This is a genomic window from Pacificibacter marinus (genome assembly GCF_900109555.1).
GTDB classification, from domain to species: Bacteria; Pseudomonadota; Alphaproteobacteria; order Rhodobacterales; family Rhodobacteraceae; genus Celeribacter; species Celeribacter marinus_C.
The window spans coordinates 115,343-173,013 of record NZ_FNZV01000007.1; the positions used below are offsets into that span (position 1 = coordinate 115,343).

Genomic DNA, 57,671 nt, shown 5'->3' on the forward strand with positions numbered 1-57,671 from the left:
AACGCCAACTGACGATCGGACCAGCCCGAACCACGTTGCAGATCAGCGACATCATCAGGGTGGTCGGCAGGATCGTAAGCGTAGCCTGCGACATAAGCCGTTGTGAGGTCGCCGACCGTGTCATTCATAGCCCTGTAGCGCGTGGTCATTTCATTTTGGTAGGCGACAATATCAACGCCTTGGTCAACCAGCGCCTTATACTGAAGCGAGTCTGTGGCGAGCGTGAAATTATAGCTCGGATCGAACGCCGCGCCGCCATCAGATTGGCTCTTGCGGATCTGCCAATAGGCATTGTAATCCGCTGTGCGACCATTGGCAAAGGCGTCAATCGCGAGCTGAACCTTGGCGTCATTCTCGGCAGTGCCTGTGATCAGCCCAAGCGAATTCCAATAGCCCAACAGCTGGTTATAGGTCCGCGTGTCTACAGTCTGGGTTGGGTTGTTGTCGAGGATTTGACCCGTTGTTGCCAGCAAGATATCCCCGCCAAGCGATACGACTTGGTCGACCAACATGGTCCCGTCAGCATTGCCCGTCCAGTCCTGCGTTGTGGTGCCCCAGCTGGTGGCAGAAATACCAATGTCGCCTGCAGCAAGAACGCTCAGACCATAGGCGGGATCAGGATCGACGCTATCGCCAAAGTTGCGGTTTGCCAGTGAATAACCAGAGTTGACCGTCAACGGATCAGCAATCGAGCCGACATCGCCGTTGTTCGCAACCAGCGTCACGCGTGGCGCTTGAATGACACCTTTGGCGGTTGGGCTTGGTGTAAAGAACTGAGACCCCTGCCCCGACTTGATGTCAGTGCCAGCCGTAATGTCGACATTGCCGTTGCCCGCTGTGGGGTCACCCGCTGCCGTCACTTTTTCAATTACAATGCCATTAGATGCGGTCAGGTTCACGTTGCCCGCTGCCGCTGTGGCGACCAATGCGCCGTTTCCATTGACCGCGCCGTCCATCCGCAATTGCACAGACGCAGCACTGGTGCCAACCGAGGCCCCTGCCTCAAGCTTAATCCGACGCGCCGTAATCACCGCGCTAGAATTGCCAGTGATAATCGAGTGGCCAGCGCCCGTCGCAGCGATTGTAACGTCGCCATTGTGCGCATTGACCTGACCGTTGAGGGTCACGTTTGATGGCGATGTTACCTGAACAGCAGAAGTGTTCTGACCGATAAAGTTGATCGCAATCGGATTGTCGGCCTTAAGCGCTTGTGTGGTGATGGTGGTGTAGTTCTGGACCATTTCATAGGTCGTGGTGACCGTTGAATCGATACACAGCGTCCACCAGTTACAGGATCGGCTGCTTTCGCCCAGCTTCTCATAGGAATAGCTGTCCATGAACGAATAATCGCTCGACAGGTTTTCGTCCGTGATGGTGCTGTTGTCGACAACGTTGTAATTCGGCGCTGTGACCAAAAAGGCCGGCGCATTGTTGCCAGTTCCGTTGGTGCCGGTCACAATCGATCCATCGACAGAGATAAACTGGGTGGTTCCGGTGGGCGATTGATACTGGCTCAGATACGTGCCATCTGCCAATCGCGTCGCCGGAGAAATCGTTGCAACACCGCGCGATGAGAAACTCGTGTCAAAGCCGATGCTGAGATCGGCTGATCCGAACAATTGTTGGTCTTTGGTTTTCACCTCAGTGGTCAGTTGGAATTTCTCGGCTGTGGTCCAGATGTAACGCAAGTTCGCCGTTGTCGAATAAGAGGCGCTGCGATCATTGCCGTCGGAACTGGCCGAGGAGTCCGCAACAGCAACAGCGACCGTTCCAGCATAGCTTGGAAGACCCGTTACTGTGTCCAGCGTTCCAGACTGTGTCGCGATCATGATCTGGCCGCTGATGCTCCCGGGGACATAGTCGCGAGTATAGACCGTGCGCGTCACATTGACCTGTGATGGATTGGTTGCCGACGGTTGGTCCGGCGCATCCACGCGGGTGATATCAGTGATATCGATGACCCCAGCAGTACCACGCCCCGCAACACCAGTCGTATCAGCCCCAGCATCTAGGGTCTGAAGCACCAGAGGAATGTTGCTTGTATTGGTGATGTTGATGCGACCAAAGCCGTCAAGGACGTTCAACTCGCCACCGCTAGACGAGGTGTTCATGATCTGGCCATAAAGCTGGATATAGCCACCGTGCACTTCGGCACCATTCACGACATACTGTGCGTTATCAACATCATAGCTGACGCCGATATTGTCGGTAGCACCGCCAATGACAGTGTAGACAAGACCATTGGCACCCGCGTCGGCTTTGTACGTGTTGGCCTGCTCAATGCTGAATTCCAGTCGCGGAGTCACACCTGTGCCGCTGAGGAAATCTTTGATATTGATGAGTTCAGGCGACCCGCCGCTCGTGACCGGAATAGTGTACATCGGGTTGGTAGACGCATCGAGCACGACAGCGGCATTGTATTCGGTGATCGCCGCGTGAAGTGCCGTGGTGTCCAGCCCGTTCGGGTTGAGGTTCAGCGTAATGGATGTGCCGCGATTGTTGGTGACCGTTGGTGTCGCAGAAGGTGAGCCGCCTGCGATGATGCTGTCTCTATAAGCGGTTACTTCCGCCTCGATAGAACTTTCGCTCACCCCGATTTGCACAGGATCCAGCGCTGTCAACTGCGGGTTTGCCCCCAAAGTGACCGACAGATCCACGATGCCAGATTGGATCGTGCTGTTGATATTGAGATAGCGCGCGCTGATCGAGATCGCGCCATTGGCAATAATTCCGCTCCCTGCTTCGGCAGGGTTTGTCGCGCTGTTGAAACTCGCGGGATCACCACCAACGTGATTGAAACCATTGACGTAGCTCGACACGAAATCGCCGTTGCGCGCCAGAATGTTGACCGACCCAGCGTTGATCGCGCCGTGAACATAGATGTTGCCATACTCAGAGGTCAGATCGACCGTTCCGTCGGGATTGTTGATCGTCTTATTCGCGGCGACGATCAGGTCTGGTGGAGCCAAGCCTTGCTGTGCGGTTGTATAGGCGCTGCTGGTCGGGTTGTAATTGTTCGTCAGCGTCACGATAGGCCGACTGCTGGTCAGGCCAGTGATGACTTGATTGAAGTTGGCCGAGGACGGCTGCCCAGGCGCAAAAGCCGTGACATCGGCAACGGATTCAACAATCACGCCATTCACGCGAATATATCCAGCCTCGTAGGACGGCATGGTGATATTGTTGACCTTGAGCGTCGCAGCCGTGTTGTTGATGATGCTAATCTCGGCGTTGCCAGGGGCCGAGAGCACACCAGTGCCGCCACCAGTCACGATATTGCCGGACAAGTAGATGTTGCCAAGCCGCGCTGCGACATCCTTGACCTCGATCATCGGTGTCGATGGGGCCGCGGCGGGGTCGGTCGATGCAAGCGGAATTTGCGTATTGAGGTCGGCGATGCTTGAGGCCAAGGTCGACGCGCTTGAGGTAAAGGTGCCGACTGTGTAGCCACCAACCGCTGGTGTGGTCGCGCCATTCAGTGTCGTAACCCGATCACTGACGGACGTGTTTGCCGTCCCAAGCGCCGTGTTCCAGTCATTCACGAAAGTCTTGGCATTGGCCACGATGCTAAGGTTGGTCCCTACAGTGCTCGTACCCGCCACCGCGCTACCGTTGGCGGTAGTCGCCAAGTTGGTGAGGTTGCTGTTGATCGTGCCCATCGTCGTATTCAGATTGTTGGTCGCGGTCTTAATCGTCGTGTTGTTGCTGACGATTTGGTTGAGCTTGGTCGTGATCAGCCCTTGGGCGGTTGCCACCTGCGCCGAGGTCGATGCGGGAGCGTTGATGATCGCAATCTGGTCATTGATTTGGCTCTGCAAGGTCGCGTTGGCCGTGACGGTGGAATTGATGGTCGAACGATACCCATTTGCGCTTGTCAGTCCGGTTGAAACGTTGCCGCTGTAGGTGTTGTAATTGTTGATCAGCGTCTGCGCGGCTGCGTAGGCTGGGTTCGTCATAGTGCCGCCCGAGCCATCAGGAATTGTCGCGGGGGTCGCAACCGCCGCTGTGTAAGCTGGTAGCGATGCGGTCTGCGTGCGCGTGGTGGTCACGTAGGAATGGTAATCGTTTGCCGTCCCGTTGTCATAGGCCTCAGCGATGCTGGTTGGCAGCGCACTGTTCACCACTGTCGCTTGGTTGGTGAATCCGTTCGTGGCCGTGTCGAGTTGGTCCTGAGTGGCGGTGCGTTGATCGATCAACTGTTGTTGCACGGACTTGCCAGAGGCGTAAGGCAAGAGGTTGAAATTACCGCCCGTGTCGAACGAACCAAGTCCAAGCGCAATCAGTTTTTGCTGCAAGAAGTTGATTTCGTTTTGATAAGCGCCAAGCGCGACCGTATCGCCCTCGGTATTTGCTTTCAAAAGCTCAAGTTGGGTCAAGCGCTGGACAATAACCGAATTGTCCGCAGTGATTGAACTGCGGATGATGCCATCCTCGCCAATCGTGCCGCTGACCGAGATGCACGACACAAGGCTTGGGTCACAAGACGCGCCGTAATTCAGGGTAAGCGATTTGAATTTCTGTAGGCCAGTTGCCACCAACCCGTCCAACGCGAGACTTGCGACACCCGTATTACTGGTAGTGCCACCATGGTAGTCGAATGTCACCTCGTCGCCGCCGAACACACCGCTAATGGCGCTCGCCACAGCTGCCAGTGCTTCGCGGTAAATGTCGGTGCCAGTGCCGACCGCCGAGAGCGTGATATCACCGCGGTCCGCCGCGATTGTGATGTCGCCTGCGGCAAGGATACCGATCAGCGGTGGCGGGGTCGTGTTATCCGTCGTGCCTTGGTTCACTGACGCGTTGTTGACAAGGTTGGCTTGTGCATCAGGTGAGCCCGGAATTGGGATCGCGGAATTGTTGAACAGATCAATTGTGGTCCTGAGGTCGATGACCGACCGCGTTCCGGTCGGGCTGCGGCCTGCATAAACGTTGACCGTCGCGCTGCTCGGCATTGATCCGTCAGCTGGCGAAACCCCATCCGTCGCTTCGATCCGCACGTCCGTGCCGATATCGACGGTGTTCGCGACGTCAAGATTGGCCCAAGCATGGCCATCGGGCGCGCCCGCAACACCGTAAGTGGTGGCCGAACTGCGGCCATCCATCTCGGCTTGGTTCCAAGCACTGATAAAGACATCACCTTTGTCGACCAACAAGGTGCCATCCGCACCGATGTTCACGGTCGCGTTTTGATCCGCAGCAAGTTCCACAACTGACTTGGCTGTGGCGATCGCGCCCGCTGAATCCAGCTTGGCTTTCTGATGTGTGATCACTTCGTTGTAAGCTTCGATTTCAAGCGCAGAGAGACCAGATGTAGGTTTCAGCAACCAGACGTCCGCAGCCGCGCCGACATTTGCCAGCGTATTTTGCGTGATATTCACGTTCGCTTTGCCTGCCGGCAGGTTCAGCAAACCGCCCGAGCCAGAATCCACGTTCCAATCAGCATCGTCCGCGTTGAAAGTCGCAGGCGCTGGCCCGTCTAGCGCATAGGCGCTCTCGCCCAAGAAGAAGTTGTGCACATAGTTGGCAGCATCAATCGTGAGATTGGCCGCCCAGACCCGCGCGTAATCGCCGAGGCCAGAATTGACTGTCGCGGTAACTTGGTGGTCAAGCGACGCGCCACTGGCACCAACAAGCGAGGCTTGGGTGCTATCAACGGAACCGCCAAACAGCGCCGTATGCGTGGCATTGATATCAACGGTGCCATCCGTGATGCCAACGAGGAACCTGTCACCCGCCGTACTTGTATTGATCAAAGCCTCGGTGGTGCTGATGGTCGTCGTATCGGCAGACGAAGCCGCACCCGCAACCACGCCACCAGAACCGGCAACGGCAGTTGAAGTGTTGTCGTCGACGCCAGTCGCGCTGATATTCAGCCCGCCTGCTGTGATCCCTGTCATGTCCGTTACAACTGCGCGCGTGACCGTTCCAGAGATCGATTCAGCATCATTGCTGCCAAGTGCTGCGATGCCAAAGACATACCCTGTTGCGTCTGCGGTCTGTTTGGTTGCGGAATTGGCCGTGATGTTGACCAATCCAGTCGCGTTGATATTGCTGTCCTTGATATTGGTCTGGGCCGAGGATTGGTTTTTGCTCTTCGCGTCGCTACCTGCAAGCCCGACAAGCGCGCCTGCGACAGCGACGGCATCAGCCGTGTTGGTGCCCGCCGCGATGGAAGACCCGAGAGTGACAGTGCCGCCATCCAAGATAGAATTCCCGTAGACGTCATTGGCCACTGTTACGCCAAGCGTGGAATGCGCGAGCGAGACGCCCGCCGCAAGAGCGCCTGCGAGTGCCGCGCCGCCAGCATCTGTCGAGGCGCTATTGGTTGCCTTTGCCGTGCTGGTGATCGCGTTATTTGTATAGATCGCCGCGTCGTTCATCTTGGTCGCTACCGTGGTTGTCACGTCGCCAAGCGCAACGGCGCCCTGCACCGCAAACCCAAGACCGCCACCGGCGGCCGTTGTGTTGGCTTTGACCCAATCGTCTGAGGTCGCGCCCAGTGTCACGTTGCCGCTGCGGCTTGCATTGGTGCCGATATCGACGCCGCTATCTGTTGTTTCGCCCGAGGCATCCGCACCAAGCGCGGCTTTGGTCGAGCCACCGATGCTGGCAGTGGCAACCGAAACACCGGCCGCTCCGGACAGACCGAAAGATAGGCCAAGCGCCTCGCCATCAATCGAGCGCGCCGAGGATGCATTCACGGCAGTTTCGCCAGACACCGCGACTGTCGCGCCGTTGATATAGGCGTAGGTGTCGGAATCGTCCGAGACGACTGACACAGCCGCCGCAAGTCCAAACCCACCCGCGACACCGACAACGGTATTGGCGGTCATCGCGTGCAAGGTCTGCGCATTCAGCGCAAGGCCCGCAGACGTGATATTCGCCGCGCCAGAAAGCTGTGCAGTATTGGTTGTATCAACGCTCTGAACCACGATGCCAGCGCCGACACCTGCGATACCAACCGCTGCGGCCCCCGCGGTTAAGCTGGTCGTCAGTTTGTCGTAACTGCGCAGGCCAATCGTGCCGCCAGCGACAACAATTGCGCTGCCCATATTGGCCGAGGTGCCAGCCGGAACGACAAGGCCCGTGTCCGGTGTCGTGTCGAGGGTCACTGCTTCGCGTGCCGTCTGCGCCTTGGCGCTGGCGGTTTGGATGCGCGGATCGGTGTCAGGGTCCGCAAACAGGCTGCTGACGCCATCGCCACCATCGTCATTGGTCTGGTCGTTGGCCTGATCTGTGATGTCTGAGAGCGCGTATTTGCCATCTGTGGCATCGCTCATCTTGTCGTCTGCGTCGCCACCTGGTGTGATCCCATTGCCGTAATCGTAGACCGCGACTGCCGCTGCGACACCGACGATGCCGCCAGCGCCAGACACGATGACAGAATTGCCCGCCTTGTTTGACAAAGCGCTGGCCGACACATCGCGTTTGGCCGCCATCACCACGCCGTCGCCGATGGTGGCGCTGGTGGTGGTTTTGATCACGCCCACATCCACGGTGCCCGCAATGCCAGCAAGACCAACAGCAAGGCCGCCCGCATAGACGTTGGAAATCGAGGTGTCGCGTGCTGTCACATAGACGTCTTGTGCGCCAGTCGCGCCCGTTTGAGACGCATCTTGGTTGATCTGCACGTTGTTGCCAATTTTGGCCGAGGTGGTAACGTCATGCAGTTGGACGGTCACAACGCCACTGATGCCAGCATACAGTCCGCCAGCAGCAGAGGCCGCGATGGACAGATTGCTTTCGCCAGACGTTGCCGCCACGTTCAGGCCACGCGCCGCTCGCGTGGCGGTCATATCGGTGCCGGTGTAGGCCCCAAAGGTGTTGGCGCTATTGCCAAGGGCCGTCACGCTTGCCCCATCTTCGATGTCTGCCGTTGTGGTTTTCTTGACCGACAAGACGCCGACCGCGCCGCCGATTCCGGCCGCGCCAAAACCAGCCGCTATCGCGCCATTCATCGAAGCCACGCGGGTCTGATCGTCAGCCAGCACTTGTACATTGCCGCCCGCGACCGTCGTGCCGCCAAGGCTCGCTTCAGTCACATCGGTGATGGAGATAACGCCAACGCCGCCCGCAAGGCCGACAGTGCCGCCCGCACCCAAAGCTGCCGAGAAGGACGTAAAGTCCGCTTGAGCGTTTGCTGTGACGGCGACGTCGCCTGCCGCCTTCATATTTGCCGCAGTATCGACCGTTGCTTTGGTGGTGGCGTTCACCACCGTAACCGTCACACCTGCGCCCGCACCAACCGCGCCAGCGCCAGCCGCAGCCCCTGCAATGCCAAGGTTGTAGGTGTCGCTAGCCGCTGCAACAGTAACGCCTTGATTGGCATGTGCCGCGCCCGCAAGTTTGTTGATCTGCGCCGCTTTGATGGTCGCTTGTGTGTCAGATGTGATCACGGGGACGTTGCCCGAAAGTGCAACCGCAACGCTACCTGCCGCGCCGAATCCGACCTCAAGCGAGCGCACCGAATTGGACGCAGCCGCGTTGACGACAACGCCGTGACCTGTCTCAGAATGCGCCGTGCCATTGCGGGTTTTGGTCAAAAGCGACAAGCCCGTATTGCGGGCGTCTGCTGCCGTCAGACCGACATCGCTGGCGCCACTTGCGTTGCTGGCGACGAGACCGGTTGATGCGTCCCAATCGGGCAGATCTGCACCTTGGAAGCTGTCCGTAATAGATGTGAAAGTCGTATCAAAGTCAGATACATAGTTTACGCCTGTGCCGTTACCCAGCGCAGTCACCTGCGCCAAATCTTTGATCGTGGCATGGGTTGTGTTGTCAATAATGACGATGCCAACCGAAGCCCCGACACCCGCGCTACCGCCTACGCTGACGGAACCGACGAACGAGTCCACAGATGCAAAATCATTGGCAAGGACGGCCACGTCATCGCTGGCAAAGACGACGGCGCTTTCGCCGATACTTGCCGTTGTGGCGTTCTCGATGGTGTAAACAGCCGCCGCACCCGCAAGGCCTGCGCTGCCACCGATACCGGCGCTGATCGCAATAATATTGGCCGCTTCGCCGCTCTGCGCGTTGACCAGCACATCGCTGGCCCGCACCAAGGCATTATCGCCGATCGAGGCTGTCACCGTCTTGGTGATGACACCGACTCCAACCCCTGCGCCCGCACCCACGGAATTGCCGCCACCGACCGCACCAGGGTAGGTGTCGAGGGTGGAATTATCGGTGGCTGTAATCGCGATATCCCCGACCGTGCCAGATTGGCCGATCTGGGCGTAATCGCCGAGCAAGGCTTCTGTTGTGGTGTCGAGGATAAAGATGCCCGCCCCCGCGCCAACACCGACTGATCCGCTTGACGCGCCACCAGCCACGGCAAAAGTTTGGCCCGTCTGGCTTGCATTCGCGTCGATATTCAGCGCGCCAGCCTGTGTGATTTTCACCGCGTCCGCCGCACTTGTCCCGTTGGCAATCGCCGCACGGGTTACGTTTTCGACCGTCACGACCGAAGCCGCAGCCCCAATGCCGACGCTGCCGCCAACACCAAGACCACCCGCCACGCTCAGGGTGTCGAAATCATTGTTAGCTGTCAGCGACACATCACCCGAGGCGGCAATTTGCACCCCAGTTCCAATTAATGCTTCGACATCGTTCTCAGAAACCAGAACCGTTGCAACACCGGCGATGCCGACGTTGCTCGCGCCCGCGGCGCTGACGCTGATGACATCAATGGATTGCGTCCCGCCTGCGGTAATATCCACTGCGGCGGCATCAACCAACTGTGTGTTGTCGGCAAGCTCGGCGGTGGTTTCACCGCTGTTGACGATCACCGAACTGGAAACCCCGACGCCGACCTTACTGCTGACAGCAACGCCGCCCGACAAAGCCTTGGCATCAAACGCATTATTGGCCGAAACGGTGACATTGTTGGCGCCCGCATCAATGGTGCTCGCAGCGGAGCTGGCCGGATTGTTCAAGCTTTTGCCAATGGCCGCAGATGTTACATCTGAGAACACCATGACAGAGAACGAGCCTTGCACGGCGACTTTGCTGGACTGCGCGCCACCGATGGCCTCGGCGTAGTAGTTGCCCGTGCTAAACAGCGGTTGGCTGACGATGTTGGTTTGGAAGTCCTCGAGATCGGTGAAGGTGAACGGTACGGAGGGCGCTATTTCGGCATTGGTTGCTGCGACTTTGACGCCACCAGAGGTGATCGCAGACCCTGCCCCGATATTGGCCGTATATTCGTTATCCGACACCACAACGGCGACAGATGCACCAATCCCCGCCTGCCCGCTTGAACGCGCAAGGCTGGTGGATTTCGCACTCATCCGACTGGAATTATCGGCCGTGACATTCACTGCGCTGACGCGGCTCGCGTTGCCAATCGTGACATTATCGCCAATCGTGGCTGAGGTGGTTGTGTTGGATACATCAACCGCCAAGGCCCCCGCGACGCTGACTTTTTTCGACGAAGCCCCTGCAAAGGCGAGCGCGGATAGGCCATTGAGGAAGTCGGTTTTACCCGCAACCTGAGACATATTCTGGCTGGTCGCGGCGGTCACATTGACGGTGCCTGCGCGTGTCACGGTTGCACCATCCGCGATGCTGGCCGTGGCGCTGTTGTTGGAAATGCTCAGAGCAACGCCCACAGCAACGCCGATATTCGCACCGGAAGCCGTGCCGTCACCGCTGGTCGCGATATTGGTGTCATTGGTGGCCGATACTGTCAGGTCGTTGGTCAATGAAACCGTCACATCGCTCAGTGTTGCGCTGACCGCGTCCTGTGCTGCAGCGACGCCGACGGCGGCTGCGACAGTTACTTTGCTGCCGCCGTTGCCCGTTTTCTGGTCGGACCCTTCGGTCCCTTTTTGGTAGTTCTTGGTCTCGGACAGGCTCTGCGTGCTTTTCGCATCAGATGTTTCCGAGGCTTCTTTGTCTTTTCCGCCGCCCGCACTGGCTGTGGCGTAGGCCTCATAGCTGCGCGACGACGATGCCGTAATCGCAAGTGATGCTGCGGTCAGATCGCGGGCAAGCTCCGCCGATGTGACAGATGTGTTCTTTAAATCGGTCGCCTGAGCGCCATTGCCCGAGATGACTGCAACAGCCGCGCCAACCCCAACTTTGCCGCCCTTGGCCTCGCCCGTGCCTGTCGCGGTGTTCTCGCCACTGCTGGTCGCGTCGATCACGACCGCGCCTGTGGTGGTGATCGCGTTGCCGGTCCCAATTCTGGCACTCGTCGTCACATCCAAAAGCGCCAATGCAACCACGGCGTCAATTGCAATGCCGCCCTCAGATCCGGCTTTAGCTTCAGTCTCGGTCGAGACGTCAGAATTGGCGGTGACAGAAATGCCAGCGCCGTTGTTAAATGTCGCGCCGTCTTCGATTTCAGCCGTCGATGTGCTGGTAACGAGATTCAGCGCAACCGAGGCGCCGATGCCGACTTTGCCACCCGTGGTGAGGCTATCATCAAGCGGCGCAGCTTTCGCAGTCGCGATCATCTGTTGATCGGCGGAAATGATTGAGGCGCCAGAACCAGCGTCAACAACCGAGGTGCCTGACACAGTGGCCGTGCTGGACGCGTCAATAAGATTCAGCGCCAATGCGCCTGCGATGCCGACCTTGGACCCACCCGCGCCAGACTTGGCGGTGGTGCTAAAGGTACTGACGTGTGGCGTGCCGGATGGCGCGGCCGTGAGGGCCGAAACCGTTACGCCATTAGCGGAATACGTTGCATTTCCAAGGCTTGCAACATTGGTCGACGTGATCGCATTGACCGCAGCAGCAGCCCCGATCGCGATCTGAGCGGCCGAAGCGCTGGCGTCAGAAGACACCGTGCCGTCAGTTCCGTTGGTTGCGCTGACCGTCAAACGACCGCCCGCTGAAATATCATGACCGTCTGACATCGCTGCGCTGACAGAAGATGTCACCACGTTCACGCCCACAGCGGCTGCGACCGAAAGCTTGCCTTCGCTAGACCCTGCAGAGTGATCTTGATCCGATGTTTCTGTCGTTGCGGCTTGCTGGTCGGCATCGCCAACATTGCTGTCAGATTGCGTGGTTTTCGCAAAATCGAATTGGCCCGAGACCCTATCATCGACAGTGCCTTCACCATCGGAGGATTCGTCGTTTTCATCGGCGGCTTCGGCACCTGCCGCACCAGCGGTTACTGTCAATGAACCTGTAGATGTTCCCGCAGCCGAGAATGTCACATCGCCAGTTGTCGCAGTGATCGAGCGGCCTGTTGAGACAACGACTTTATCGGTCACCAAAGCAAGCGAAAGCGCTACGCCAATGGCGGCTTTGTCGCCGACAGCTGTGGCAGATGCATCGGTTGTTTCTGTCGCCGTTTGTTCCGCGCTAACTTCAACCGAGTTGTTCACAGTCAACGTATTGACATTGCTACCGATTGTAGCGCTTGACGTATTGGTCACGAGGGTGAGCGCAAGAACGGGAACGATAGACACCCCGCCCGCGGCACCCGCTTCGGCTGTGGTGATGATGTCATGCGCAGCGCTGGCCGATACGGTCAGATTGTCCGCATTTATCAATGTCACATTACCGCCGATTTTGGCGATGGCACGATTGCCGATGATGTTGATCGCGGCAGATGCGCCGATCCCGACAGTGCCGCCAACTGTGCCTGTAACTGGCAGAGCTTCGGCTGTCGTTTCCGTCTGGTTGTCAGCGGAAATCGACACGTCGCCATGTAGCGCAACAGTGGAACCGTCTGCGATGCTGGCGATGCTTTGGGTGTCCACAAGGTTCAGACCAAGTGCGCCAGCGATGCCGATTTTGGACCCACCCGCGCCGGATGTTGCGCTGGCAAGATAAGTATCTTTGCGCGTTGCGGTGCTGGCCGAATTGGCTGCGAGTGCTGCGACGTCCAGTTTATTGGCGGAGATCACAAGACTGCCAACGTCATGGCTGGCCGCACCAAGTGTGGCATCGTTGCGCGTGTGAACCACGTTCACAGAGACCGCAGCACCAATTCCGATTTGCGCCTGCGCGCCCTCTTCACCAACGGCGGAGGCCGTGGTGGTGGCAAGGCCATCAGTATTGCTGGCGGAAAGAATTTTTAGTGTACCCGTGGGCGAAGAAATATTTATAGCATTGGGAACGCTGGACGAAACGGTGGCATTCTGGATGTTGACAGCAACGGCGGCTGCGACCGTGACCTTGCCCTCTTCGGTTTCAGCCGAGTGATCGTCGGCGGCTGCCGCATCAGTGTCGCCTTGCTGCTCGCTATCGCCGACACCTGCATCGCTTTGCTGGCCGCGCGCACTGGTAAGACGGTTGTCGACGGTATCATCCACGGTGGCATCTTGGCCCGCTTCTGCATCGCCACTATCATCGGCGGCTGCTCCGCCAGACGCGCTGGCCTCAGCAGTCAATGTGCCCAGAGATGCGCCCGCTGCAGCAAGCGTGACATCACCCCCTGCAGAGATGTCGCGACGCGTGGTCGCGGTAACAGTATCGTTGACAAGGCTCAGCGCCAATGCGGCACCGATGGCTGCTGTGCCGCCTGCTGCCTGACCTTTGGCCGAGGTTGTTGTGGTCGCCTGTTGGGACGCCGAAATCGTGATGTTACCCGTGGCCGTGACGCCCGCTGCAAGAGAACCAAGTTCCGCCGTGGTTGTGTTGTTGATCATCGACAAGGCCACCACTGGCGTGATCGAAATCCCGCCCTCGGACCCAGCTTCGGCGGTGGTCGTCACCTCATGCACAGAGGTTGCAGACAGGGTAATGTTGCTCGCGCCCGTGAGCACAGCGTCATCGCCCAGTGTGGCGGTCGAACGGTTGGCAATGATGTTCAACGCCACAGATGCGCCGACGCCAACTTTGCCGCCAGCAGCGCCGGTTTCATCCGGTATGGCGGTCGCGGTGGTATTGGTCTGGTTGTCGCTCGCCAACGTCAGGTCGCCGCCCGTCAATGTGACAGTCGCGCCGTCTGCGATGGAAGCCTGACTTTGTGTATCGACAAGGTTCAGCGCAAGCGATCCCGCAAGACCTATGTTCGACCCGCCCGCACCCGAAGTGGCGCTGGCAAGATAGGTGTCAGTGGCAGCCGTCGCAGGATCTCCGGCGATCAGTTTGGCGACATCGAGCTTAAGAGCTGACACATTAATTGAGCTGGCAATGATCGCACCATTGCCCAAGGTGGCGTCATTATTGGTGTGAACCACGTTCACGGCGACGGCAGCGCCAATACCGACAGCGGCAGGTGCGTCGCCAACGGCGGTCCCGTCAGAAGTGACACTTGCTGTCGTATTGTTCGAGGTCGCGACGGTGAGCACACCACCCGCAGTGATGTTCTTGCCATCAGGCACGCCAGCAGACACCGAAGAGGACTGGACATTAACGCCAACGGCCGCTGCGACAGTGACTTTACCAGCGCCTTCGCCCGTTGAGGCAGACCGCCCGCTTTCGTCCGTCGCGCCATCGGCACTGGCTTGCTGTTGATCGGCATCGCCGACGTCAGCGCTGTCTTGTTGATCCGAGGCGTGGGTCAGATTGCTGGTGACCGTTGCGTCGACTGTGCTGTCTTGTCCAGCAGCCGCATCGCCGTCCGCGTCGGCAGCTTCACTGCCACTGGCGCTTGCTGTTGCCTCAAGCGTGTTCAGCGAGGCCCCCCAGCTGCGCAGAGTCACGTTGTTGGCGGCGTTCAGATCGCGCAGCGTTGTGGCCGAAACTGTGTCGTTGACAAGTGCGACAGCAACCGCCGCACCAATCGCCGCTTTGCTGCCAGCCGCGATCCCAGAAGCGGTGGTCTCTTCGGTCGCCTTCTGGCTTGCCAAGACATTGATATCGCCCGAAGACTGCTGGGCTGTCGCACTTGTGCCAAGCTGTGCCGTGGTGGTGTTATTCACAAGCGAAAGCGCCAGCGCTGGCGTAATGGAAATTCCGCCGCTTGAGCCTGCTTCGGCTTTGGTCGTGATCTCGTGGATGGATGCCGCCGAGAGCGTAATCGAGCCAGGAGTTGTCAGTGCAGTTCCATTCGCAACCGTCGCGGTTGTGCGGTTCGCTACGATGTTTATCGCTACCGATGCGCCGACGCCGACCTTGCCAGTGGCCCCTGTCGTGTCAGGGAGCGCTTCTGTTGAGGACACGGATTCGTCGCTTGCCGAAATGGTGACATCGCCGCCAGAAATCGCCACTGGCGCTGAGGCGCTGATGGTGGCTTGGCTTTGCGTATCGACCAAGTTCACAGCCAGTGATCCAGCGACCCCGACGTTTGTCCCGCCAGCGCCTGATGTCGCTTTGGTGGTAAAGCTGTTGCTACCGCCCGCAGACATTGCTGCAGAGACAGCTAGGCTACCCGTTGAGATGCCCTGCCCGCCCAAAGTCGCATCGTTGCGCACTTTGGCGATGTTAATGCCGACAGCAACGCCGACGCCGACAGTTGAATCAACCGCCGAGCCATCCGCTGTGACAGCAGCAATGTTAGAGGTCAGTGTATTGATCGAGGCGGTGCCGGAAATATCAGACGCACGCCCTGAATCCATCGTTGCCGTGGTGGTCGATGTCAGGTCGGAAATCGCGAGAGCGCCGACGACAGAAACCTGCCCCTCGGATGTGCTTGCAGCCGATTGATAGTTCGGATCGTTCAGATAGGTGTCCGCTTCGCTGCCGGCTTGCGGCTCGGATGCGCCACCTGCGGCGGCAGCGGCATTGGCCACGATATCTGTTGTTGTCGTGGCATCTAGTGACAGGCTGGCGGCGTTGATATAGCCCATGCCGTCCACTTTGGCTGTCGTGGTCGCACTGACCACGCTGACCGCGACACTGGCGCCATAGGCAGCAGCAATCGGCGTTGCGTCAGCATGGCTCGTGACCGTGTTGGTCGCGCCAAGGCTCACATTGCCGGAAATTGTCAATTCGGCGTCACCGACGTGTGTGGTTGCCGCACTCGTCACTGTCGACACTGCGACAGCGCCATCCGCTTTCGAATTTGCGGGCACAAGTGATTTGGTCGAAATTTGGGTATCAGCCGTCGCAACGGAAGACAGGTTTGCGCTCGTCGCCTGAATAACGGCACCGCCGATCACATCAACCGACGCGTTCACGTTGGTGACCACAACGCCAATCGGCAGGTTTGCAGAAGACGCGGCAGTCGACGCTGTCGCTGTTGCTGTCAACGCGCCAGACGCGGTGATCTGACCGCCATTGATAGAGACCGACGCATTCGCTGTTGGCAAAGAGGCGATGATTGTCAAAGGGGCGGCAGTAGACGTCGCAAGTAAATTCACATCGCCGCCACGGATTTCGCCACCAATAGAAATCTGCGCCGTGCCGTCGGTTTTTGTCGCAATAAGACTCACAGTTCCTGCCGTACCGCCACCAACCGCTGCCGCGTTCAGCAAACCACCCGCCGCAACACTCAGTATCGGCGCGGTTAAGGTGATATCACCAGAAGCGCCGCCTGAGAGGGTCGTGTCGATGCTACCACCAGCTTCGATAGAGATTGAATTGTCGGCCAAAATCGACACGTTCACACCGCCTGAGGCTATCGAATTGCCTGCGGTGATGGTCACATCAATCGGGTCAATCAAAAGCGTGCCGCCATGTCCGGCATCAGACAGCAGGTCAAGAATAACCCCGCCAATTACGGCATGTTTCCCGCTCAGTTCAACAAACCCGCCAGCGCCGGTTCCCGCGCCATGCGCCGAAATAACTGCGCCAGTTTGGGCGAACAGCGAGCTTCCCGCATAGACGACAATCGTGCCGCCGATACCGGATGCACCTTCGCCATCAGCGCTCAGTTTTGCGGTCGAGGCGATGGTGGTGTCGCCACCGGATGTGATGTTGATCTTGCCGCCCTGCCCACTTGGGCTTGCCTCAACACGGACTTGCCCCCTGACATTGGCATGGCCCGCAGCGACGATCGAGATCACGCCATTACGGCTGACCATAGCGCCGCCTTCGACCATGCCCGTGGAATTTACCGTGGCTTGGAATTTTTGTCTCTGTGTCAGATCGTTAGCGGTCACATGCGCGCCGCTTGCACCCGTCAGCGTCACGTTTTGGCCATCTAGGGTAATGCCGTCTTTGGCGTTGATCTGGCCAGAGATGACAATCGACCCATCAGCCGAAATCGGGATTTCGCCACGCATCAATTTGCCTGCCGCAGCATGGTTGATGGTGCCGTCTGCGCCAATCACAGATTCGAGGAACTCGTCGGTGGGGGTATTTACTGTCAGCGAGCCGACGTTGACCACGCCGGTCTTGCCCACAATAAAGCCGTGGGAATCCGAGAAATAGACGTTCCCTCCGATATCGCCGTTTTTGTAGGAATTGAGGATGCCATCAATGACGACTGGCCCGCCGCGCACGATATTGACGAGGTTGTCAGTCGCTGTCGGCAGGTAAAGATTTACCGTATTACCAACGGCCTGCTCAAAGCGGGTGAACGAGTTATATCCGGTGTTGTTAGAGATCGTGCTGGTGGTAATTCCGGTCTGGTTACCGTTAACAGTTATCGTCGTATTGGTCCGGCCATCGGTGACAATGTTGTTGCCTGCAGGCACCGAGGCACCCGCGTCTTGTGCATGCACAGCGAGGGGGCCACTGACTGCAGCAAGGGCGGCAAATGCGAATGTACTGGCCCCCAATCGCAAGTTTGCGGTCAGCGTTCGCCGCCCCCTTAGGGATCCATGTGAAAAATCGACCAACCGCAGGGCAAGGCCTTGCGGTTGAAGGTTGGATTTACCACGATGGATCCGCTTTGACATTAGAATGATCCTTCAGGAAGGGTGAAAATATCAGGGGTATCGGGGTCGGAAGAGTACAGCAAATCAAGGCTGGCGGGGGTCAGCGTATTGCGACCATCCTCGCCCGTCGTGAACGCGCCTTGCAAAAGCAGTAGCGTCGCGTGATTCTCAGCGTCAGCGCCACGGAACATCAAAATTCCGTTCGGGAGCGCTACGTTGGTTTTAACCGTGTCGGGCACATAGCCCTCGGTCATAAAATGGGTCCGCAGCACGTCGCCGTTGTCATACAACATCTTTGCGGTCACTTCTGGATCGGTCTTGGTGCTCCATGTGGCGCCCACTTGGATCAACGTCTTGCTCTCGTATCCGAAGACATAAGAAACTTGGGCAGTCCCACCATCCAAGATTAGGTTTGGCACAGCAACGGTCAAAATCTGGGTCCGCTCAACCGCGTTTTCACCAGACTGAATGCCGTCATCCTTGATCTCGAAGTCGGCCAAAATGGCGGCGCGCACCGCGTCTTGGTCCATCCCGAACTTGGCAGAACGGAACCCGTCGACCACGACCAGCGGGGTCATGCCCTCAGCCGCGGTATCGCCAGCAACAGTCGCCGCTGCAGACTGTGAAAACGCAGGCGCGATTGGTCCAGTTAAAACCAAGACAGCCACACCAAACGAACTCATCAGGCGCTGGACGACGGGGAAAGTGGGGCGAAGCGACATAGTATTCCTCTCACGTGGAAGTGTGTGCTTCGAACAGATCAATCCGATATCAGCCTTAATATTAGCGGCATAATCAAAAATAACTTTCAAACGCAGACACGAAAAAACAGCAGTTTCCCAAATAACCCACAGCCCACTGGGAACAATTATTCGACCGAGGTATCAAAGCTAAAAATTAAATAATATCTTATAATTGGCGCAAGAGCTAACACAGTTAACGTCACGTTAATAGATAAATTTTAAATTGCACCCCCAGTATTTCAAACACGCAATTAAATGACACTGAGGCCGATTTGGACAGGTTGGTAAACGATGCTATGAACCAAACGCGTCTTTTGCTAAACAACCCCCGAAACGTAACGGCGCAAGACGCCCATCAAGTTTACGAAGCCTCACTTTAATCTGCCGCCCTTTTCGCAAAGGGGGCGCTTTATACATAAGGAAGACGCTCTTATGGCATTGTTCTTCACAGATCACCCTAACCTACTGACCAATAATGACCTTTTGAAAAATAAGGCATATGTGGGCGGTGAATGGATTGCAAATGCCCGCGACGGGAAAACGTTTGAAGTGACAAACCCTTCCACGGGTCACGTCATTGCCACGTTGCCTGATTTGGGCGTCGAGGACACACGAGCAGCCATCGATTCCGCTTATGTGGCCCAGATTGCGTGGGCCAAACGCACAGGCAAAGACCGTGCGGACATTTTGCGTAAATGGCATGATTTGATGGTAGAAAACGCCGATGATCTTGCAGCTATTTTATGCGCCGAGATGGGTAAACCCCTGTCAGAGGCCAAGGGAGAAATCCTGTATGGCGCCAGCTATATCGAGTGGTTCGCGGAAGAAGCCAAGCGCATTTACGGCGACCTTATTCCTGGGCATCAACCCGACAAACGTATCATGGTAATGCGTCAACCTGTGGGTGTTGTGGCGTCGATTACGCCTTGGAATTTTCCAAATGCGATGATCGCGCGCAAGGTTGCGCCAGCACTTGCTGTCGGCTGTGCTTTTGTCGCAAAACCTGCGGCAGAAACCCCTTTGTCTGCACTTGCAATGGCAGCGCTGGCAGAGCAGGCTGGCCTTCCCAAGGGGTTGTTCAACGTCATCACATCCAGCGCCAGTGCGGACATCGGTCAAGAGTTCTGTTCCAACAACAAAGTCCGCAAACTGACATTCACAGGTTCGACCAATGTCGGCCGCATTTTGATGCGTCAAGCTGCAGATCAGGTCATGAAAACATCGATGGAACTGGGGGGCAACGCGCCCTTTATCGTCTTTGATGATGCCGACATCGATGCGGCCGTCGAAGGTGCGATGATTTCAAAATTCCGCAACAACGGCCAAACCTGTGTCTGCGCCAATCGCATTTATGTTCAGGCGGGCGTCTACGATATTTTCGCCGAAAAACTCACCGCTGCCGTGAACGCGATCACGGTCGGCGACGGATTTGGCAAAGCGGTTACAGCCGGTCCTTTGATCGACGCAAAGGCAGTCAACAAAGTCCAAGACCACATAGCAGATGCAACTTCCAAAGGCGCGCAAATCAAAACGGGCGGCAAGGCCCATAGGCTTGGCGGAACATTTTTTGAACCCACCGTTTTAACCGGCGTCACCCGTGAGATGAAAATCGCAACAGATGAAACCTTTGGTCCCGTCGCGCCCTTGTTCAAATTCGAAACAATCGATGATGTGATCGCACAGGCCAACGATACGATTTTTGGGTTGGCCTCATACTTTTACGCAAACGATTTATCTCGCGTTTGGAAAGTCGCCGAAGCGTTAGAATACGGAATGGTCGGAGTAAACACCGGCCTCATTTCGACAGAAGTCGCCCCCTTTGGTGGAGTGAAACAATCTGGCCAAGGGCGTGAAGGATCCAAATATGGGACCGAAGACTATCTTGAGATGAAATATGTTTGCCTAGGCGGCATAGAATAATATCTCAGTTGTCTGGCTTGGCCCCGTTTTAGTTCCGGTCTCTTTCGAACAATGTTTACGATGAAGGGGATATTTACATAAAACGATTGCCGCTCTTATGGACTCTGGCTGGCTCGTCCCCTTGAGCCAGCCAGAGAGATCCGCACTGAAAGCCGCAGATAGGCGCAAAGACGGCACAGGGGCAATCAACGACGCATCGTTTATCGCCGCCACACGGATCAAAATCTCAGATATAGGCCCGCGTGCGTCGATCGGCATGATATGCTCCACGCCATCCGAACCAATTTGTTGGCGAGCGCGATTGCCAGTTTATTGCGATGCATGCGCTTTGATGCACGTGTGAGCCATTCGCCAAAACTGAAGTCGGCCACCTGTGCGGACCCAACAAGATGACCTTCGTGACTTGGACGAACAGCATCCGAGGTGATATCTCATCTTTGCGTTCCTTAAGGATTGTATCCAACGAATTCTTCAACGCTCGAAGGCCTTTGCGCATCAAAACCAACCAATGTGAAATGTGTCTTTACCAATATCGATGCCAACAGACATCAGTTCATCAAATTCAATCTTCGCCATGCGACTTATCCCATATGCAGGTGAAACCAAGCTCAGTCTAACCTGCTGGGTAAAGCAGACGGTACATCCCATACTGAATCTTGGAGATAGAAGTCAGCGACGCAGCGCGGCTTCACCGAACCAGCCGTTCGTACATCGCGCAGCATTCATGGTAAAAGGATTGATTACGTTCGTTTGTCAGGCTTCATATGAGCGGGTTGCTACCTGAGGCGATCCCTCTATGGTGATCCATTCACATCCGATTGCAGGATGGCAGACATAGGCAGCATCGCGCCTCGTGCAAAAAAAAGGGACACAAATGAAAATTATCAGCAATCCCAACGGTGCGGGCCACCGCATGTCCCGCATTTCGGCGAGATGCGAGGTATGAGCATGTACAAACGTATCATGATCCCTGTCGATCTGGCGCACGTCGACAAGTCCGAGACAGCGCTGGCCGTGGTCGCAGATCTGGCCAAACATTACGACGCAACGGTCACATACGTAGCCATCACATCGAATGTGCCGAGCGTGATCGCGCACAATCCTGAAGAATTTGCACGCAAGCTTGCCGATTTCGCCGAAGAGCAGGCCGCGCGCCATGGCCACCGGACGGCGGCGCAAAGCGTTGTCAGCCAAGATCCTGCGGTTGATCTCGACAAGAAACTGGCACGCACGGTCGACGAGATCGGTGCTGATTTGATCGTCATGGCCACCCATATTCCGAATATGGCCGATATGCTGCTGCCGTCGCACGGCGGTGCGTTGGCGCGACATACCGATGCATCTGTATTTCTGGTGCGTGCCCGCTGAGGCATGGCCTTACTCATTTTAATTTTCGAGGAGGCATTCGATGTCTGATGAAACCACCGATCATGGTATCCCCGCGCCGCAAGGCACTGCGGATATAATTGAGACGGAGTATGAGATTGGTCAGGATAACGTCGACGGGTCGCTTGGCCCATTCGGTTTTGACATCCACAACCCGGTTTTCGCCATTTCGGGTGCTGCGATTGTGGCCTTCGTATTTTTCACACTGGCGCTACCAGAACAGGCCGAAACTATCTTCAAGGCTATGTTCAACTTTGCCACGAAGAACTTTGACTGGTTCCTGATCGGTGCGGCCGATATCGTGGTGATATTTGCGTTGTTCCTGATCGTCTCACCATTTGGTGGAATCCGTCTTGGCGGGTCTACTGCCGTGCCCGATTACACTTACGTTGGATGGTTCTCAATGCTGTTCGCTGCGGGTATGGGCATCGGGCTGATGTTCTATGGCGTGTCTGAACCGTTATCTCACTTTTCTTCATCCGTGGGCGGTGCCGTTATGCAAGGCGATCTGCGCTCGGACTGGGCACCGTTGACCGGCGCGCTTGACGATCAGCAAGGAGCAATACGACTAGGCATGGCCGCGACGATTTTTCACTGGGGTCTGCACCCTTGGGCAATCTATGCAATGGTGGGGCTGGCGCTGGCGCTGTTTTCCTACAACAAAGGCCTGCCGTTAACGATCCGTTCGGCATTCTATCCAATCTTTGGCGACCGAGTATGGGGTTGGCCGGGTCACCTCATCGATATTCTGGCGGTTTTCGCCACACTTTTCGGTCTGGCAACCTCATTGGGCTTCGGTGCGACGCAGGCCAGCGCGGGGCTGAACGAATTGTTCGGCATACCGATGGGCAGCACGACCGAGGTCATCCTGATTTCAGCCATCACCGCAGTCGCGCTGATTTCGGTGCTGCGCGGGCTAGATGGTGGGGTAAAGGTTCTGTCAGAGATCAACATGGGACTGGCCGGTTTGCTGGCTCTCTTTACTCTGATAGTGGGGCCGACAGCGTTTTTACTTGCCTTTTTCTGGGACAGCCTGAAAGCCTATGCTGAATACCTTCCAGCGCTTGCCAATCCATTTGGTCGCGACGACGTGAATTTCAGCCAAGGTTGGACCGCGTTCTACTGGGCGTGGTGGATCAGTTGGTCACCTTTCGTGGGTATGTTTATCGCCCGCGTCAGCCGGGGCCGGTCGGTGCGTGAATTCATCATCTGCGTTCTACTTATCCCTTCATTGGTTTGCGTGGCGTGGATGTCGATTTTCGGCGGCACCGCGATCCATCAGGTGATCACCGACAACTTCACGGGCGCGCAGGATGCGGAATTACCCCGCCAGTTGTTTCAGATGCTAGGTGAATTACCACTCGCGTCGATTACGTCGTTTATCGGCATCGTTCTGGTGATCGTTTTCTTTGTGACGTCGTCGGATTCCGGTTCGCTGGTGATCGACACGATCACGGCGGGCGGCAAGGTGGACGCACCAGCAACTCAACGCGTGTTCTGGTGCATTTTTGAGGGTGCGGTCGCCATCGCACTGTTGCTGGGGGGGGGGCTGGCCGCGTTGCAGTCAATGGTGATCTCAACCGGGCTCTTGTTTACGGTGGTCCTGCTGGTGATGTGCTATTGCATCTTCCGTGGTTTGCAGAGCGAACGGGCCGAAAACAAATAAGCCGAACCCCCCTAAAAGATCATGACGGGCACTTGTTTTTCGGGTGCCCGTTCTCTTTGGAGACACGACATATCCAGACTATAACGTCCTGATAACGAATGACCGGGAGGTCGCACAGCAGAGCTTGGTGGCATCGAATTCCCTAACCAATTTCCGCTCTGAGGAAACTGCACCACGCGTCAATGGCTGCAACGGACATCAACTCTGGGACCGATTTGTCAGTGATACTGGTCGCAGGAGCAACTATAGGGCGCAGCATACCTAACTGGGTGAAAACGCTATTGTGTGCTCTGTCGTTTGACACCCGAGTTTTTGTGCCGGCAGCGAAGGGCCCCTTTCCGCCCTTAACACGCCTCAGCCCACCACCCCCCTAGCCTCCTTCGATAGTCCGAACATCTGGTGCTGACCTTGATTTTTTCCATATCTATCACTATATCTTAATAGTTGGAGCCAAACGGCCCTCATGAAAGTAGGGCTTGACGCGCGAGCAGGAACGAGATGCCCACGCCGTCCACATGCCCCAAACCGACCCACCAAAATCGGCGGTCGAAAAAATCAAGCTACTCAACATCAACAGCCAGATTGGTATCCAATCATGGCTTATAAGGAGATGTATGACGATTTACTCAAAAGTGAGAATATCGAACCCTTTGCCATATTTCGAAACACCAACCCAAGTTCTGGGCGATGACAATCTCAGCCATGATGATAAGGAAAAGGTCCTTAGATCAATGGCACTGGACGCGGATCAATTGGCGGAAGCGACGGTTGAAGGGATGCAGGGAGGCAGTCGCGCCTCGAACGCCGATGACCTTCAGTCTGCATTAATCCAACTCGAAGACATCAAAGAACATGACGGCGTTGATAAACTAAATCAATCGAACTCTAGGTTCAAGAAGATCATGGTTGTGACAACTGTGGATCAAGACATGAACCGTACTATCGCGGACATTGCCTGCAATATGGCTGCGGGTGCCGGTGGTTCAGTGTACTTGCTTAGCGTTGTTCCGTCGGACTTCGAAGTAGCTGGATTAGCAGCTTCAGGACCGATGAGTATCGCCACCCCACTTGTTCTGACTGATGACACGCAAATGCTTGAAGACCGCACTCAGCAACTTGAAGCATTGAGAGGGGAAATTGAATCGAACATCGAGATCGAGATTGAAGTGCGCAGCGGCCAAATTGAGCAGGTTATTGTCAACTATGCGGATGACTGCGATGCAGATGTCATGGTAGTTGGTTCCCCGAACCGATCATGGCTCGAAACTTTGCTGGATACGTCAGTTTCACGCAAGGTCACGAAGTCCGCTCAATGCCCTGTTCTGGTCGTTCCTGCCGCCACATAGCTCATTTTAAAAGACGTTCAGTTAACCAACACGCAATTGCAGGAGATGATTTGATGACCAAATTGACAAAAACGGCTGTGTTTACAGCCACCGGCCCACTTAAAGAAACGCTATTGGACAAGACCACTCGCATAGTGCGCAAAATAAACGATGAAGAAGCAGAGGTGAGCCACGCCAAGGTCGCCCGCCTACGCAAAGCCCGTTTTGAGAAAGACCAAGCCGATGAAACTTAAAACAATCGCAGGAGTCTCTAGCTGAGTACGCAACATGAGAGCGCTGCGGCGTTCATAGTCCGTTGTCTTGCGCAGACAGCAGGCCAACCTTGAGCAAAATTAGCTGCGGTATAGTATTTTGGGGAAAGGTGGACTGAGATCTGCCATTTATCATACTCTCCCGACAACGGACGCTCATGCAACACATGGCATCTAGGCCTCTAAACAGCCTCCGTACGGAAGCCGCCGACGTTCCACTGGTATACATCTACCTCTGAAGCGTATGGGCTTTTATGTCCTGAAAATGCTACGTTTTTTCTATCCCAGTTAAAAGAGTCGGCATCGAATTGCTATTCGATGCGCAATCAAGTAGTCATCCAACTTATAGCCAACATTCCAAAATCATGCGCATCCTTTGTCGACATCTTTCAATGATGCGCCGAATTTGACCGAACGGGTTGTCACATGACAACTCCCTTTCACCGTTGGCTAAGATCATCGTCGAAAAGCTGCGATGACTTCAGGGGCTAAGCCCCCAGACTTGGAATAATAAATGAACGAGCTAACCTTTGGCGTCATTGGGACGTCCAAGAAGGAGGATGAACGGCGCGTGCCGATCCATCCCGATCACCTGTCTCGATTGACTGAAAGTTGCCGCAAAAAACTGATTTTTGAAGAGGGATATGGCGAACCATTTGGCCTTTCAGATGCTGAAATTGCCGCACAAACCGGTGGCGTCGCATCTCGTGGATCGCTTCTGTCGGAGCTTGGAAATGTTATTGTCGCCAAACCCACGCTGAGTGATCTACAGGACCTGAAAGAGGGTGGTATTCTTTGGGGGTATCCACATTGTGCCCAACAACGCGCAATCACTCAGGTCGCAATCGACCGCAAACTGACCCTTATCGCTTTTGAGGATATGTTTGTTTGGAGCCCGTCTGGCCAAGTCGGACGGCACACATTCTATAAGAACAACGAAATGGCTGGTTACTGCGCCATTCTACATGCGCTACGCCTCAAAGGTATCGATGGTCATTACGGCAATCAGCGCAAGACCATCATTTTCAGCTTCGGCGCGGTCAGTCGGGGCGCGATCTACGCGCTCAAAGCACACGGTTTCCGGGATATCACCATATGTATTCAACGCCCTGATCATGAAGTTCGTGAAGAGGTGTTGGACTGTGAATACGTCCGTATCCGTGAAGGCGGCGCAGATGAAGCGCGTATGTTGGTTGTCGAACACGACGGTCATGAGCGTCCTTTGACAGAACTAATCTCTGAGGCTGATATCATCGTCAATGGAACCTATCAGGATACAGATCATCCATTGGATTTCATCACTGAGGATGAAAAATCGTGCCTGAAACCTGGTGGTTTGATCGTGGATGTCAGTTGTGATGAAGGCATGGGGTTCTATTTCGCCAAGCCAACGACGTTCAAAGAACCTATGTTTAAGGTCGAAAAAACCGATTATTATGCTGTGGATCATACGCCCAATTATCTTTGGGAAAGCGCGTCACGTTCTATTTCTGCGGCTCTCATTGTGTATTTGCAAACAATGATAGAGGGGCGCGCATCTTGGCAGGAAAATGAAACAATTCGCCGTGCCATGAATGTCGATGCAGGTGTTATTGTGAAGCCAAATATCCTTTCCTTCCAAAATCGCCAGCTAGAATACCCACACTTGGTACTTGCCTCAAAAGAGGTGACGCCGGTTCAACGCGCGCTGTAAAGGTTGCTTTGCTTCATCGTAATTAGAGCGACATCGTTGGTTCTTTAGGGCTATATATGGCTCACAAAACAGACCAAAGCAGCAAAACACCGCCAGTCGCTGCCCTATCAGTTCGTTACGTGAACGCCCTACAGCCTTAAAGGCCATTGCCTTTCTTGTAGACGCAGGCTGCCTTGTCCCGCTTGAGGCAGGCACAGAAAACCGTAAGGCAGCTTATCGGATCGTGAAAGGCTAAGCCAAACAAACGCTAACCGCCCCGCGCTGGGCGGTTAACGTAAATAGCACGATTAGCATGATCTGGGTAAAAAACTACTTCGCCCACAGAGCAAAGTTAGAAGCCCAGAAATCTTCGGCATCAAATTGGGCAAAATCTGGATGCCGAATGAGCATCGTTTCGTCGCCATCTTTTTTCAGGCCGCTATGCCTTACTAGGCAATCTACAAGCTTTATGACCTCATCAACACCACCGACAATTTGCAAAGGAGTGTACTGCACCTCATCCCGCAATATCATTGCCATTTCTGAATGCGCGATCAGTTTGTCTCTGGCCTCTTTTAGGCGGTCTACCTTTTGTTTAAACCCCCTATCAAACAAGCGAAAAACCTTTGTGATTTCTTGTTCGTTGCCGCTGAAACAATCAGAATGAAGAATTTGATTCTTCAACTCAATCACGTTTTCAGACCCTTCGTGACTATCCACAGCCCTGCGACAAAAAAGTACTAAACTATCCTCCACAGCCCATAAGCACATCAAGGCCATTCTGGCTTGAGGACAATACCTCGGGTCTGCAAGGCTTTCTCCATTTGCCTTGCTTTGCACATAACTCAAGCGTTCATGTTCAAAGCCCCGCAAGTAGGCAGCGCCTTGAACAGCGAAACTGGTCTGTGCGACCCAATATCGCAAAATATCAATTGGCTCCAAATCAGTCATAGTCTAACTTTCGATAGTATTTCACCACGCATTGAGAACAGTATATTGCTGATACCGTTTCGCCTTTTCAATCTCCTTAGACCAAAAATGTCGCGCCCTGACATTTCATTTCCTATGGAAACAATCGAACAAGACGCAATAAGCGAAGCGATAGAGACTTTAGGATACTTGTCTCCCAACGCATTTGATAGCGTAAAGGACATGCTCAAAGACAGTATGAGACTTGGCCCACGAGCGGTTGCGACAGCGCACCGTAAGAATGGAAGACAAATCAGCGACGAAGCAAAGAAAGTATTGGGTATTCGCCGTAACGCATTCATGTCAGAGAAAGCACTGTCAGAATTGACGGAAAAAGGCCGATCAAAACCGCTTCACGCACATTTCGCTACAGTATGGCGTGCTTCTTTCACTATAAGCAGAGCGAACAAAATTCACGCATACAACGAGCATTCTCTCAAATTCCGTCACGACTGCACTTTGCGCTATAGAGGAGTACATAGTGAAGGGTGCAGTCATTGTGACCAAACACGGGGCCAGATAATCCCAATGTCTGAAGCGTCCCCCTTCCCGCCAAAAGAATGCCCTAATGAAGGCTGCTGCATGGGGTTTGAAATCCACATTGATTATGCAGCACACTTTAAACGCGGGCTGTAGCAACAATTACGGGAGGTGAGTTCCAATAACCTCCAAGGTCTTCCAAAACAAACCGGGGGATCAAATGGGGGATCAAAAAACCCAAGACCTAATTTTTTAAACAAAATCAGATACTTGGGTGCTTTTAATGGCGGAGGAACAGGGATTCGAACCCTGGGAGGACTTTCACCCTCGTCGGTTTTCAAGACCGGTGCATTCGACCACTCTGCCACTCCTCCGACGCGCTCTCTCTAGCGCCCTCTTTTCGATTCTAAAAGATGTGTAACGAAAAAAATGCAAATCTTTTTCAGTTTTTATAAATTATCCACACAGACCATCGCATTCTGTCACGCTGCCTGCCGTTTTTTGCCCATTGCCGCTGGCAGGGCTTTCCACAACACAACCAACCGCGTAGACTGCCAAAAAATCAAACCGCGCCACACGCCTGTCATTAGGCACTCTGGAAAGCGGCACCGGCAGAGCAAAAAATGCGCGCACAGACGCGTCACACAGTTTGAGGGGCAAACATGCAATCCACAGGCAATCAAACATCCCGCAGCACGCATGTCTTGCGCAGCGGATCAAACCCGCGCCGCGCACTGACACGCACGATTTTAATGCTCACAAGCGCGGTCTCTCTGGCCGCCTGTGAACCAAGTCTTGGCGGCAACATATTCAAAAAGAAACCGCAAACGTCAGCAGATGGATCGGCGGTTCAGCAAACCTCGACCAAACTGGTTGAACGCGATGTTGAAGCGCCTGATGCCTTCCAAGTCACATCCAGCGGGCTTTGGGATGGACGTCCGTCTTTGGGGGGTGTGTGGGTCGCGCATGGTGATGTCACAGATCCCGAGCGTGTGATCATTCGCAACACATCTAATGGCAAGTTCGTCATTGGGGCTTTGTTCAAACGCGAACGCAGCGCGCCGGGCCCGGACATCCAAGTGTCATCGGATGCAGCAGAGGCGCTTGGCCTTTTGGCTGGCAGCCCTGCCGAGTTGAATGTGACGGCCCTGCGCCGCGAAGAAGTTGCCGCAGAACCAACACAGGCCGACACGCTTGAAGCGCCTGAAACCATTGAGACCGTTACACTTGATCCCATTGCAGATGCAGCCGCCACGTTGGACGCGATCACCCCGACCGCATCAGCAGCGCCTATGGCCAAACCAACCTCAGCCGCAAAGACGGCTGTATCCACACTGAGCAAGCCATTTATACAAATTGGGATTTTCTCAGTCCAAAGCAATGCAGAGCGCACCGTGTCTATGCTGGGATCGCAAGGCGTTGTGGCGACCGTGAAACAGGGTGAAAACTCAGGCAAAGCGTTTTGGCGCGTTGTCGTTGGCCCAGCAGCAACCTCAAGTGAACGCAAAGGGCTTCTCGCAAAAGTGAAGACCGCAGGCTTCACTGACGCGTATTTTGTGACACACTAGAGCTAAGAGAGCCAAGGGGCACCTGCCCCATTCGCCATCCAAATACTTAAATGCATATCGTTTGCTTTAACTATGCCATCCGTTTTGACGCCCGAGACGAAAGGACCGCATTTACATGCCCCGCGTACTGTCCCGCATCGCTTGCCTATTGACCACCCTAAGCCTTTCCATCGCCTTAGCACTGCCTGCTGCGGCCTTTGAAACCCGTGCGCGGGCCGCTTGGGTCTATGATTTAACCACAGACACCTTGCTTTTGTCTAAAGAGGCAGATGTCCCCCTGCCCCCCGCGTCGATGTCAAAATTGATGACGCTCAACATGCTGTTCGAAGCCCTGCGTGATGGCCGTGTAACGCTGGACACACAGTTTTCAGTGTCATCGCGGGCCAAAAGCATGGGCGGATCGACAATGTTTCTTGATGAAACAGACCGCCCCACCGTCGAAGAGCTGATCCAAGGCATCATCGTGTTGTCAGGCAATGACGCCTGCGTCACCGTGGCCGAAGGGCTAGCGGGCACAGAAGACAACTTTGCGCGCTTGATGAACGAACGCGCAAAGACTTTGGGGATGGACAACTCGACCTTTGCTAATGCTTCTGGTTGGCCAAACCCAAACCAGCGGATGTCGATGGAAGACCTTGGTTTGTTGGCAAAGCGATTGATCAACGACTTTCCAGAATACTACGGCTACTTTGGGCAACTTGAATTCCCCTATGACAACCGCGCACCGCAAAACCGCCACAACCGCAACCCTTTGCTGAAACTTGGTATCGGCGCCGATGGTCTGAAAACGGGTCACACTCAAGAGGCCGGATACGGGCTTGTCGGGTCAGCCATGCAAGGCAACCGTCGCTTGGTGTTTGTCATCACGGGGATGGCATCAGAAGCAGAGCGCGCCCAAGAGGCCGAGCGCATCGTCAGCTGGGGCTTTCGTCAGTTCGCGCAAAAAACCGTGGCCACACAGGGCCAAGAATTTGCCCGTGCAGATGTTTGGATGGGATCAGAAACCAGCGTTGGCCTGATCGCCCCCGAAGACATGTCATTGCTTTTGCCCGCCCCCATGCTTGAAAATGTGACGGGCACCGTTGAATATTCAACCCCGCTGGAAGCGCCGATCATGCAAGGCGACAAAGTGGCCGAGCTGGTGATTGATCGCGGCGATATGCAACCTGCCCGTTTGCCGCTTGTGGCAGATCGCAGCATCGAACGCGGCGGCATTGGCCCGCGCTTGCGCACCGCCTTTAGCGTGCTACGCACCAAATTGACCACAGCCAAAGATGCGCCCGCGCAATAAGGACCGAACATGTTCATAAGTTTCGAGGGCATTGACGGCTCAGGTAAATCAACTCAAGCCCGATTGTTGGCAACCACGCTGACGGATCAGGGCTATGACGTTGTGTTGACCCGCGAACCCGGCGGATCAAAAGGCGCCGAAGAAATTCGTGCGCTTGTGCTTGAGGGCGATCCTGATCGCTGGTCGCCTGAAACGGAACTTTTGCTGTTCACTGCAGCGCGACGCGATCATTTGGAAAAGACCATTCGCCCTGCTTTAGCTGCCGGAAAAATAGTGATTTGCGACCGGTTTGCCGACAGCACGCGGGTATACCAAGGTTCAACACGTGGGGATCTTTTGGGCCGCGTCAATGCGCTGCACGAGACGATGATTGGGGTTGAACCCGATATCACCGTCTTGGTGGATATTGACCCAAGCGTTGGCCTGTCGCGGGCCAAAGCCCGTCAAACCACTGAGGAGCGGTTTGAAGACTTTGGTGTGGAAATGCAGATCAAAATGCGTGCTGCCTTTCTAGACTTGGCCAAAAGCGCCGAGCGTTTTAAGATCATAAACGGCGCGCAAAGTCTTGATTTGGTGGCGAAAGATATCGCATCTGTTGTCTTACCCCACCTAGACAGCCCCCAACAGGCAAGCGCATGAGAGCCCCTGTCGGAGAAATGGAATTACAGCCCGAAGCGGACCGTGCCCCTGGCGCACCGCACCCGCGTGAAACGCAGCACCTGTTTGGGCAATCCAGTGCAGAAGCCGCATTTTTAGAAGCGTTCAACACGGGCCGTATGCATCACGCTTGGCTAATTTCTGGCCCGCGTGGCGTCGGCAAAGCAACATTGGCGTGGCGCATTGCACGGTTTTTGCTGTCGCAACCCGCAAGTGGCGACGCAGCGGGCATGTTTGATGACGCCCCGCCCGCAGCCACCACTTTAGACATCGGTCACGATACGCCTGTCTATCGCCGTTCAGCGCAATTGGCCGAACCACGTCTGTGCCTGATCCGCCGCGCTTATGATGCCAAAAAAGGCAAGCATACCGCGAAAATTTCAGTCGAAGAAGTTCGCAAGCTCAATTCATTTTTCCACATGTCTGCCACCGACGGCGGGCACCGCGTGGTTATTGTGGACAGCGCTGACGAGATGAACACCGCTTCGGCCAACGCTTTGCTGAAAACACTCGAAGAGCCACCCAAACACGCTGTGCTTTTGTTGATCTCGCATCAACCCTCGCGGCTTTTGCCTACCATTCGCTCACGCTGTCGCGCTTTGCGTCTTGGGCCACTGAATGGTGAAGACGTCAGCCGTGCTCTTGACGCGGCAGGCTTTGATGCGGCACACCAAAGTGACGCTTTGGCCGAACTGTCGGCAGGCTCGGTTGGGGAAGCATTGAGGTTAACGAACTTGGACGGAATGGACGCCTATAGCGAAGTGATCGCCTTGTTTGCGACGCTGCCCAAACTTGACCGAGTGCGCGCATTAAAGCTTGCAGAAAGCTGTGTTGGCGCGGCCAATGTGGACCGCTACGAGCTTATCTTAGGATTGATAGATCAGTTTTTAACCCGTGTGGCGCGCACTGGCGCAGGTCGTCCGCCCCTTGTGGAAGCGGCAAAAGGCGAAGCGGCCCTGATGGCGCGACTGGCCCCTGATGGGATGTCCGCCAAAGACTGGGCCACATTGCAGCAAGAAATATCTGCCCGCGCCGCACATGCGAGGGCTGTCAACCTTGACCCCGCTGCCTTGATCCTTGATATGGTATTCAAGATAAATGACACGGCGTCTCGCGCGGCCCGTTTGGGATAAACAGCCGCAAGTCGCCCTTTTTTAGAGCACGCCCTACATGTCCGCACCACAAATACCCGTCGCGAAAATTACTGACAGCCACTGCCACACCGACTTTCCCGATTTTGCCGATGAATTGCCACAGGTGATTGAGCGCGCGGTGGGCGCTGGCGTGCACAGGATGGTGACGATCTGCACCAAGTTGAAAAACGTGGCGCAAGTGCGTGACATTTCAGAAAAATTCGCCCCCGTGTTTTGGGCTGCGGGCACACACCCGATGTCTGCAGCAGAAGAGCCTTTGGTCAGCGTCGCTGATTTGGTCGAGCTTGCAAAGCACCCGAAATTTGTTGCCATTGGTGAGACAGGCTTGGATTATCACTACACCGCCGACAGCATGGATGTTCAGCAAGAGAGCCTGCGCATTCACATTGAAGCCGCGCGTCAAACTGGCCTGCCTTTGATCATTCATGCGCGCGCTGCCGACGATGACATGGCACGCATTTTGACCGAAGAACACAAAGCGGGCGCTTATTCTTGCGTCATGCATTGCTTTTCATCCTCACGTGCTTTGGGCATGGCTGCGCTTGATTTGGGCTTTTACCTGTCGATGTCTGGCATCACCGCCTTTCCGAAATCCCAAGAACTGCGTGATATTTTCTGCGAGGTGCCAAAGGATCGTATTTTGGTCGAAACCGATGCGCCCTATTTGGCCCCGCCGCCCTATCGCGGTCGCCGCAATGAGCCGTCGTATGTCGCGCACACTGCAATGAAAGCCGCTGAGACATTTGGCATGAACTATGCTGATTTTGCGGCACAGACCGAGGCCAATTTTGAGCGCCTGTTCGCGAAAGCTGTGCTTTGAGCCTTACGTTCACCATATTGGGCTGCGGCTCATCTGGCGGCGTGCCGCGTATTGGCAACCTTTGGGGCGCATGTGATCCGAGCAATCCGAAAAACCGACGATTGCGTTGTTCAGGATTGATACAAAAAACCGGTCCAAACGGCACCACAACCGTGCTGATCGACACGTCGCCCGATATGCGCCAGCAACTTTTGGATGCAAAGGTCAGCCATTTGGACGGGGTGATTTACACCCATGCCCACGCGGACCATGTGCACGGCATTGATGATCTACGCCAAGTGGTGTTTGCCATGCGCGAACGTGTCAAAGTATGGGCCGATTCAAAGACCGAAAACGATCTGATTTCTCGGTTTGGGTATGCGTTCATCCAGCCAGAGGGGTCCAATTACCCCGCCATTTTGGAACTGCACGCCATACGTGGCCCAGTGACAATCGATGGCGCGGGCGGTCCGATCACGCTGGACCCGATCAAGGTGAACCATGGTCAGATCGATGCTTTGGGGTTTCGTATCGGCACGCTGGCCTATATCCCAGATGTTCATGAAATATTTGACCAAAGCTGGCCTAAATTGATGGGCTTGGACACTTTGATCATCGACGCGCTGCGTTATGAACCGCACCCTTCGCATGCCCATCTCGCACGTACCCTAGACTGGATCGCGCGCGCTCAGCCAAGCACAGCCGTTCTTACAAATATGCATATTGATCTCGACTATCAGACACTCCACAGTGAGACCGAAGACCACATCACTCCTGCGCACGACGGCATGGTGATCCCCTTTAAGGACTAGTCCCAATGCAAGCGCTGCTCGATGTTATTCTCCCCGTTTTTTTGGTCATTGGGTACGGGTATTTGTCGCGTCGGCGCGGATGGATTTCGGATGACGCGGTCGAAACGCTGATGAAATTCGCCCAAAACTTTGCCGTACCGACACTGCTATTTACAGGCATCGCGCGGATGGATTTGGGGGAAAGCTTTCACTTGCCGCTGCTGTTGTCGTTTTATGCGGGTGCTCTTGCCGGTGGTTTATTTGCGTTTTGCGGCGCAAGGTATCTGTTCAAACGCAGCCTGACCGACAGTGTCGCCATTGGGTTTATCGGCTTGTTTTCCAATTCCCTTTTGCTCGGCATTCCGATCACAGAGCGCGCCTATGGAACGGAATCGCTCGCGTGGAACTTTGCGATTATTTCGATCCACGCCCCGTTTCTTTACGGGTTGGGCATCACCGCAATGGAAATCGCGAAAGCACGTGGGCAAAATCTGTCTGCGCTCAAACTGATCAAACAAGTTAGCGTCGCGATTTTACACAATCCCCTTGTCATAGGCATCGCAGCGGGCTGGGTCGTCAATATATTCAACATCCCCCTACCCGCCACGGCATGGGACGCCATAGAATTGATGAACAGTGCAGCCATTCCAGTGGCACTGTTTGGCCTTGGTGGCGTCTTGGTACGTTACCGCCCAGAAGGCGACATGCGCATGATCGCTTGGGCCGTTGCAGCATCGCTTTTGGTTCATCCATTGATCACCTATGGGCTTGGACATTTCGTGTTCCACCTTGAAGTCGGTCCGTTGAGATCCGCCTCTCTCACTGGCGCGATGGCCCCGGGGGTGAACGCCTATTTATTCGCCAATATGTATGGATCAGCCAAACGTGTCGCGGCCTCTTCGGTGCTCATCGGCACAGCAGCTGCCGTGCTCAGCATCTGGTGCTGGCTCGCGATCCTGCCGTAGCGCAACACCGATCGCAGAGATCGTCATGCAGTTCATGGTAGCCGTAAATGTTGCCACACTCGCTCCAAGCGTCCTTAAGCAGCTTGGTCTGGCGCTCATATTTCTACGCGATGGCTTAATGGCTTTTCACCCCATGCTGCGATCCCGCTTGGAGGCAGGTGCAGGCGTGCCAGTTTTTTCTTCAGTTGGCGGTTTTCAATGGCTTGCTCAGTGACTTCTTCGCTTAGCTTACGAGGCCGCGAAATCCGTGTTGCCACGAAAACCTTAACCAAAATAAACGTCGGTTTTGTTTTTAGAGGGAGTACCTCAGCGCTGATTGTTCGCGTTAATGCATTCTAATCAATCTGATCACCCCGTAGCACGTTCGCAAGGGTGGCGTTCCAGTTGCAAGGTAACATGTGCGATAGCGTAATCATCAGCCAATGCATCTGTCACTTGGTCGATGAATGCGTCTGGGTCAGACCCATCCCAAACCAGATGTACGGCCAATGCTGTTTCGGTGGTTGAAAGCGGCCAGATATGCAGGTCGTGTAGGCTTTGGACCCCCTCTTGAACGGCCAGCCAAGCTGCAATCTTGTTGCGGTCAATTTCGAATGGCACACCATCAAGGCTTAGATGCAGCGCCTCGCGGAACAATCCAGCGGCGGTGATGGCAATCAACAGGCTGACGGCAATCGCAACAGCAGGGTCTAGCCAATCCCACCCCGTCAAAAGGATGCCTCCTGCGGCCAACACCACCGTGCCCGATACGGCAGCATCAGCGGCCATATGCAAGAAGGCCCCGCGCGCATTCAGATCGCCCTTGCGCGCAGACATGAACAACAGCGCCGATCCAGCGTTCACTGCAATACCAATCAAGGCCACCAGCATCACGGTCAATCCCGGCACGGAAACCGGATCGGACAGACGATCAATCGCTTCCCATGTCACAGCCCCCACGCCGACCAAAATGGCGATAGCATTGAGCAAAGCTGCAAGGATCGTTGCGCGGCCCAGACCCCAAGTGTGGCGTGCGGTCATCGCGCGTTTGGCAAGCACGGCGGCGCCCCAAGCGATCAGTAACCCAGCAACATCAGTAAGGTTGTGGGCCGCGTCGGCCAGCAGCGCCAAAGATCCGGTGATCCATCCGGCAAAACCTTCGACAACCACATAAGCGGAATTCAGTCCAACGGCCCACCGAAAGGCAGGTCCAAGATCGGCGGGTGGTCGATGGTCGTGATTGTGTGCCATGGGTCAGACTTTCCGGATCAAGTTCCCTTCCAGTGGCAGGGCCGCGGAAAGAGTGTTAGAAATTGTGCCGTATTTCAAAACATTACGGTGCAACAGATCAAGTCGCGCGTCGGTTTCATCACTGTCCACCACGATCTGATAGCGGATCAGGGTCAACTTGGGCGGCGCGTCTTGCCGGATACCTTCCAAATGAACCTCTGCCCCTTGTAGCTGAAACTTCAAAATCGGTGTCACCCGCTCAATCCCTTTCAGCATACAGGCGGCCAGCGATGATAGCAGCAACTCAACCGGATTCATTGCATCGCTGCGCCCTGCCATGTCAGTATCGAGCATGACCTCGGCTTCTTTCGCCACAGAAAGACTGCCGTGGCTATCGATACGTCGGGCGGAAACGCGATAATCGGTCATAGCATTTTGCCTATCTCTGCGGCGCTCAGAACTTTGCCTGCTGACAGCACTTTATCATCCACCACCAATGCTGGCGTCGACATGACGCCATAGGCTGCGATTTCAGCAAAATCAGTTACCTTGACGATTTCAGCCTGTTTGCCGGCAGCCTCTGCGGCTGTCTTGGCATTTTCTCCAAGGGCAACGCATTTCTTGCATCCCGAGCCGAGGATCTTGATGATCATGATGTATCCTTTCAGATGAACAGGTGAGTGATGGCATTGAAGATAAAGCCGATGGTCAGGATACCGACCGTTACAATGCCAGTAAACGTGACCAGCAACGGCATTTTGACCACCCGTTTGAGCATGATGAGCGAGGGCAGCGACAACGCCGTGACCGCCATCATAAAGGCCAGTACTGTCCCAAGCCCAACGCCTTTGCCCACAAGCGCTTCGGCGATCGGCAGGGTTCCGAAAATATCGGCATACATCGGAATCCCCACAACAGTGGCCACAGGAACGGCCCACCATTTATCTTGACCCAGTAGCGCCGAAATCGTTGCGGCGGGCACCCAATTGTGGATGGCAGCACCAATACCGACCCCGATCAAGATATAGGGCCAGACTTTATGAACGATATCCATCACCTGATCGCGGGCAAAGCTGATGCGTTCGTTTCTGGTCAGCACCTCATCCGCATCCGACACCGGAACGTTGCGCACAAAATCGGCGACCTGCCCTTCCATGCCGAGCTTACCGATGATGGTACCGCCTATGATTGCCACCAACAATCCAACCCCGACATACGCCAGCGCGATTGGCCAACTAAAGATCGAGGCGAGCAAAATGACCGATGCCATATCGACCAACGGCGATGAAATCAGAAAAGAAAACGTCACCCCAAGCGGCAGACCCGCTGCCGTAAATCCGATGAACAGCGGGATTGATGAACACGAGCAAAACGGGGTGATTGTGCCGAGCAACGCCCCCAAGATATTTGCGCCTATGCCCTGACGACCGCCTAAAATCCGACGGGTCCGTTCGGGTGGGAAATAGCTTTGCACATAAGAAATCGCGAAAATCAACACTGAGAGCAGGATGAAAATTTTCGCCACATCATAGACAAAGAAATGGATCGATCCGCCTATGCGCGAGGTCGGGTCTAGCCCCACCGCTTGTACGACCGTGGTCACCAAATCAGACAACCATTGCATTCGTAGCAATTGATCGTTCATCCAGCCGAAAATATTCATATCATAATCGCTTAAATTCGGGTTTCGTTAGCACCTACGTCGCACTGCGATGGTCTACCACCAATCCTGCTTGCTTGCGCACAGCACATAGCGTGCCCTCACGGCGACGCATCAAGAGTGGTCAGGACAAAAAGGTTTATGGTTACACCTTAGCTTTTGCGCATAAGGTGATTGCCCATGCCTTGATCCAGATCATGGGTTTTGATGTGAGGTTTCCACCATGGATCGCGAGACTGTCAGGGTAGCAAGCACGACAATCCTAATAGCAAAAGTATAGGTGCTTTAAATTACGCGGCAATTCTTGCATGCGCACCCTGTATTGTTCCGACAGAACTGACAAATACGGGCGTTGGCGGCAATTTACGCCAAAGGTCATACATACAATTTGTTTAAATACTTACGTCCTTTGGCATCCCTAAGCCTGTCATGAATACATCATACCGAGTTGTTTTCCCTATAATTTGATGCGTACATGGCTCAAGCCCTTCAATACGATCCGCCTTAGCAGGCCACTTTAAAACGACACGATTACGTGCATATTTTAATGCCACGCGCACCAGATCAGCGGCATCATCATCGGTTCCAACGATCTCACGGACTTGACGTAAGTCCAGTTTCACCAGCGCAGAATTTTTACGTGGTGGGTGCATTGGGTCAATCAGAATTGCTTCGCCTGAAAGCTCAGGGAGCAAATCTTTGGCATCCCCTTTTAAAAGCGTCATGCGGTTGATAATGTCGCGAAAATCGCCGCCCTCGGCTGCGGCCCGCGTCATACCGTCCGCCAACAAAGCGTGCATTTTTTCTGATCTCTCGATCAATGTGACTTGCGCGCCAAGCGATGCCAAAAGAAAAGAGTCACGCCCCAAGCCCGCCGTCGCATCGATAATCATTGGCGTTTTACCCGCGCGCAGCCCCATCGCTTTTGCTAAATCTTGACCGCGCCCGCCACCAAACCGCAGCCGGTGCGCCACGGCACCGTTGACAAAATCAACACGCAGTTCTGCGGTACGCTTTTTCAAACCCAATCCCTCAATGTCATTTCCATGCATTCACCAGCATTCTCATTCTGTTTCAAATATAGATTTTTCGCACTTACTATAGCCCTAAAACTCAAAGTAAAAAGCACCCCGAACCATTAGTTACAGAGTCCAAAAAATCGGATGGCAGAATAACTTTTGTAGAGCATCTCGAACGAATTAAATGCAATGCCTAAAGGGTTCGTTTCAAATACAAATGGGGTCTGGAAGTACTTGAGGATTGGACCCTAAAGGCGTTTCTATTGTAGTGCTTCATAGATGCCCCTAGCCTGTCTGATTTGTCAGGCTACGGATCTGATTTTACGTCAGAAAGTACATATCAACCAGTTGATAATAGGACAAACCGATTTGGTTCAATGACGTTCCATGCCTCCAAAGCTATGACGTGGGATGGCGTAATCCCGACAACGGGTAACTTCACAAAAGTTGTAATTTGCAAGCTGGATGGCTCTGGCTTTATCCGACATTTTCTAAGTGCAAACGATGCAGAGAAAAACGCGCTCTACACGCTCCACTCAGCTTTTCTTGCGTATAACATGGCGGTGATTGAAGGCGTGGACCTGTCAAAAGTTACCGCATCCTTCCAGCTCTGCTTGGACTACCTGATACCAGTCATCAAAGGCGTCGTTACGTGGCCCCACACTGGTTACGGAGACGACAATTGGGATGACTTTTACGAAGTCTTCCTGCTTGCAGATACGCACTTCGATACCGCCGACACTGCGGATTACATCCTCACGAACTACGGCAGTCACTTCGACGAGGCTAACTCAGACCTTTTGTATAAAAAATAGGAGAATACCCATGTCCGGTATCACAATGAAAAGCTCAACAGCAGACTTCTCGGCAGCGCCTCTCGGTTTCGTTAACATCAACCCTTTGCCAGATGATCTACCTGCTGGCCTCGGCAAGCTGTTGCTGACGCGAAAATCGACAGCCGCAAGCAGTTTTGATCGCCAGTCTGGTGACCCGTCAGTGCTACAAACAATGAAGGATGGTTCTGGAGATATCACATTCAGCGCCACACATTTGACGGTTGAAGACACCGCGTCTGGCCTAATCGACACAAGTTTTGTGAACTCATACGAAGACGGATTTACTATCATCGGCGTAATGCGTTTTGATCAGGTCGGGACCGACGATGCGCATATTTTTTCAAACACCTCATGGAACAACAGCACTAAAGAAGGCTGGCGGGTGCTGGCCAACAGTGAAGCCACAGGCGTTAATTTCCGGATGCAAGCCGAAGACGGTACGGGGGACGCCACCATGACTTACACGGTCCATGCCCCTGAAGACCCTGCGCCAGACGGGTGGTTTCTATTTGCCGCGATTTGGAACCCTGCGGGTGGAACGCTAGGTTCAGTCACCCTTGCCTACCCGCATTCAAACCGCCGTTATTCCAACGATCTCGTTGCTGCGGCCAAAGCCGCGTTGCCCGACGATGTGCTTGCTATGCTGTACGATCCTTGGGCGGCGTCACACGGCACAGACAGTCACGTGTCTTTGGCTATGATGGCCTACTATCCGAGCGTTCTGACGACTGTGACGACCGCGACGGGTGGCGGGCAGGTTGAGGACTTCTACTCTAAAATTAAACCTTGGCTTCTGGCGCGCGACGTCACCATTTTATAATGCAGGCACCGTGACACCAACACCTGCAGCGGCGAAGGGCGCGTTAGCGTGAAATCAAACACCGCCAACGCCGTTAAACAGATGTATAAAAGTAGGAGACTAAAATGTCATTGAACGATGAGATGTACAAAATATCAAACCGATTTACCAGTGCGGAAGACCCGTGGGGTGAGTTCAACCTCTGGCTTGCAGAGCTTAATGCGGAAAGCTTGAAGCATGGATCGGATCACGAAGATTTCCGTCTCAAAGTCACTTTGATGATCCTAGAGAATAAATATGATCTTATGATGCCTATTCCTGAATGATCTTAAGTGTGACCTTAGGCAGATCATGAATATGATGTGCCATCAACACTGTGCGCAAAAGGACAAAGCGAATGAGTGACGTACAAACCCTGCTTACCCTTCCGATGGAGACACTTGTCGTGCTTGGCGCGGGATATATGGGGTATCGGATCGCCTATACTGGAGACGATCAAGCACACAAAGCCGTAGATGTTGCCTTTATCAGTTTGGCATTTGGGCTGGTCTGCGGCCTCGGTATGCGGGTCAAAGTTGGAGGCTCTTATGAGATGGGTATTTCGGTCGCAATCGGGATCGCCGTAACAATACTAACGGCTGCAATTTGGAAAAAATATCTCGCCAATTGGTGCCGCAAAGTGTTGAAAGCAACAAATGTATCATATTCAGATGGGCGCAGATCAGCTTGGGATAGCATCCGCGTTTCAACCAAAAACAATCCAACGCAGCTTGTGGTGCGCCAAAAGAACGGAATGCATCTTAAGTGCGACTATCTGAAAAGCTTTGAACCCTACCCGCACGGTCCCTGCGTTTTTGGCGAAGACGGCTCCATCGCGCTCTATGTCACGCACACCCAAAATGGCTCTGACCCCGACTGGTCTTTGGTGCAAACAACCAGCACCGAATTGGGACTGCAAATCACCTACATTCCCGCCGATCAGATCACAGCAATAGAAATGCGGAACTTGATCACTTAGTTTTTTTGGAGGGCGCAGTGTCGCGTTCTGTTTTTGCAGGAGCAAACTGCAGCGCAGTTTTGTAGTTTGGCCCAGCATCTCCGGCTTTGGGATTTTCAGCATTAAGAGAAATGAATGTGTCTTTATCTTTGTCAGCCATGATGTTCTCCGAATCTGATGATCGGGCCACTCTACCACGGTGATTTCGTACCGTTCACCAAAAACGGTTTGCTGCAACTATTGGTGTCATTCACTGCAAGAATCCCTGTCGCGCTACATTCACTGCAAGAATCCCTGTCGCGCTACACCCTTATCGCCCCGCCCACGATTGCATCTGCTGCAAAACCTGTTGGGTGGCATACTCACGTACCTAATTGAAAAATATGAATAATAAAAGTTAATGTAAAAAACATTCACATAAACCCTTGCAAGCTGATCAGGTAATGCCAATATTACTAATGTGAAAGACATTTACATCAACACAAACCAAGAAAGACACTCAATGACACATGCCGCTGAATTTGAAACTGTCCCTGCCCGCCCCCAAAGCTGGTTCAAGCGTACTGAAAGTTGGCTTGACGATAAAGGCAAAGGCGCCTGGATCGCTGCCATGGTGCTTGGCTTTATCTTTTTCTGGCCTATTGGCCTCGCCCTTTTATTTTATATGATCTGGAGCAAACGTATGTTTAGCAAATCATCGTGCCGCAATCGCATGCACCGCAGCCACGCTGCATTTAAATCTTCTGGCAACACAGCCTTTGACGCTTACAAAGCCGAAACTCTGCGCCGCCTTGAAGATGAACAAGGCAGCTTTGAAGCCTTTCTTGAGCGTCTACGGGCTGCAAAAGACAAGTCTGAATTCGATCAATTCATGGATGACCGCAGCAAGAATGCGACAGACATGACGCAAACAGACGCTGACGTTAAACAAGACGCATAAGCGCCAAACTCAGTGGCAAACGGCGTGGGGCGCCCGCATCTCGAAGGGTCCCCCACCGCCAATGCCTGTCCACATCCATCCCATTTTGTGATAGAACGCCCATGTCCACCTTTATGAATGAGACCGAAACAATGATCCATGACGACGACACCCTTTGGGGCCTTCCCGATCCACACAGCCAGAGCAGTTTTTATGAAAATATGCCGGCCAAGCGTTTGATCGCCTTTGTGATCGACCTTGTGGTGGTTGTGGTTTTAGCAGCGCTCATCGTTCCTTTTACCGCCTTTACTGGGATCTTTTTCTTTCCGTTTTTGGTCGCAGTCGTCAGTTTCGCTTACCGCGTCGTCACAATATCACGTGCGTCTGCCACGTTGGGAATGCGGATGATGGGGATCGAATTTCGCACCTCAAAAGGCGAACGTTTTGACCTTGGCATGGCATTTTTGCATACGGCATTGTTCACAGTTTGGAGTTCGATGGGACTGCCGCAACTGGTGTCAGTTGTGTTAATGTTGACCACGGCCCGCAAGCAAGGCTTGTCTGATGTGATCCTTGGCACAGCTGCGATCAACAGACCGTCACAGTTTTAATTTCACTAAAACCTTAAAAACATGATCCAAAGGGCGCTAAACAGCGCCCTTTTTCCAATGATGCATTGCATTTGAATGGATGAGCCTCTTGGCGGGACTCGTTGGGCTTGCTACACTTGTGACACTTCATAAAAACGGTTTGTTTTCTAGTTATGCGCCATTCGCTTCCCCATGCTCCACAATTTTACGTCACCACTCCGCAGGCTTGCCCTTATCTAGAGGGCAAAATGGAGCGAAAATTGTTCACGGCGTTGCAAGGGGGAAATGCAGGACCGCTGAATGACAGCTTGTCGAAACAGGGCTTTCGCCGATCGCAAAATGTGCTGTACCGCCCCACCTGTGTGGATTGTAACGCCTGTTTGTCTGCACGCATTCGTGTCAAAGATTTTGTGCCAACCAAAAGCCAAAAGCGTGCAGCCAAAAAGAACGCATATCTGAAACGCTCTGCAACATCGCCTTGGGCGACGGAAGCGCAATATGAGATGTTTCGCGAGTATTTAGAAGCACGCCACTCAGATGGCGGCATGGCAGATATGGATGTGTTCGAATTTGCCGCGATGATCGAAGAAACGCCCATTCGCACACGTCTGATCGAATATTACACGCCGGAAACAGAAACGCTCAGCCGTACGTTGTCGGCGACATGTTTGACCGATTTACTCGATGACGGGCTGTCGATGGTGTACTCATTTTACAAACCCGAACTGACCAAAGACAGTCTTGGCACTTTCATCATTTTGGATCACATCGAAATAGCACGCGAGGCAGGTTTGCCCTATGTGTACTTGGGATACTGGGTGCCCGGATCGCAAAAAATGGGCTACAAAGCGCGTTTTTCTGCTTTGGAAGTGTTCACAGATGGGGAATGGGTCAAAGTTGAAGACCCGAACAGTTTCAGCCCCACATCACCCGAAGGGCTAAACGAACCCATTGCACAACAGGTGGCCAATATCAGCCTGCCACAAGGGGACGACGGGGCGCCAGACGGCACATACCCTGTGACCGAACTTTAGCGCCCTATCAGCAACGTATCAGTGATAAACGGCCCCAGCATGGGGTGCTTGGGTGTATGGCACTGTGCCGCAAATCAGCAAGCCCAGTTGCTGCGCCAGACCAACGGCAACGGGCACGATGTCGGCGGGCAAAAGCAACATACCGATCAGCATTGCATCCTCAGGATCGCCCTGCGCAGCCAAGCGCACAAACTGCGCAAAGCTCGCCTCATCAGCGCCAATGCAGTTACAAGCGCTGTCATGGGTCATCAAAGGGCGGCGGGCATGGCGTGTGATCAAGAACATCAAGTTTTCAAAAACGCCGCGTGCATTATCTCCGCGGTGCGCCCCTATCATCATCGAAAAGCTTTCCCACAATACGGCTTCATCACTCTGACCAAATTTGCGCAATGCGGTCACTAAAAATAGAGTTTGCTCATCGACTGCATCCACACGAGATACGGGTGCTGCACCTGACAGACGCGGATCAAACTTGGTCATGTGACTCTCCTTGAATCTATACTTTACTATTTCCATAAGAAACCACAGTTCTTGGCGCACAGCAATACCTTATTATTTTAATCAGGATAAGATATTCACCCCTAAAACATGAAAAGGCCCCGCATCAGCGAGGCCCTTTGCATGTCTAAGATGGCAAACGTTTAACGCGCCAAAAGATTTGGAATGATCGTGACAACATCAGGGAACAGCCACAATGCGCCAAGACCCGCAACTTGGATCAACACAAAAGGAATGATCCCGCGATAGATATGCCCTGTGGTGACCGAGGGCGGTGCAACACCCCGCAGATAGAACAGCGCAAAGCCAAAGGGCGGCGTCAAGAACGAGGTCTGCAAGTTCACAGCGATCATGATTGTCACCCATTTTGGGTCCATGGTGCCGCCATAAATGACAGGCCCCACGATGGGCACAACGATGTAAATGATTTCAAGGAAATCAAGCACAAAGCCCAAAACAAACAGCACAGCCATCACCAGCAAAAACACCGTGAACTCATTGTCAAAGCTGCGCAGGAATTGCTGAATGTAATGTTCGCCACCAAAGGAAATCACCACAAGGTTCAACAACTGTGAACCAATCAAAATGGTGAACACCATAGAGGTGACTTTCGCCGTTTCACGCACAACAACCTTTAACGTGCCGTCTTTGAGCAGCGTGTAGCAAGAGTACAAGATGCCAAAGAACGCAAAGTAGTAACACCCAAGCGCGACAATGTAGGCAACCCAATCTTCAAACGGCACATCGGCACGGCCGATACGCAGGTCAAAATTGGCACCGATCAAAATCATCACGACAACGGCAAAGGCCCCGCCGATGATAATTTTAGACACCTGTTGTTGATCGCGCAGCTTACGGTACGCGGCCAGCAAGATCGCGCCCCCTGCCCCAAGACCCGCTGCAGGCGTTGGATTTGTAACCCCGCCCAAGATGGACCCCAAAACAGCGACGATCAAAATCAGCGGAGGGAACACAACGCGAAACAATTCATTACGTGACAGATTGACCACAGCAGTTTTCATGCCAAAGGCAATCATCGCAAACGGAATAACGTAGATCAGAAAGGCCGTCCCTGAGGACGTCAGCGGATCCACAAACAGTGCATCCAAGACCAATACTCCGATCACGCCAACAGCGCCGACAATCAAAGGTCGCGCATCAGACGACAAAGACACGCCGCGTGCAAAGCCAAGCCCGATGGACAGCAAGACCATCACAACCATCAAACCTGTGCCAATCAATGGCGCGTCAGACACGGCTTGCGCAGTGAGGTCATCAAGTTGCTCTTCGGTGCGGCGTACGCTTTCTTTGGCACCACCACTGCTCATAATCGCGGCTTGTTCTGCGACAGCCACGTCCCACGCATCTTGGCCGTGCAATGTGATCATCGCATCTTGGCAGGTCTCAGATACATTGGTGCGCAAGCTGGCCCGAGCACCTGTTTCTGTGAATTGATTGACGATGATGGATTGTGATCCTGCAACGCCCGTTTGGCCCGACAAAATCGCCATGCCGATGATAAAAATAGGCATCGCGAGGAACCACAAAATGCCTTCGCGGCGTGTGATCGGCTCGGATGACGCCGATTCAAAGTGCACAGGTGGGGCCTTGGACGGGTTAAACAGCGCATAGCCAAAGGCATAAAGCGCATAGAACCCAGCCAGCATCACACCGGGCAAAATCGCAGCTTGGAACAGTGTCCCAACTGAAACCACCGCAGGTTTACCCAAATAAGTCAACGCATCAGAACAACCAAAGGATTGCGCACGTGCTTCTTGCGCAGCTGAATACAGATCGCCCGCAAGCGTTCCGAGCAACACAATCACGATAGAAGGCGGAATGATCTGCCCCAAAGTACCAGAGGCAGCGATCACACCCGTCGCCAATTCTGGCGAATAATTGTGCCGTAACATGGTTGGCAAAGACAGCAACCCCATGGTGACAACAGTCGCACCAACGATACCCGTTGAAGCAGCCAAAAATGCGCCCACGATGACAACTGACACAGCCAAACCGCCGGGCAGCGGGCCAAACACCCGCGCCATAGTGGTCAGCAAATCATTGGCAATCTTGGAGCGTTCCAAAACGATGCCCATCATGACGAACATCAAAACAGCCAAAAGTGTCTCGATAGATGCGCCAGCAAACACACGTTCGTTCATGCGGTTGACGATAAAGGACAGGTTGCGATCCATCGCCCGTTCCCAGCCGCCTTCAAACAAAGGTTGCGTGTAGGTGGGCAGGTCAGGATATCTGAAATGCGAGATATTGACGGGGTTTATCCCTGCGCCAATCAGGTCTTTATAGGCCTTCGATCCGGTATCAATTGCTTCGTGAATTAAAATGCCGGCACTATCGAGCGACGCGATAATTCCAAAAGACAATAGCCCTGCGCCACCGATTGCGAATGCAACAGGGAAGCCGGTCAAAATCCCGCCAAACAGGCTGAGGAATACGATAATGAGGCCAATTTCTACGCCATCAAGTCCGAAAATCATGTGGTCTGTCCCTGCGAATAGAACTTAGGTACTGCGCGGTGTTGCGTCATACGGATGCCCATCAGTGTGTTCCCTCAAACGCTTCTTCACCTGCGCCAAGCGTGTCTTTGTCTAAATATTTGCCTGCGCTGTCTTCGCCCTCAATAAACTCAAGATAAGACCGGTAAAAGAAAGCAATCGCTTGAATGAACACAAGAACAAGAAACGACAACATCAAGATTTTAAACAAGAAATATCCGTTGAACCCATCCCCTGTAAAGGACACAGTTTCAACGTTCCATTTCACAATTCTGGATTTTTTCAGCATCAATTCAAGTTTGTCAGAGGCCGAAACTTTTGGCGTGATCAGGTGACGCCATAGGAAATACCAAGCGTACATCCAAGTCAAAGTCGCCACGGGGATCATAAAACACAACGACCCGAACATATCGATCGCGCGTTTCACGCGGTGTGACACACCTGCATAAACCAGATCGACACGCACATGACTGCCTTGGACAAAAGCATAAGACACACACAGCGAAACAACGATGGCGTTTTCAAACTTGATGCTCTCAGACCACCACGTCACCGATTGTGCGACGCCAAGTCCAAAGGGAGAAAGCGAAATTTCACCCACACGGAAAATCGACTGCAAAAACACAATCATGATTTGTTGCAACACCATGAGCAAACCAGCCCAAGCGGCCAAGCGGCCGACACTGTTGGTGATGCCTTCAAACACTCGCACGACGCCCCACAAGAATGGGCGATGGAACAGCCCCACCAGCGTTACGACGAGAAAAAGGTCCAAGAAAACGAAAAATGCTTCGACCGATCCCCCGTAATATACAAAGCGCAAAAGGCTTTCTGTGTTCGACCAATCGAGCCAAAGGCTTGGGTGTGTCACGGCATAAACCATATGCCAAAACCCAAGACCGATCTGGCTGATCAGCCACCATAGCCCGCCTAAAACGGCGCCAAAGCCTGATGTTGCGGCTTGTTCTTCCATGTTTGGATGTCCCCCAAATTCTCGAGACCCTTTTGGCACAGCGCGCCTGACAGCGCAGTGCAAAAAGGGTCATCCCCGTAATAAAGAATGCGCACCCAAGTGCGCATTCTCATAATTTTTCAATAAGTTATGAAACTTACTTCAAGTTTGACAGCACGCGATCACGTTGCGATGTGTAAACGCCGTCTGAACGACCCGCCCAACCAGATGTCGCAGCCATTGCAGCTTCAGCTGAGTTGCGGATATCTGCAAAAATGGTATCATCCATTTTGCTGTCGAGCACGTCTTTAGACGCCGCGCCGAACGCATCCCAGATATCATCAGCAAATGTCATGATCTGTGACCCGCCAGAGATCAAACGCTCAAGCGCAGGACCGTTGTTCGCCATGAACAAAGAGTAGTTGTGCTGATGCGCATCGCCAGAAGCCACTTCGATGGCTTTTTGGAACGCAGGCGACAAGTCGTTGTAGACTTCAAGGTTTGTCGCAACTGACAAAGCCGCACCTGGCTCGTGGAAACCAGCTGGGTAGTAGTAGTCACACACTTCTTGCAGGCCGAGTTTTTCATCAGACCAAGGGCCGATCCACTCAGTGCCGTCAAGCGCGCCAGTTGACAAAGCTTGGTAAATTTCGCCACCCGCCATAGTCACAACAGAAGCGCCTAGTTTTGACAAAGCTTCGCCGCCAAGACCAGGCATACGGAATTTCAAGCCTTGGAAATCAGCTGCTGATTTCATTTCCTTGCGGAACCAACCGCCACCCTGACCGCCAGTTTGACCTGCGATAAAGGATTTGAGACCAAAGATTTCGCCAAGCTCGTGGTGCATTTGCATGCCGCCCATACCGTAGTACCACACCATCATTTCTGGGGCAGTCATACCGAAAGGCACAGTTGTGAAGTAAGCCCAAGCTGGGTGCTGACCTGTAAAGTAGTAATCAGCGCCGTGGTACATATCAGCCTGACCAGAGGTCACAGCGTCAAACACTTCAAGGCCACCAACAAGTTCGCCAGCTGCTTTTGGCTCAATAGTCAATTGACCATCAGTCATCGCAGTCACGGATGATGCGAAACGCTCAACAGAATCCCAAACGCCAGCAAGACCGCGTGGCCAAGTTGTGACCATGGTCAATGTGCGTTTGCCCTGTGCGTAAGCAGGTGCTGCCAAAGTGGCGGCCGCAGCGGCGGATGCACCACCAAGAGCTGATGTTTTCAAAAAAGAACGACGATCCATAGAATATTTTCCTCCCGTATATCTATGACAAGTTCACAGCCTCCTTTTAAGGGGCCACAGGCTTAAGACACCGTACCTTGCGACACAGGCGCCCATGCCGACCTTGTCAAGACAAGGCCAAACTTTGTCTGGACGATAGCGAGACGCAGCAGGTGAATAAATACCCAAGTCTACGTAGACTTGCTAAATTCAGCGCCGTTAATGGTTTTTTTGCCCTATTTTAAGGTAGTTTGGAAAAATGCAGGCTTTGATTGACGCTGGCGCAGTGCAATCTATTCTATGATTCGACCCTTTTAGGCCCAATCATGCGCGCACCTTTCAAATCTTTGTTTTCAATCCCCTACGCGCAGAAGTTGTTTTTTCTGACAACGATCCCCCTTTTGCTTGCTGTCGGGGCCATTGCGCTGTTGGTCGCGCATCAATCTCGGGACATGGCAGACCGTGAAATTTCAGAGCTGGAAACCCAATTGATTGCGGCCAAACGCGAAGAGTTGCAAAACTATCTACAATTAGCCCGCGCGTCGATTTCAGCGGAATACAATCCCGCTGGTCCCAACAATGCCAATGCCAAACTCAAAGTGACGCAAATCCTATCGGCAATGACATTTGGCCGCGAAGGCTATTTCTTTGTCTTTGATTATGATGGCACCAATCTGGTGGCCCCGCGCCAAACCGATCTGATCACTCGCAATTGGAAAGACCTGACCGACAGCGAAGGCACTCCAATTGTCAGTACGCTGATTGAACAGGCGAAAAATGGCGGCGGGTATCATTCTTATTTATTCCAAAAGCCGTCCACGGGGGCCCAAGCCCGCATGATGGCCTATGTGATTGGCTTGCAAGACTGGCAATGGGCGATTGGCACGGGGGTCTTTATTGATGATGTGCTCGATTCCGTCGCAGCCGCCCGCGCCCAAGTGGAACAGCGTGTGCGGCGGACGTTTTTCTACATCGGCGCGATTGCTTTGGCTGCGGTGTTTATGGTGTTTTTAACAGGCTTGTTTATCACTGTGCGCGAGCGACGCTTGGCAGACGCCAAACTCAAAGAGCTGACACAACGCATCTTCGACACCCAAGAAGAAGAGCGCAGCCGCGTGGCTCGTGAATTACACGACGGGATTTCGCAAATCTTGATCGGCGTGCGGTTTGCGATGGATTTGGCGTGGCGGCGGCTGCAAAAAGGCGATGCCCGCGCCACGGAAAGCCTAGAGAAAAGCGTCGATATGCTGGGCAGCGCCATCGGCGAAGTGCGGCGTATTTCGCGTGATCTACGCCCCGGTGTTTTGGATGATCTAGGGCTTGGGCCAGCTTTAAAATCCATGATCGAAGAATTCGAGGCGCGCACGGGCATTGTCACATCGCTGGAAACTGTGGTGTTTCGCAACAGATTGGATGAAGAAGCCAAAACAGCGCTGTTTCGCATCGCCCAAGAAGCCCTGACCAATATTGAACGCCATTCAGGTGCCACGCGGGTCGCCATGAGTCTGCGCGGGCACACAAAAGGGGCAACTTTGATTGTCAGTGACAATGGGCACGGGATTGATATTGAGAACAGCAAAGGCCCCGGAATTGGTCTGCGCAATATGGAAGAACGCATGGAGCAACTTGACGGCACCTTGACCATTTCTCATCTGTCGCCCGGAACAAAGATTGACGCCAGCGTGCCGCTCAAGCATGTACTGCCTCCACCACAGCTTTCGCGACCCACACAAGCGTCATAGCAGCCCAACCAGACCAAGAGAACATTTATGCCCTCCAAATCCCCCATTCGTGTGTTGATTGTCGATGACCATCCCATGGTTGCCGAGGGCATCTGCGCGCTGCTTGAAACCTTTGATGACATTGAAGTTGTGGGCACTTTGACCAATGGGGTCGAAGCTGTTGCCCATGCGGCCAGCCTGACCCCTGACGTTGTTTTGCTAGATCTCAACATGCCACAAATGGGCGGGCTGACGGCAACGGAAATCTTGCTCGAACAACAACCAGAAATGCGCATTTTGATTCTCACAATGCATGACAGTTCTGAATACATTTCAGCCGCGATGAGCCACGGTGCCGTGGGATACGTGTTGAAAGATGTACCAACCGAACAATTAAAAGATGCAATCGACACGGTCATGACCGGCGAAACCTATCTGTGCGGCGGGGCGCGTCAAGCGATCCAACCCAAAACACAAGACGGGCGTGAACCTTTGACCGAACGCGAACAAACCGTGCTTTTGGAACTGGCCCAAGGTAAATCCAACAAAGACGTGGCTTTGGTTTTGGACATCTCAGTGCGCACGGTGGAAACTCACCGTAAAAACATCAAACGCAAACTTGGCATTTCATCCACTGCTGGCCTGACCCGTTACGCCATGGAGCACGGCGTTTTACAAGGCTCGGGACGGTTCTAACGCCTGCCGCCTGCCCTGCAAACACGACCTATCATCGCGAAAACAGCCCCCAAAAAAAGGGCGCAGCCGAAACTGCACCCATATTGTTCTAAAATTAATGTTCTAAAATTTGTCGATCGTTAAAATGTCTTTGGTTTTTATCCGATTGTCGCACCATCTGTGCGCCAGAACGCCACAACAGAAGAGCGCGGTTTGTTGCCTTCGCCCATGTCAGGCCAAGTGCCCGCAGGGTGCTGCACGCCGACAAAGCCAGTCTTTTTATCAGCAGACCAACACAGGCCGGTCACTTCGGCACCATAAGGCACAGTCATGAAGCGTGCGATTTCGCCGGTTTCAGGATCGCCAACCAACATCTGGTTGTTGCCCATGCCCTCAAATTCGCCTTCGTTGCTGTAATCACCGTCCGTTTGGATCCAAAGCATCCCGTCAGACGAGAATGCCATGCCGTCAGGTGAGTTGAACATGTTGCCAGCGTTCACGTTATCTGACCCCGCATATGCGTTGTCGTAAACGTCTGGATTGCCAGCCATCACATACAAATCCCAAGCAAATGTATCTGCCGCGTGGCTTTCATCATCAGGGGTCCAGCGCACGATTTGCCCGTAGTTATTGGTCTCACGTGGGTTCACCGCATCAACAGATGTGTCATCACCACCCGCGTTTGGCTTGACGCCGCGGTTTTTGTTGTTGGTCAGCGCACAGTATGCTTCTACCTTCAATGGGTTAGAGGCAACCCATTCAGGACGATCCATTGTCGTCGCACCAACGGCAGAGGCCGCCATACGTGTAAAACACAAGATTTCGGCCATAGACATGCCCGTTGTTTCAGGCGTTAAAGCCAACCATTCCCCTGTCAGGTCATCGTTGAATTTAGCCGCATAAAGCGTGCCGTCATCCAAGATACCCTCTGGCGATGTGCCCATGGCCCATGTGTTTGTAGACACGTATTTGTACAAATACTCACCGCGCTCATCATCGCCCATGTAAACCACAACGCGACCATCGGCAGCGTGAACCATTTCAGCATTTTCGTGCTTGAAGCGACCCAATGCAGAGCGTTTGATTGGTGTGGATGTTGGGTCTGCAGGGTTAATCTCTGTCACGAAACCATGGCGGTTCGGCTCGTTTGGCTCTTGGGACAGATCGTAGCGTGGATCGAATTTCTCGTAGGCGTAGCGTCCTTCACCACCGATACCGTAGCGCACTTCGCCCGCAGTTGCTTCGTGCTCGGATGTCGCGCCAAAGTAGCCGTTAAAGTTTTCTTCACACGTCAGATACGTGTCCCAAAGCGTCCGGCCAGAACCACAGTTGTTCATTGTGCCTTTGACCGTTTTGCCTTCGGGGTCTGCATTGGTTTTCACCAAATCGGATCCGGCAAGCGGACCAGCAATCAGCATTTCAGTTTCATGTGTGATGCGGCGGTTGTATTTTGAATCGACCACAACTGCGAAGCCTTGGGCCGCTGGCGCGATTTCCATGACGGTCACACCTTGCAGGTTTTTCAAAAGTTGAACTTCATCTGCTGTGCGTGGCATGCCTTCAGCCTCGGCTGGCAAGTTCACTTTTGGGTTCACGTATTCGGAGTTCACAGTGATCAACTGCTTGCCGTCAACTTCGAACAACTCCATGCCATCAGTGTTTTCGCCGAACACTTTGTCTGACATTTCAACAGCGACACCGTTTTCATGGGTAAATGCGTCTTTGGCATCGGACCATAGCGCATCGCCCCAGCGCACAAGCACGTTTGACTCGTAACCTGTCGGCACGTGGATCAAATCGTCTGTCGCGATGTCGATGGGTTTGAACGCGAATTTCATGTGGCCGTCAGCTTTGGCCGCAGTCGTGGATGAAAACAGACCCGTGCCCATAACCGCCGCGCCCGACCCAAATGCCAATGCACCACCAAGGAAACCACGGCGTGACACGGCGCGATCGACCACGGCGTCAAAGCCATTGGTGTCTACACGTGGGTCGCGCATTTCATCGAAATCATCCCAAGACAGGTCTACGATATCGGTCTTTTTCATGGCTACTACTCTTTTTGCTGTGATAAATACGTTCGCGAGACACGTGAACATCATCGGCAATTTACCGAGACACTGTAACGCCGCGACAACGCCAATATGACAGTTGTATGAATCCATATTTTCATGGCCCGCACGCAGGTTAAAAAGCTTTATTTCAGCACCATAGGTTTGGCCTCTGACTTGCTTAAACAGCCAATATATGATTGATTAAAACCATAAAAATATCGGAGTTTTAAACCTATGCGTCCATTTTTACACGCTTTTATCCAAAATCCTTTTACAACCATACCTCCCCTTGTCTCACTTGGTCGCGTCAGTGCGCTGTGCGCCTTGATTAGTGTTTCGGCCCCCGTAACAGCGCAGGCCGAAAACCTTTTAACGTTTGATGACCTTGATCAAATTGAATCCCTTTTGGGCGGCTTTGGGTCTGTCTCGCGAGACACCGATGGCGAAGATATTGCAATGTTTCGCGGTCGTATTGACGGGGCAAAATACGCCCTGCATTTTTATGATTGCGAAGGTATGAACGCCTGCAAATCCGCCTCATTCTCAGCATTCTTCAACGGCGACGCCTTTCGCACAGATCTAAAAGCAGTAAATGCCTTTAATTCAGAGTATCGCTTTGGAACGGCCTCTATAGATGAAGATGGCGATTTGGAATTGGGGTATTCATTCACCCTCTTTGGTGGGATTTCTCGCCAAACATTTGATGACACAATCGATTGGTGGCGGGTCGTTTTACATGACGGCACATCGTTTTTTGCGTCTGACACCGATCCAAGTTCACAAGAGTCCGATTTATAACAATCGCCAAAACCAAGGTGGACCAAACCGTGATTGCAGATCATGTTTTGGTCCACAACACGGCATAAATTGTTGAAATCAACATCCAAACCTGAAAATTCGCAACTTTATTGCGATAAAAGTTTCGCCAGAGACACATTATTCACCGCATTAGCGGTTGACGCCCCCGATTGTCACAAATAATGTCACTTTAGCAAAAGGGAGCTCGAAGCCATGTCAGGCATCGTCGTACTAATTAGGAAAGAGCGCATGGGCCGGTAACGGTTGACCATATTGGTTCCCATGCGCCCCCGAAAATCGGGGGCTTTTTTATTGCTAGAATTTGAGTGACGCGTGAGACGGAGAGAATAAGATGACACGGCAAATGACCGGAGCGGAAATGGTAGTTCAAGCCCTGAAAGATCAGGGCGTGGACACGATATTTGGCTATCCGGGGGGCGCGGTCCTTCCGGTTTACGATGCAATTTTCCAGCAAAATGACATCAAACATGTGTTGGTGCGCCATGAACAGGCCGCGATCCACGCCGCCGAAGGCTATGCGCGCTCAACTGGCAAAGTGGGTGTCGCTCTTGTGACCTCTGGCCCAGGTGCCACAAACGCTGTGACGGGCCTCACCGATGCTTTGCTCGATTCCATTCCGCTTGTCGTCTTCTCAGGTCAAGTGCCAACATTCATGATTGGTACAGACGGGTTCCAAGAGGCCGATACCATCGGCATCACCCGTCCCTGCACCAAACACAACTGGTTGGTCAAAGACACTGACGCATTGGCAGACACCATCCACCAAGCGTTCCATGTGGCCACCTCTGGTCGCCCCGGCCCTGTTTTGATCGACCTGCCCAAAGACGTGCAGTTCGCCGATGGCACGTATGTTGAACCCGCAAAAGCGCGTGTGAGCCATTACCAGCCCAAGAAAAAAGCAGACATCGAACAGATCAACGATCTGGTTGCCCTGTTGGAAAAAGCTGAACGCCCCGTGTTTTACACGGGTGGCGGCGTGATCAACTCTGGCCCAGCCGCATCACAATTGTTGCGCGAATTGGTTGAAGCCACTGGTTTCCCGATCACATCCACTTTGATGGGCCTTGGCGCCTACCCTGCGTCCGGCAAACATTGGCTGGGTATGCTCGGCATGCATGGGCTGTATGAGGCCAACTTGGCGATGCACGGTTGTGATTTGATGATCAACATCGGCGCACGTTTTGATGACCGCATCACTGGTCGCTTGGACGCCTTTTCACCAAACTCCAAGAAAATCCACGTCGATATTGATCCATCGTCCTTGAACAAAGTCATCCAAGTTGACCTGCCAGTTGTTGGCGATGTTGCACATGTTTTGGAAGACATTCTCAAAGTGTGGAAATCACGTGGCCGCAAAACGCAAAACATCGGCGCTTGGACTGCACAAATCGACAAATGGCGTGACGTGCGGTGCCTCAGCTACACCCAATCCGGATCTATCATTAAGCCGCAATATGCATTGCAGCGATTGGAAGAACTGACCAAAGGCATGGACCGCTACATCACCACCGAAGTGGGCCAGCACCAAATGTGGGCGGCACAATATTTGGGCTTTGAAGACCCCAATCGTTGGATGACATCCGGCGGATTGGGCACGATGGGCTATGGTTTCCCTGCGTCCATTGGGGTGCAAGTGGCCCATCCTGACAGTCTTGTGATCAATGTCGCTGGCGAAGCATCTTGGTTGATGAACATGCAAGAAATGGGCACCGCGATGCAGTATAAACTGCCCGTGAAACAATTCATTTTGAATAATGAACGTCTTGGCATGGTGCGCCAATGGCAGCAATTGCTGCACGGCGAGCGCTACAGCTCATCATGGTCCGACGCCCTGCCCGATTTCGTAAAATTGGCCGAAGCCTTTGGCGCGAAAGGCATTCAAGTGTCTGACCCCAAAGATTTGGACGACGCTTTGATGGAAATGATCAAATACGATGGCCCTGTAATCATGGATTGTTTGGTCGAAAAGCACGAAAACTGCTTGCCAATGATCCCATCAGGCAAGCCGCACAACGAAATGCTGCTGGGGGATGCGCCGACAGAAGACGCGATTAAATCCGACGGCGCGGTTTTGGTATAAAGGAAAACATCATGTCTGCACTTCATATCAAAAAAGGCTCATCAAGCCATTCAGCTTACAATCTACGTGATCCCAATGGCGAGATCATCGAAAAGCACACTTTGGCCGTTTTGGTCGAAAACGAACCCGGTGTTTTGGCACGTGTGATCGGCCTGTTCTCGGGGCGTGGCTACAACATCGAGAGCCTTACAGTGGCCGAGGTGGACCACAAAGGACACCGCTCGCGCATCACCATCGTCACCACGGGCACACCCAATGTGATTGTACAAATCAAGGCGCAGTTGGGGCGGATCGTGCCCGTGCATGATGTGCATGATTTAACGGTCGAAGGCGGCTCTGTTGAACGCGAGCTTGCACTATTCAAGGTGCACGGCACTGGGGACAAACGGATCGAAGCCCTGCGTTTGGCTGAAATCTTTCGTGCCAATGTAGTCGATAGCACGCTGGAAAGCTTTGTGTTTGAAATGACTGGGACATCAGAAAAAATCGATGCTTTTGCAGATTTGATGCGGCCTTTAGGCTTGATTGAGACGGCACGCACCGGCGTTGCAGCGCTATCGCGCGGCACAATCGCATAGACTTGACGCAAACCACATAGATCAAAAATACGAAAAACGCGGCCAGATTTGAGCCGCGTTTTTTATGTGTCACACAACCTGACACACCCGTGCAGGCCGGTTTAACTGATGCCTATTTATGCTCACCTTTGAAAAACAACTGCGCTGTCGCACT

At 53.7% G+C, this 57,671-nt stretch carries 41 protein-coding genes and 1 tRNA gene (2 of these 42 running past the window's edge); 25 read left to right on the forward strand and 17 right to left on the reverse strand.

What is annotated here, in order from left to right:
• Together BM025_RS10545 and BM025_RS10550 are read right to left on the reverse strand one after the other, a co-directional pair.
• Positions 1 to 17,693: the 5' portion of a leukotoxin LktA family filamentous adhesin gene (locus BM025_RS10545; RefSeq protein WP_085849560.1), read on the reverse strand. Its footprint begins 2,866 nt before the window's first position; only the first 17,693 of its 20,559 coding nucleotides appear in the window; the start codon lies at positions 17,691 to 17,693; its stop codon lies off the left edge, out of view.
• The gene (locus tag BM025_RS10550; protein ID WP_085849561.1) at positions 17,693 to 18,394 is read right to left on the reverse strand and encodes a hypothetical protein; all 702 of its coding nucleotides are present in this window, start codon (positions 18,392 to 18,394) and stop codon (positions 17,693 to 17,695) included. The genes BM025_RS10545 and BM025_RS10550 overlap by 1 nt, the downstream gene beginning before the upstream one ends.
• Before the next feature lie 453 nt (positions 18,395 to 18,847).
• On the opposite strand from BM025_RS10550, the gene BM025_RS10555 reads away from it, so the two are divergent.
• Positions 18,848 to 20,335: an NAD-dependent succinate-semialdehyde dehydrogenase gene (locus BM025_RS10555; protein ID WP_085849562.1), complete on the forward strand. Its 1,488-nt coding sequence runs from the start codon at positions 18,848 to 18,850 to the stop codon at positions 20,333 to 20,335.
• Here the strand turns inward: BM025_RS10555 and BM025_RS19185 are convergent.
• Entirely contained in the window at positions 20,318 to 20,593 is a 276-nt protein-coding gene (locus BM025_RS19185; RefSeq protein ID WP_170842172.1) for a hypothetical protein, read from the reverse strand. The genes BM025_RS10555 and BM025_RS19185 overlap by 18 nt on opposite strands.
• 684 nt (positions 20,594 to 21,277) lie before the next feature.
• On the opposite strand from BM025_RS19185, the gene BM025_RS10565 reads away from it, so the two are divergent.
• The 5 genes from BM025_RS10565 to BM025_RS10585 all read left to right on the forward strand — a co-directional run bounded on the left by BM025_RS10565 (position 21,278) and on the right by BM025_RS10585 (position 26,677).
• Positions 21,278 to 21,703: a universal stress protein gene (locus tag BM025_RS10565; RefSeq protein WP_306455990.1), complete on the forward strand. Its 426-nt coding sequence runs from the start codon at positions 21,278 to 21,280 to the stop codon at positions 21,701 to 21,703.
• A gap of 40 nt (positions 21,704 to 21,743) precedes the next feature.
• The gene (locus tag BM025_RS10570) at positions 21,744 to 23,387 is read left to right on the forward strand and encodes a BCCT family transporter (protein ID WP_085849564.1); all 1,644 of its coding nucleotides are present in this window, start codon (positions 21,744 to 21,746) and stop codon (positions 23,385 to 23,387) included.
• A gap of 614 nt (positions 23,388 to 24,001) precedes the next feature.
• On the forward strand, positions 24,002 to 24,733 hold the full coding sequence (locus tag BM025_RS10575; RefSeq protein ID WP_085849632.1) for a universal stress protein: 732 nt from the start codon (positions 24,002 to 24,004) through the stop codon (positions 24,731 to 24,733).
• A gap of 53 nt (positions 24,734 to 24,786) precedes the next feature.
• Positions 24,787 to 24,966 carry a hypothetical protein gene (locus BM025_RS10580; RefSeq protein WP_085849565.1) on the forward strand — a complete coding sequence of 60 codons (180 nt, stop codon included), beginning with the start codon at positions 24,787 to 24,789 and terminating at the stop codon, positions 24,964 to 24,966.
• Positions 24,967 to 25,498: 532 nt separating this feature from the next.
• Entirely contained in the window at positions 25,499 to 26,677 is a 1,179-nt protein-coding gene (locus BM025_RS10585; protein ID WP_085849566.1) for a N(5)-(carboxyethyl)ornithine synthase, read from the forward strand.
• Between the two features lie 309 nt (positions 26,678 to 26,986).
• Here BM025_RS10585 and BM025_RS10590 read toward each other — a convergent pair whose 3' ends face one another.
• Both BM025_RS10590 and BM025_RS10600 read right to left on the reverse strand, forming a co-directional pair.
• Positions 26,987 to 27,607 carry an AbiU2 domain-containing protein gene (locus tag BM025_RS10590; protein ID WP_085849567.1) on the reverse strand — a complete coding sequence of 207 codons (621 nt, stop codon included), beginning with the start codon at positions 27,605 to 27,607 and terminating at the stop codon, positions 26,987 to 26,989.
• 782 nt (positions 27,608 to 28,389) lie between these two features.
• Positions 28,390 to 28,479 (reverse strand) — tRNA-Ser (locus tag BM025_RS10600).
• 288 nt (positions 28,480 to 28,767) lie between these two features.
• Between BM025_RS10600 and BM025_RS10610 the strand changes: the two genes are divergently transcribed.
• The 7 genes from BM025_RS10610 to BM025_RS10640 all read left to right on the forward strand — a co-directional run bounded on the left by BM025_RS10610 (position 28,768) and on the right by BM025_RS10640 (position 35,330).
• Positions 28,768 to 29,673, forward strand: a complete 906-nt coding sequence (locus BM025_RS10610; RefSeq protein ID WP_244515602.1) for an SPOR domain-containing protein — start codon at positions 28,768 to 28,770, stop codon at positions 29,671 to 29,673.
• Between the two features lie 115 nt (positions 29,674 to 29,788).
• Entirely contained in the window at positions 29,789 to 30,964 is a 1,176-nt protein-coding gene (locus BM025_RS10615) for a D-alanyl-D-alanine carboxypeptidase family protein (protein ID WP_085849570.1), read from the forward strand.
• A gap of 9 nt (positions 30,965 to 30,973) precedes the next feature.
• Complete coding sequence (gene tmk, locus BM025_RS10620; protein WP_085849571.1) at positions 30,974 to 31,603, forward strand: dTMP kinase; 630 nt, start codon at positions 30,974 to 30,976, stop codon at positions 31,601 to 31,603.
• Entirely contained in the window at positions 31,600 to 32,754 is a 1,155-nt protein-coding gene (locus BM025_RS10625) for a DNA polymerase III subunit delta' (protein ID WP_085849572.1), read from the forward strand. The genes tmk and BM025_RS10625 overlap by 4 nt, the downstream gene beginning before the upstream one ends.
• A 37-nt stretch (positions 32,755 to 32,791) precedes the next feature.
• Positions 32,792 to 33,595 carry a TatD family hydrolase gene (locus tag BM025_RS10630; RefSeq protein ID WP_085849573.1) on the forward strand — a complete coding sequence of 268 codons (804 nt, stop codon included), beginning with the start codon at positions 32,792 to 32,794 and terminating at the stop codon, positions 33,593 to 33,595.
• Complete coding sequence (locus BM025_RS10635; protein WP_085849574.1) at positions 33,592 to 34,386, forward strand: MBL fold metallo-hydrolase; 795 nt, start codon at positions 33,592 to 33,594, stop codon at positions 34,384 to 34,386. The genes BM025_RS10630 and BM025_RS10635 overlap by 4 nt, the downstream gene beginning before the upstream one ends.
• A gap of 5 nt (positions 34,387 to 34,391) precedes the next feature.
• Positions 34,392 to 35,330, forward strand: coding sequence for an AEC family transporter (locus tag BM025_RS10640; protein WP_085849575.1), 939 nt, complete (start codon positions 34,392 to 34,394; stop codon positions 35,328 to 35,330).
• A gap of 348 nt (positions 35,331 to 35,678) precedes the next feature.
• Here the strand turns inward: BM025_RS10640 and BM025_RS10650 are convergent, their stop codons facing one another.
• The 5 genes from BM025_RS10650 to BM025_RS10670 all read right to left on the reverse strand — a co-directional run bounded on the left by BM025_RS10650 (position 35,679) and on the right by BM025_RS10670 (position 39,221).
• The gene (locus tag BM025_RS10650; protein ID WP_085849577.1) at positions 35,679 to 36,560 is read right to left on the reverse strand and encodes a cation diffusion facilitator family transporter; all 882 of its coding nucleotides are present in this window, start codon (positions 36,558 to 36,560) and stop codon (positions 35,679 to 35,681) included.
• 3 nt (positions 36,561 to 36,563) lie between these two features.
• Positions 36,564 to 36,968, reverse strand: coding sequence for an OsmC family protein (locus BM025_RS10655; protein ID WP_085849578.1), 405 nt, complete (start codon positions 36,966 to 36,968; stop codon positions 36,564 to 36,566).
• A complete protein-coding gene (locus BM025_RS10660) occupies positions 36,965 to 37,192 on the reverse strand; it encodes a thioredoxin family protein (protein ID WP_085849579.1) in 228 nt (75 codons plus the stop codon). Before BM025_RS10660 ends, BM025_RS10655 begins: the two co-directional genes overlap by 4 nt.
• Positions 37,193 to 37,203: 11 nt before the next feature.
• Entirely contained in the window at positions 37,204 to 38,202 is a 999-nt protein-coding gene (locus BM025_RS10665) for a permease (RefSeq protein WP_085849580.1), read from the reverse strand.
• 389 nt (positions 38,203 to 38,591) lie between these two features.
• On the reverse strand, positions 38,592 to 39,221 hold the full coding sequence (locus tag BM025_RS10670) for a class I SAM-dependent methyltransferase (protein ID WP_085849634.1): 630 nt from the start codon (positions 39,219 to 39,221) through the stop codon (positions 38,592 to 38,594).
• 374 nt (positions 39,222 to 39,595) lie between these two features.
• Here BM025_RS10670 and BM025_RS10675 point away from each other — a divergent pair, with 374 nt between their 5' ends.
• The 4 genes from BM025_RS10675 to BM025_RS10690 all read left to right on the forward strand — a co-directional run bounded on the left by BM025_RS10675 (position 39,596) and on the right by BM025_RS10690 (position 41,871).
• Positions 39,596 to 40,033 (forward strand): hypothetical protein, encoded by a 438-nt coding sequence (locus BM025_RS10675; RefSeq protein ID WP_085849581.1) that lies wholly within the window; start codon positions 39,596 to 39,598, stop codon positions 40,031 to 40,033.
• Between the two features lie 10 nt (positions 40,034 to 40,043).
• Positions 40,044 to 40,874 (forward strand): hypothetical protein, encoded by an 831-nt coding sequence (locus tag BM025_RS10680; RefSeq protein WP_085849582.1) that lies wholly within the window; start codon positions 40,044 to 40,046, stop codon positions 40,872 to 40,874.
• A 104-nt stretch (positions 40,875 to 40,978) separates the two neighbouring features.
• Positions 40,979 to 41,179: a hypothetical protein gene (locus BM025_RS10685; protein WP_085849583.1), complete on the forward strand. Its 201-nt coding sequence runs from the start codon at positions 40,979 to 40,981 to the stop codon at positions 41,177 to 41,179.
• A gap of 71 nt (positions 41,180 to 41,250) precedes the next feature.
• Positions 41,251 to 41,871 carry a hypothetical protein gene (locus tag BM025_RS10690; RefSeq protein ID WP_085849584.1) on the forward strand — a complete coding sequence of 207 codons (621 nt, stop codon included), beginning with the start codon at positions 41,251 to 41,253 and terminating at the stop codon, positions 41,869 to 41,871.
• Here the strand turns inward: BM025_RS10690 and BM025_RS19190 are convergent.
• A complete protein-coding gene (locus tag BM025_RS19190) occupies positions 41,864 to 42,010 on the reverse strand; it encodes a hypothetical protein (RefSeq protein WP_170842174.1) in 147 nt (48 codons plus the stop codon). The genes BM025_RS10690 and BM025_RS19190 overlap by 8 nt on opposite strands.
• 342 nt (positions 42,011 to 42,352) lie before the next feature.
• On the opposite strand from BM025_RS19190, the gene BM025_RS10695 reads away from it, so the two are divergent.
• The 3 genes from BM025_RS10695 (at position 42,353) to BM025_RS10705 (ending at position 44,393) form a co-directional block, all read left to right on the forward strand.
• Positions 42,353 to 42,790 carry a DUF2852 domain-containing protein gene (locus BM025_RS10695; RefSeq protein ID WP_085849585.1) on the forward strand — a complete coding sequence of 146 codons (438 nt, stop codon included), beginning with the start codon at positions 42,353 to 42,355 and terminating at the stop codon, positions 42,788 to 42,790.
• 101 nt (positions 42,791 to 42,891) lie between these two features.
• On the forward strand, positions 42,892 to 43,380 hold the full coding sequence (locus BM025_RS10700) for an RDD family protein (RefSeq protein ID WP_244515604.1): 489 nt from the start codon (positions 42,892 to 42,894) through the stop codon (positions 43,378 to 43,380).
• Positions 43,381 to 43,532: 152 nt separating this feature from the next.
• A complete protein-coding gene (locus BM025_RS10705) occupies positions 43,533 to 44,393 on the forward strand; it encodes an arginyltransferase (protein WP_085849586.1) in 861 nt (286 codons plus the stop codon).
• Between the two features lie 18 nt (positions 44,394 to 44,411).
• Here BM025_RS10705 and BM025_RS10710 read toward each other — a convergent pair whose 3' ends face one another.
• The 4 genes from BM025_RS10710 to BM025_RS10725 form a co-directional block, all read right to left on the reverse strand.
• A complete protein-coding gene (locus tag BM025_RS10710; RefSeq protein WP_085849587.1) occupies positions 44,412 to 44,873 on the reverse strand; it encodes a hypothetical protein in 462 nt (153 codons plus the stop codon).
• Positions 44,874 to 45,034: 161 nt separating this feature from the next.
• Positions 45,035 to 47,389, reverse strand: a complete 2,355-nt coding sequence (locus BM025_RS10715) for a TRAP transporter large permease (protein WP_085849588.1) — start codon at positions 47,387 to 47,389, stop codon at positions 45,035 to 45,037.
• 61 nt (positions 47,390 to 47,450) lie between these two features.
• Positions 47,451 to 48,380, reverse strand: a complete 930-nt coding sequence (locus tag BM025_RS10720; RefSeq protein ID WP_085849589.1) for a TRAP transporter small permease subunit — start codon at positions 48,378 to 48,380, stop codon at positions 47,451 to 47,453.
• A 136-nt stretch (positions 48,381 to 48,516) separates the two neighbouring features.
• Entirely contained in the window at positions 48,517 to 49,611 is a 1,095-nt protein-coding gene (locus BM025_RS10725) for a TRAP transporter substrate-binding protein (protein ID WP_085849590.1), read from the reverse strand.
• 305 nt (positions 49,612 to 49,916) lie between these two features.
• Between BM025_RS10725 and BM025_RS10730 the strand changes: the two genes are divergently transcribed.
• Both BM025_RS10730 and BM025_RS10735 read left to right on the forward strand, forming a co-directional pair.
• Complete coding sequence (locus tag BM025_RS10730; RefSeq protein WP_085849591.1) at positions 49,917 to 51,332, forward strand: cache domain-containing protein; 1,416 nt, start codon at positions 49,917 to 49,919, stop codon at positions 51,330 to 51,332.
• 27 nt (positions 51,333 to 51,359) lie between these two features.
• A complete protein-coding gene (locus BM025_RS10735; RefSeq protein ID WP_085849592.1) occupies positions 51,360 to 52,007 on the forward strand; it encodes a response regulator transcription factor in 648 nt (215 codons plus the stop codon).
• A gap of 137 nt (positions 52,008 to 52,144) precedes the next feature.
• On the opposite strand, the gene BM025_RS10740 is transcribed toward BM025_RS10735, so the two are convergent.
• Positions 52,145 to 54,034 (reverse strand): PhoX family protein, encoded by a 1,890-nt coding sequence (locus BM025_RS10740; protein WP_085849593.1) that lies wholly within the window; start codon positions 54,032 to 54,034, stop codon positions 52,145 to 52,147.
• A 330-nt stretch (positions 54,035 to 54,364) separates the two neighbouring features.
• Between BM025_RS10740 and BM025_RS10745 the strand changes: the two genes are divergently transcribed.
• The 3 genes from BM025_RS10745 to ilvN all read left to right on the forward strand — a co-directional run bounded on the left by BM025_RS10745 (position 54,365) and on the right by ilvN (position 57,517).
• Positions 54,365 to 54,838: a YbjN domain-containing protein gene (locus BM025_RS10745; protein WP_170842175.1), complete on the forward strand. Its 474-nt coding sequence runs from the start codon at positions 54,365 to 54,367 to the stop codon at positions 54,836 to 54,838.
• A 352-nt stretch (positions 54,839 to 55,190) separates the two neighbouring features.
• Positions 55,191 to 56,939: an acetolactate synthase 3 large subunit gene (locus tag BM025_RS10750; protein ID WP_085849595.1), complete on the forward strand. Its 1,749-nt coding sequence runs from the start codon at positions 55,191 to 55,193 to the stop codon at positions 56,937 to 56,939.
• An 11-nt stretch (positions 56,940 to 56,950) separates the two neighbouring features.
• Positions 56,951 to 57,517: an acetolactate synthase small subunit gene (gene ilvN / locus BM025_RS10755; protein ID WP_085849596.1), complete on the forward strand. Its 567-nt coding sequence runs from the start codon at positions 56,951 to 56,953 to the stop codon at positions 57,515 to 57,517.
• A gap of 112 nt (positions 57,518 to 57,629) precedes the next feature.
• Here ilvN and BM025_RS18930 read toward each other — a convergent pair whose 3' ends face one another.
• Positions 57,630 to 57,671, reverse strand: the 3' end of a protein-coding gene (locus BM025_RS18930) for a helix-turn-helix domain-containing protein (protein WP_139204562.1). Its footprint extends 795 nt past the window's final position; the window shows 42 of its 837 coding nt (coding positions 796-837); the start codon falls outside the window, past its right edge; its stop codon occupies positions 57,630 to 57,632.

Bases quoted from the DNA above. Each gene is read 5' to 3' on its own strand.
- BM025_RS10550 (WP_085849561.1), bottom strand. From the start codon at position 18,394: ATGTCGCTTCGCCCCACTTTCCCCGTCGTCCAGCGCCTGATGAGTTCG.
- BM025_RS10555 (WP_085849562.1), top strand. From the start codon at position 18,848: ATGGCATTGTTCTTCACAGATCACCCTAACCTACTGACCAATAATGAC.
- BM025_RS19185 (WP_170842172.1), bottom strand. From the start codon at position 20,593: ATGCCGATCGACGCACGCGGGCCTATATCTGAGATTTTGATCCGTGTG.
- BM025_RS10565 (WP_306455990.1), top strand. From the start codon at position 21,278: ATGAGCATGTACAAACGTATCATGATCCCTGTCGATCTGGCGCACGTC.
- BM025_RS10570 (WP_085849564.1), top strand. From the start codon at position 21,744: ATGTCTGATGAAACCACCGATCATGGTATCCCCGCGCCGCAAGGCACT.
- BM025_RS10575 (WP_085849632.1), top strand. From the start codon at position 24,002: ATGACGATTTACTCAAAAGTGAGAATATCGAACCCTTTGCCATATTTC.
- BM025_RS10580 (WP_085849565.1), top strand. From the start codon at position 24,787: ATGACCAAATTGACAAAAACGGCTGTGTTTACAGCCACCGGCCCACTT.
- BM025_RS10585 (WP_085849566.1), top strand. From the start codon at position 25,499: ATGAACGAGCTAACCTTTGGCGTCATTGGGACGTCCAAGAAGGAGGAT.
- BM025_RS10590 (WP_085849567.1), bottom strand. From the start codon at position 27,607: ATGACTGATTTGGAGCCAATTGATATTTTGCGATATTGGGTCGCACAG.
- BM025_RS10610 (WP_244515602.1), top strand. From the start codon at position 28,768: ATGCAATCCACAGGCAATCAAACATCCCGCAGCACGCATGTCTTGCGC.
- BM025_RS10615 (WP_085849570.1), top strand. From the start codon at position 29,789: ATGCCCCGCGTACTGTCCCGCATCGCTTGCCTATTGACCACCCTAAGC.
- tmk (WP_085849571.1), top strand. From the start codon at position 30,974: ATGTTCATAAGTTTCGAGGGCATTGACGGCTCAGGTAAATCAACTCAA.
- BM025_RS10625 (WP_085849572.1), top strand. From the start codon at position 31,600: ATGAGAGCCCCTGTCGGAGAAATGGAATTACAGCCCGAAGCGGACCGT.
- BM025_RS10630 (WP_085849573.1), top strand. From the start codon at position 32,792: ATGTCCGCACCACAAATACCCGTCGCGAAAATTACTGACAGCCACTGC.
- BM025_RS10640 (WP_085849575.1), top strand. From the start codon at position 34,392: ATGCAAGCGCTGCTCGATGTTATTCTCCCCGTTTTTTTGGTCATTGGG.
- BM025_RS10650 (WP_085849577.1), bottom strand. From the start codon at position 36,560: ATGGCACACAATCACGACCATCGACCACCCGCCGATCTTGGACCTGCC.
- BM025_RS10655 (WP_085849578.1), bottom strand. From the start codon at position 36,968: ATGACCGATTATCGCGTTTCCGCCCGACGTATCGATAGCCACGGCAGT.
- BM025_RS10660 (WP_085849579.1), bottom strand. From the start codon at position 37,192: ATGATCATCAAGATCCTCGGCTCGGGATGCAAGAAATGCGTTGCCCTT.
- BM025_RS10665 (WP_085849580.1), bottom strand. From the start codon at position 38,202: ATGAATATTTTCGGCTGGATGAACGATCAATTGCTACGAATGCAATGG.
- BM025_RS10675 (WP_085849581.1), top strand. From the start codon at position 39,596: ATGACGTTCCATGCCTCCAAAGCTATGACGTGGGATGGCGTAATCCCG.
- BM025_RS10680 (WP_085849582.1), top strand. From the start codon at position 40,044: ATGTCCGGTATCACAATGAAAAGCTCAACAGCAGACTTCTCGGCAGCG.
- BM025_RS10685 (WP_085849583.1), top strand. From the start codon at position 40,979: ATGTCATTGAACGATGAGATGTACAAAATATCAAACCGATTTACCAGT.
- BM025_RS10690 (WP_085849584.1), top strand. From the start codon at position 41,251: ATGAGTGACGTACAAACCCTGCTTACCCTTCCGATGGAGACACTTGTC.
- BM025_RS19190 (WP_170842174.1), bottom strand. From the start codon at position 42,010: ATGGCTGACAAAGATAAAGACACATTCATTTCTCTTAATGCTGAAAAT.
- BM025_RS10695 (WP_085849585.1), top strand. From the start codon at position 42,353: ATGACACATGCCGCTGAATTTGAAACTGTCCCTGCCCGCCCCCAAAGC.
- BM025_RS10700 (WP_244515604.1), top strand. From the start codon at position 42,892: ATGTCCACCTTTATGAATGAGACCGAAACAATGATCCATGACGACGAC.
- BM025_RS10705 (WP_085849586.1), top strand. From the start codon at position 43,533: ATGCGCCATTCGCTTCCCCATGCTCCACAATTTTACGTCACCACTCCG.
- BM025_RS10710 (WP_085849587.1), bottom strand. From the start codon at position 44,873: ATGACCAAGTTTGATCCGCGTCTGTCAGGTGCAGCACCCGTATCTCGT.
- BM025_RS10715 (WP_085849588.1), bottom strand. From the start codon at position 47,389: ATGATTTTCGGACTTGATGGCGTAGAAATTGGCCTCATTATCGTATTC.
- BM025_RS10720 (WP_085849589.1), bottom strand. From the start codon at position 48,380: ATGGAAGAACAAGCCGCAACATCAGGCTTTGGCGCCGTTTTAGGCGGG.
- BM025_RS10725 (WP_085849590.1), bottom strand. From the start codon at position 49,611: ATGGATCGTCGTTCTTTTTTGAAAACATCAGCTCTTGGTGGTGCATCC.
- BM025_RS10730 (WP_085849591.1), top strand. From the start codon at position 49,917: ATGCGCGCACCTTTCAAATCTTTGTTTTCAATCCCCTACGCGCAGAAG.
- BM025_RS10735 (WP_085849592.1), top strand. From the start codon at position 51,360: ATGCCCTCCAAATCCCCCATTCGTGTGTTGATTGTCGATGACCATCCC.
- BM025_RS10740 (WP_085849593.1), bottom strand. From the start codon at position 54,034: ATGAAAAAGACCGATATCGTAGACCTGTCTTGGGATGATTTCGATGAA.
- BM025_RS10750 (WP_085849595.1), top strand. From the start codon at position 55,191: ATGACACGGCAAATGACCGGAGCGGAAATGGTAGTTCAAGCCCTGAAA.
- ilvN (WP_085849596.1), top strand. From the start codon at position 56,951: ATGTCTGCACTTCATATCAAAAAAGGCTCATCAAGCCATTCAGCTTAC.